The organism is Oceaniserpentilla sp. 4NH20-0058, assembly GCF_040371755.1.
Taxonomy (GTDB): domain Bacteria; phylum Pseudomonadota; class Gammaproteobacteria; order Pseudomonadales; family Oceanobacteraceae; genus Bermanella.
On record NZ_BAABWE010000011.1, the window covers coordinates 1 to 57,671 of the forward strand.

Annotated in this window: 50 protein-coding genes, 1 other RNA gene and 1 pseudogene; 19 read left to right on the top strand and 33 right to left on the bottom strand. The window is 40.7% G+C overall.

Going from position 1 to position 57,671, the window contains the following annotated elements; translation table 11 throughout:
- A pseudogene (locus ABWV45_RS13700) lies at window positions 1-1,344 on the bottom strand (hypothetical protein); the annotation flags it as partial.
- Window positions 1,345-1,701: 357 nt separating this feature from the next.
- Between ABWV45_RS13700 and ABWV45_RS13705 the strand changes: the two are divergent.
- Complete coding sequence (locus tag ABWV45_RS13705) at window positions 1,702-1,863, top strand: class II glutamine amidotransferase (protein WP_502914684.1); 162 nt, start codon at window positions 1,702-1,704, stop codon at window positions 1,861-1,863.
- On the opposite strand, the gene ABWV45_RS13710 is transcribed toward ABWV45_RS13705, so the two are convergent.
- Complete coding sequence (locus tag ABWV45_RS13710; protein WP_353352283.1) at window positions 1,858-2,391, bottom strand: NUDIX domain-containing protein; 534 nt, start codon at window positions 2,389-2,391, stop codon at window positions 1,858-1,860. The two genes, ABWV45_RS13705 and ABWV45_RS13710, sit on opposite strands and share 6 nt — an antisense overlap.
- A 141-nt stretch (window positions 2,392-2,532) precedes the next feature.
- Between ABWV45_RS13710 and ABWV45_RS13715 the strand changes: the two genes are divergently transcribed.
- Entirely contained in the window at window positions 2,533-3,255 is a 723-nt protein-coding gene (locus ABWV45_RS13715; RefSeq protein WP_353352284.1) for a polyamine aminopropyltransferase, read from the top strand.
- 57 nt (window positions 3,256-3,312) lie between these two features.
- Here the strand turns inward: ABWV45_RS13715 and dapB are convergent, their stop codons facing one another.
- The 7 genes from dapB to ABWV45_RS13750 all read right to left on the bottom strand — a co-directional run bounded on the left by dapB (window position 3,313) and on the right by ABWV45_RS13750 (window position 11,352).
- Window positions 3,313-4,119, bottom strand: a complete 807-nt coding sequence (gene dapB / locus ABWV45_RS13720; RefSeq protein ID WP_353352285.1) for a 4-hydroxy-tetrahydrodipicolinate reductase — start codon at window positions 4,117-4,119, stop codon at window positions 3,313-3,315.
- A 149-nt stretch (window positions 4,120-4,268) separates the two neighbouring features.
- Entirely contained in the window at window positions 4,269-4,925 is a 657-nt protein-coding gene (locus tag ABWV45_RS13725) for a crotonase/enoyl-CoA hydratase family protein (protein WP_353352286.1), read from the bottom strand.
- A 373-nt stretch (window positions 4,926-5,298) separates the two neighbouring features.
- Window positions 5,299-5,754, bottom strand: coding sequence for a hypothetical protein (locus ABWV45_RS13730; RefSeq protein WP_353352287.1), 456 nt, complete (start codon window positions 5,752-5,754; stop codon window positions 5,299-5,301).
- 794 nt (window positions 5,755-6,548) lie between these two features.
- On the bottom strand, window positions 6,549-7,004 hold the full coding sequence (locus tag ABWV45_RS13735) for a hypothetical protein (protein WP_353352288.1): 456 nt from the start codon (window positions 7,002-7,004) through the stop codon (window positions 6,549-6,551).
- A gap of 384 nt (window positions 7,005-7,388) precedes the next feature.
- Window positions 7,389-9,992 carry a hypothetical protein gene (locus ABWV45_RS13740; RefSeq protein WP_353352289.1) on the bottom strand — a complete coding sequence of 868 codons (2,604 nt, stop codon included), beginning with the start codon at window positions 9,990-9,992 and terminating at the stop codon, window positions 7,389-7,391.
- A 61-nt stretch (window positions 9,993-10,053) separates the two neighbouring features.
- Window positions 10,054-10,725 carry a fimbrial biogenesis chaperone gene (locus tag ABWV45_RS13745; RefSeq protein WP_353352290.1) on the bottom strand — a complete coding sequence of 224 codons (672 nt, stop codon included), beginning with the start codon at window positions 10,723-10,725 and terminating at the stop codon, window positions 10,054-10,056.
- A 162-nt stretch (window positions 10,726-10,887) separates the two neighbouring features.
- Complete coding sequence (locus tag ABWV45_RS13750; protein WP_353352291.1) at window positions 10,888-11,352, bottom strand: DUF4402 domain-containing protein; 465 nt, start codon at window positions 11,350-11,352, stop codon at window positions 10,888-10,890.
- A gap of 176 nt (window positions 11,353-11,528) precedes the next feature.
- On the opposite strand from ABWV45_RS13750, the gene ABWV45_RS13755 reads away from it, so the two are divergent.
- Both ABWV45_RS13755 and ABWV45_RS13760 read left to right on the top strand, forming a co-directional pair.
- Window positions 11,529-12,920, top strand: coding sequence for a sigma-54-dependent transcriptional regulator (locus tag ABWV45_RS13755; protein ID WP_353352292.1), 1,392 nt, complete (start codon window positions 11,529-11,531; stop codon window positions 12,918-12,920).
- A complete protein-coding gene (locus ABWV45_RS13760) occupies window positions 12,921-13,364 on the top strand; it encodes a DUF4402 domain-containing protein (RefSeq protein ID WP_353352293.1) in 444 nt (147 codons plus the stop codon).
- A gap of 135 nt (window positions 13,365-13,499) precedes the next feature.
- On the opposite strand, the gene ABWV45_RS13765 is transcribed toward ABWV45_RS13760, so the two are convergent.
- The 6 genes from ABWV45_RS13765 to grpE all read right to left on the bottom strand — a co-directional run bounded on the left by ABWV45_RS13765 (window position 13,500) and on the right by grpE (window position 20,153).
- Entirely contained in the window at window positions 13,500-13,955 is a 456-nt protein-coding gene (locus tag ABWV45_RS13765) for a hypothetical protein (protein ID WP_353352287.1), read from the bottom strand.
- An 800-nt stretch (window positions 13,956-14,755) separates the two neighbouring features.
- Window positions 14,756-15,211 carry a hypothetical protein gene (locus ABWV45_RS13770; RefSeq protein ID WP_353352287.1) on the bottom strand — a complete coding sequence of 152 codons (456 nt, stop codon included), beginning with the start codon at window positions 15,209-15,211 and terminating at the stop codon, window positions 14,756-14,758.
- Between the two features lie 471 nt (window positions 15,212-15,682).
- Window positions 15,683-15,940, bottom strand: coding sequence for a hypothetical protein (locus ABWV45_RS13775; RefSeq protein ID WP_353352294.1), 258 nt, complete (start codon window positions 15,938-15,940; stop codon window positions 15,683-15,685).
- Between the two features lie 364 nt (window positions 15,941-16,304).
- Entirely contained in the window at window positions 16,305-17,420 is a 1,116-nt protein-coding gene (gene dnaJ, locus ABWV45_RS13780; RefSeq protein WP_353352295.1) for a molecular chaperone DnaJ, read from the bottom strand.
- A gap of 86 nt (window positions 17,421-17,506) precedes the next feature.
- A complete protein-coding gene (gene dnaK, locus ABWV45_RS13785; RefSeq protein ID WP_353352296.1) occupies window positions 17,507-19,426 on the bottom strand; it encodes a molecular chaperone DnaK in 1,920 nt (639 codons plus the stop codon).
- Between the two features lie 160 nt (window positions 19,427-19,586).
- The gene (gene grpE, locus ABWV45_RS13790) at window positions 19,587-20,153 is read right to left on the bottom strand and encodes a nucleotide exchange factor GrpE (RefSeq protein WP_353352297.1); all 567 of its coding nucleotides are present in this window, start codon (window positions 20,151-20,153) and stop codon (window positions 19,587-19,589) included.
- 137 nt (window positions 20,154-20,290) lie between these two features.
- On the opposite strand from grpE, the gene recN reads away from it, so the two are divergent.
- Window positions 20,291-21,964: a DNA repair protein RecN gene (gene recN, locus ABWV45_RS13795; RefSeq protein WP_353352298.1), complete on the top strand. Its 1,674-nt coding sequence runs from the start codon at window positions 20,291-20,293 to the stop codon at window positions 21,962-21,964.
- A 182-nt stretch (window positions 21,965-22,146) separates the two neighbouring features.
- On the opposite strand, the gene fur is transcribed toward recN, so the two are convergent.
- The gene (gene fur / locus ABWV45_RS13800) at window positions 22,147-22,554 is read right to left on the bottom strand and encodes a ferric iron uptake transcriptional regulator (protein ID WP_353352299.1); all 408 of its coding nucleotides are present in this window, start codon (window positions 22,552-22,554) and stop codon (window positions 22,147-22,149) included.
- A 78-nt stretch (window positions 22,555-22,632) separates the two neighbouring features.
- Here fur and ABWV45_RS13805 point away from each other — a divergent pair, with 78 nt between their 5' ends.
- Window positions 22,633-23,004, top strand: a complete 372-nt coding sequence (locus ABWV45_RS13805) for an outer membrane protein assembly factor BamE (RefSeq protein WP_353352300.1) — start codon at window positions 22,633-22,635, stop codon at window positions 23,002-23,004.
- Between the two features lie 38 nt (window positions 23,005-23,042).
- Here ABWV45_RS13805 and ABWV45_RS13810 read toward each other — a convergent pair whose 3' ends face one another.
- The 3 genes from ABWV45_RS13810 to ABWV45_RS13820 are packed head-to-tail and all read right to left on the bottom strand — an operon-like array spanning window position 23,043 to window position 25,164.
- Window positions 23,043-23,360, bottom strand: coding sequence for an RnfH family protein (locus tag ABWV45_RS13810; RefSeq protein ID WP_353352301.1), 318 nt, complete (start codon window positions 23,358-23,360; stop codon window positions 23,043-23,045).
- A 1-nt stretch (window position 23,361) separates the two neighbouring features.
- The gene (locus ABWV45_RS13815) at window positions 23,362-23,796 is read right to left on the bottom strand and encodes a type II toxin-antitoxin system RatA family toxin (protein ID WP_353352302.1); all 435 of its coding nucleotides are present in this window, start codon (window positions 23,794-23,796) and stop codon (window positions 23,362-23,364) included.
- A gap of 9 nt (window positions 23,797-23,805) precedes the next feature.
- Complete coding sequence (locus ABWV45_RS13820; protein WP_353352303.1) at window positions 23,806-25,164, bottom strand: sodium-dependent transporter; 1,359 nt, start codon at window positions 25,162-25,164, stop codon at window positions 23,806-23,808.
- A 158-nt stretch (window positions 25,165-25,322) separates the two neighbouring features.
- Here ABWV45_RS13820 and smpB point away from each other — a divergent pair, with 158 nt between their 5' ends.
- The 5 genes from smpB (at window position 25,323) to gapS4b (ending at window position 29,545) form a co-directional block, all read left to right on the top strand.
- A complete protein-coding gene (gene smpB, locus ABWV45_RS13825; RefSeq protein ID WP_353352304.1) occupies window positions 25,323-25,808 on the top strand; it encodes an SsrA-binding protein SmpB in 486 nt (161 codons plus the stop codon).
- A 159-nt stretch (window positions 25,809-25,967) separates the two neighbouring features.
- Window positions 25,968-26,325: a transfer-messenger RNA gene (gene ssrA, locus ABWV45_RS13830) on the top strand.
- Window positions 26,326-26,435: 110 nt separating this feature from the next.
- A complete protein-coding gene (locus tag ABWV45_RS13835) occupies window positions 26,436-27,476 on the top strand; it encodes a nucleoid-associated protein (protein ID WP_353352305.1) in 1,041 nt (346 codons plus the stop codon).
- A 9-nt stretch (window positions 27,477-27,485) separates the two neighbouring features.
- Window positions 27,486-28,436 (top strand): GapS4a family protein, encoded by a 951-nt coding sequence (gene gapS4a, locus ABWV45_RS13840; protein WP_353352306.1) that lies wholly within the window; start codon window positions 27,486-27,488, stop codon window positions 28,434-28,436.
- A complete protein-coding gene (gapS4b, locus tag ABWV45_RS13845) occupies window positions 28,436-29,545 on the top strand; it encodes a GapS4b family protein (protein WP_353352307.1) in 1,110 nt (369 codons plus the stop codon). Before gapS4a ends, gapS4b begins: the two co-directional genes overlap by 1 nt.
- Here the strand turns inward: gapS4b and ABWV45_RS13850 are convergent.
- The 4 genes from ABWV45_RS13850 to ABWV45_RS13865 form a co-directional block, all read right to left on the bottom strand.
- The gene (locus ABWV45_RS13850) at window positions 29,538-29,732 is read right to left on the bottom strand and encodes a tyrosine-type recombinase/integrase (protein ID WP_353352308.1); all 195 of its coding nucleotides are present in this window, start codon (window positions 29,730-29,732) and stop codon (window positions 29,538-29,540) included. The two genes, gapS4b and ABWV45_RS13850, sit on opposite strands and share 8 nt — an antisense overlap.
- A gap of 225 nt (window positions 29,733-29,957) precedes the next feature.
- Window positions 29,958-30,800 carry a mechanosensitive ion channel family protein gene (locus tag ABWV45_RS13855; RefSeq protein WP_353352309.1) on the bottom strand — a complete coding sequence of 281 codons (843 nt, stop codon included), beginning with the start codon at window positions 30,798-30,800 and terminating at the stop codon, window positions 29,958-29,960.
- Between the two features lie 203 nt (window positions 30,801-31,003).
- A complete protein-coding gene (locus tag ABWV45_RS13860; RefSeq protein ID WP_353352310.1) occupies window positions 31,004-31,624 on the bottom strand; it encodes a DsbA family protein in 621 nt (206 codons plus the stop codon).
- Window positions 31,618-32,484 carry an MBL fold metallo-hydrolase gene (locus ABWV45_RS13865; protein ID WP_353352311.1) on the bottom strand — a complete coding sequence of 289 codons (867 nt, stop codon included), beginning with the start codon at window positions 32,482-32,484 and terminating at the stop codon, window positions 31,618-31,620. The genes ABWV45_RS13860 and ABWV45_RS13865 overlap by 7 nt, the downstream gene beginning before the upstream one ends.
- A gap of 123 nt (window positions 32,485-32,607) precedes the next feature.
- Here ABWV45_RS13865 and ABWV45_RS13870 point away from each other — a divergent pair, with 123 nt between their 5' ends.
- On the top strand, window positions 32,608-33,507 hold the full coding sequence (locus ABWV45_RS13870; protein WP_353352312.1) for a LysR family transcriptional regulator: 900 nt from the start codon (window positions 32,608-32,610) through the stop codon (window positions 33,505-33,507).
- A 39-nt stretch (window positions 33,508-33,546) separates the two neighbouring features.
- On the opposite strand, the gene ABWV45_RS13875 is transcribed toward ABWV45_RS13870, so the two are convergent.
- The 3 genes from ABWV45_RS13875 to ABWV45_RS13885 all read right to left on the bottom strand — a co-directional run bounded on the left by ABWV45_RS13875 (window position 33,547) and on the right by ABWV45_RS13885 (window position 38,773).
- Entirely contained in the window at window positions 33,547-36,264 is a 2,718-nt protein-coding gene (locus ABWV45_RS13875) for a hypothetical protein (RefSeq protein ID WP_353352313.1), read from the bottom strand.
- A 256-nt stretch (window positions 36,265-36,520) separates the two neighbouring features.
- Window positions 36,521-37,498, bottom strand: a complete 978-nt coding sequence (locus ABWV45_RS13880; protein ID WP_353352314.1) for a GGDEF domain-containing protein — start codon at window positions 37,496-37,498, stop codon at window positions 36,521-36,523.
- 150 nt (window positions 37,499-37,648) lie between these two features.
- Window positions 37,649-38,773: an aminotransferase class V-fold PLP-dependent enzyme gene (locus ABWV45_RS13885; protein ID WP_353352315.1), complete on the bottom strand. Its 1,125-nt coding sequence runs from the start codon at window positions 38,771-38,773 to the stop codon at window positions 37,649-37,651.
- Window positions 38,774-39,042: 269 nt separating this feature from the next.
- Between ABWV45_RS13885 and ABWV45_RS13890 the strand changes: the two genes are divergently transcribed.
- Together ABWV45_RS13890 and ABWV45_RS13895 are read left to right on the top strand one after the other, a co-directional pair.
- Window positions 39,043-40,101, top strand: a complete 1,059-nt coding sequence (locus ABWV45_RS13890) for an efflux RND transporter periplasmic adaptor subunit (RefSeq protein WP_353352316.1) — start codon at window positions 39,043-39,045, stop codon at window positions 40,099-40,101.
- On the top strand, window positions 40,098-43,202 hold the full coding sequence (locus ABWV45_RS13895; protein WP_353352317.1) for an efflux RND transporter permease subunit: 3,105 nt from the start codon (window positions 40,098-40,100) through the stop codon (window positions 43,200-43,202). Before ABWV45_RS13890 ends, ABWV45_RS13895 begins: the two co-directional genes overlap by 4 nt.
- A 31-nt stretch (window positions 43,203-43,233) precedes the next feature.
- Here ABWV45_RS13895 and ABWV45_RS13900 read toward each other — a convergent pair whose 3' ends face one another.
- Entirely contained in the window at window positions 43,234-44,040 is an 807-nt protein-coding gene (locus ABWV45_RS13900) for a hypothetical protein (protein ID WP_353352318.1), read from the bottom strand.
- A 342-nt stretch (window positions 44,041-44,382) separates the two neighbouring features.
- Between ABWV45_RS13900 and ABWV45_RS13905 the strand changes: the two genes are divergently transcribed.
- From ABWV45_RS13905 to folE, 4 genes are all read left to right on the top strand, one after another.
- Window positions 44,383-45,231: an alpha/beta fold hydrolase gene (locus ABWV45_RS13905; protein ID WP_353352319.1), complete on the top strand. Its 849-nt coding sequence runs from the start codon at window positions 44,383-44,385 to the stop codon at window positions 45,229-45,231.
- Between the two features lie 674 nt (window positions 45,232-45,905).
- Entirely contained in the window at window positions 45,906-49,049 is a 3,144-nt protein-coding gene (locus ABWV45_RS13910; protein ID WP_353352320.1) for an IPT/TIG domain-containing protein, read from the top strand.
- Window positions 49,050-49,378: 329 nt separating this feature from the next.
- Window positions 49,379-49,762, top strand: a complete 384-nt coding sequence (folX, locus tag ABWV45_RS13915; RefSeq protein WP_353352411.1) for a dihydroneopterin triphosphate 2'-epimerase — start codon at window positions 49,379-49,381, stop codon at window positions 49,760-49,762.
- Window positions 49,762-50,400, top strand: a complete 639-nt coding sequence (folE, locus tag ABWV45_RS13920) for a GTP cyclohydrolase I FolE (protein ID WP_353352321.1) — start codon at window positions 49,762-49,764, stop codon at window positions 50,398-50,400. The genes folX and folE overlap by 1 nt, the downstream gene beginning before the upstream one ends.
- A 57-nt stretch (window positions 50,401-50,457) precedes the next feature.
- Here folE and ABWV45_RS13925 read toward each other — a convergent pair whose 3' ends face one another.
- Entirely contained in the window at window positions 50,458-51,225 is a 768-nt protein-coding gene (locus ABWV45_RS13925) for a class II aldolase/adducin family protein (protein WP_353352322.1), read from the bottom strand.
- A gap of 74 nt (window positions 51,226-51,299) precedes the next feature.
- Here ABWV45_RS13925 and ABWV45_RS13930 point away from each other — a divergent pair, with 74 nt between their 5' ends.
- Window positions 51,300-51,992, top strand: a complete 693-nt coding sequence (locus tag ABWV45_RS13930) for a Crp/Fnr family transcriptional regulator (RefSeq protein WP_353352323.1) — start codon at window positions 51,300-51,302, stop codon at window positions 51,990-51,992.
- 9 nt (window positions 51,993-52,001) lie between these two features.
- Here ABWV45_RS13930 and ABWV45_RS13935 read toward each other — a convergent pair whose 3' ends face one another.
- From ABWV45_RS13935 to ectA, 5 genes are all read right to left on the bottom strand, one after another.
- Window positions 52,002-53,192, bottom strand: coding sequence for a GAF domain-containing sensor histidine kinase (locus ABWV45_RS13935; RefSeq protein ID WP_353352324.1), 1,191 nt, complete (start codon window positions 53,190-53,192; stop codon window positions 52,002-52,004).
- A 446-nt stretch (window positions 53,193-53,638) separates the two neighbouring features.
- Window positions 53,639-55,084, bottom strand: coding sequence for an aspartate kinase (locus tag ABWV45_RS13940; protein ID WP_353352325.1), 1,446 nt, complete (start codon window positions 55,082-55,084; stop codon window positions 53,639-53,641).
- A 57-nt stretch (window positions 55,085-55,141) separates the two neighbouring features.
- Window positions 55,142-55,546: an ectoine synthase gene (locus tag ABWV45_RS13945; protein ID WP_353352326.1), complete on the bottom strand. Its 405-nt coding sequence runs from the start codon at window positions 55,544-55,546 to the stop codon at window positions 55,142-55,144.
- 71 nt (window positions 55,547-55,617) lie between these two features.
- Window positions 55,618-56,922 carry a diaminobutyrate--2-oxoglutarate transaminase gene (gene ectB / locus ABWV45_RS13950; RefSeq protein WP_353352327.1) on the bottom strand — a complete coding sequence of 435 codons (1,305 nt, stop codon included), beginning with the start codon at window positions 56,920-56,922 and terminating at the stop codon, window positions 55,618-55,620.
- A gap of 52 nt (window positions 56,923-56,974) precedes the next feature.
- Window positions 56,975-57,466: a diaminobutyrate acetyltransferase gene (ectA, locus tag ABWV45_RS13955; RefSeq protein WP_353352328.1), complete on the bottom strand. Its 492-nt coding sequence runs from the start codon at window positions 57,464-57,466 to the stop codon at window positions 56,975-56,977.
- Between the last annotated feature and the right edge of the window lie 205 nt (window positions 57,467-57,671).

The following is a 57,671-nucleotide window of genomic DNA, read 5'->3' on the forward strand; positions in this document are numbered from 1 at the left end:
ATTCCAAGCATCGGGTAAACCATCTAAATCCGCATCAAGATATGCAGCAAATTGATTAGGGAACCCATCTAATATTAAGCCGGAATCGGCGCGGCATTGTGCATCACAGCCTAACGTCCAAGCATCTGGAGCGCCGTCTTGATCGCTGTCTTTGCTGGCAGCAAAATTTAAGGGGTAAACATCAATATCATCTGCCACCCCATCGCCATCACTGTCCCGGTGAATGATGCCATTTAAGTTCAGCGCAGGCAGTTGCTGGTTAGAGCCAAAATCCCAATAAGGTTGGAATACACCATCAGTGTCGGTAACGCCATAGGTATCCCAGTCTTTAAATACCGTAACAGGGCCGTTTAAGCCTTCGGCGGCACCATCTTCACTAACACAGTTGCTATTGGCATAATCAGTATTGGCCATCACCCCACAGCGTAAAGTAGCCAGCTCTAACCCAACATAGCTATTCGCTTCGCTGCTTCGATGACTGGTTAATTGCCCAGAAGCATCCGTGGCCCAGTAATTGTTTTGTAAGGTATTACTTGAGAATGAAAGCACATAACCTAGCAATCCACCCACATATGAAGAGCTTTCTACCCATGCCGTACTTAGATTACCTTCTACTGTGTTGTATGAACCAATACCACCAATCAAACCACCCACATAGTAGCCTTTAGCCAGTACGCGACCACTGACTAAATTAGCGCGAATGACGTTACTACCATAGATAGAACCAACTAGCATGCCGGCATCGGCACCCCGTGAATATATACTTTCTACCAACCCCATCACCGTATTGGCTTCTAAGGTATTATTAACTGAAGCATGCCCTGCCAACCCCCCAACATAATAAATGCCCGCTACATTTACGTCGATCAGCACCAACTGGCGAATGTTCGCTCCATCTATAGTGCCAAACAAACCAATAGGATCAGTATCAGACTGCCGATTTATATATAAATTACGAACCACATGGCCGTTGCCATTAAAACGTGCGTTAAAGGGTCTTTCATATCTATAACCAATAGGCGCCCAACCTGCGCCGTCATTCCAATAATCATCATTGCCATCAATGGCACCATCTTGATTAGTATCAAAATCTAGGTCAGCGGTAAGTTCAAAACCATCACAGCCTGTATTGGGACAACCTGTATTTTCCCCATAAAGTGCTCGCCCAGACAGGCTATAACGAATTGCATTAAGGTCGGCCAGATCATTGATTTCGATAAGGCCATCGTCATCTAAATCGTAATCACTACGACCGGATTCTGCCTGAGCAGTTGAAGCAACAAAAAGCGAGATAAGTGCGGCAACCACAAAGCCGTAGGTGCGACATTCCTTGACGTTTAACATGTGGAAATCTAGTCCTTTAATATTTGGGGGGTATGCTAGCAGCTTTTTCATGGTTTTTCATTTGCCCCAATCAAAATCATAAAAACGATATACAGTGCTTAATCGTACTATTTGAATAATTTTTTAATTGATTTAGCTTCTATCGTTACGACATAATCTCCTAGCTTGTTTATTGCCTAAAAAACACGCAACAACTGAAATCAACTTTACTTGTGAGGCTTCCGTTTTTTTGAATACACTGCGGTTTATTTAAAAACCCAACACGTTCTGCATGTCGTATACGCAAATAGGTTGTACTTTTAGCTAAGCGACGGAGAGATAGCATCTCTGACTAATGCACAATTAAAAGATGCCGATGTGACAGTGGACTTCGCAGGAGAAACCACACCCAATGACGTGGTGAGTATTATTGCCACCGAGCCTCTGACCACGGATGATGATTGGCAAATTTATGAAAAAGGGGAATGGAAATTATGGCAACTGGGCGAGGTCATCAAGCATGGGAAGGTGGATTTATAGCAAGCCCTGCTCTTGAGCTTTCTTGAAGATAATGATGGATTTATCCCACAACAATAATACTAAACCCTTAGTTTTATAATCATCACCCTGCTGAATCTGCTGTAAAAAGTCCCCCGCTTCTACCCAAACCCAATTTGCCCGCTCTGAATAAACCTTGCCTTCACAATTCGGGGTTTCGCTTTTTTGATTTAAAATCACTTCATCTATAAACGGCACGTGCACCACAAAACTCACAAATTTTTTATTGCGCACATAGCTCTTCGATATTTCAATGGGCTGGCTTAAAAAGTGACAAGCTGTTTCTTCATGAAATTCTCTAAGTGCACCTTGCTCTAAGGTTTCGTTTTCTTCTAAACCACCACCGAATGCCCCATAACCGCGATGGGCCGACAACCCTGTGTGGTCCGCCAATAAAATAAAACGTTGCCCGTCTTTCTCTGCATAGGCAATAGCACCTGCGGCAGTGATGGCATCATTTGAGCAACCCGTTAGTCCCACAAGCAACATCAGTAAAATCAATATACGCATAACCTGTTATCCTTAATCATTACCCATTGGTACTTTATCCACTAAATGTGACACGAATCAGAGCGGTTTTAAAGTCAAATAAACTCTCGCCCCCTTTTCGCGAACCCCGTATGATGAAACCACATTTTTAGGGTGCCCAATATGTCCTTTGTATTTGAAGAGATCGACTATCAAGTCACCCCTCGCGGTGCTATCAGCCTGCGTAAACGCTCGGAACCGCGCTTGAATCATAAAGTTCTATACGAAGTGAAAATGAACGACGAGTTTTTAATGTCCAGTTTATTTGTGGAGGCCGAGGTTGAACTATCTAAATTGGGTTTGGCAAAATTTGAAGGTCAAGAGATTGATGTGGTAGTGGGCGGGTTAGGCTTAGGCTACACCGCAAAAGCCGCTTTGGACTTTAAAAATGTGAAAAGCCTATGCGTGGTGGACGTAATGGAGCCAGTGATTCGTTGGCACGAGCAAGGCTTAGTACCTTTAGGTAGTGAACTAACCAACGACCCACGCTGTCGTTACGCCCTCGGGGATTTTTTTGAATTTGCCACCGCAGCCAACACCAATTTTGACGGCAGTAAAGGCAATGCCAAAGTCCATGCTGTACTACTGGATATCGACCATACACCCAGTTACTGGCTCAATCCAGAGAACAGCCGTTTTTACACCACCGAAAGCTTAAACGCCATGAAAGCGAAAATTCATTCAGGGGGCGTATTTGGGTTATGGTCGGATGAAGCGCCAGACGATACGTTTGTGGATGTGTTAAAAACCGTTTTTCCTAAAGTGGAAACACACATGGTGTATTTTGATAACCCATACACAGGCGAGCAATCGTCTAACTCTGTTTATATTGCCCACGTAGATTAAAACCGAAGTATTTTTATACTCCGGTTTTTTAGGTGATAATATTTTTTAGCTTGAAAATTAAAAACCCAAAACATCCTGCATATCATACACGCCATTAGGCTGCGCTTTTAACCAAGCCGCAGCACGTACTGCACCTTTTGCAAAAGTCATACGAGATTGTGCTTTATGGGTAATTTCAACACGCTCACCTTCGGTTGCAAACATGACCGTGTGATCTCCTACTACATCGCCACCACGAATGGTTTCAAAACCAATTTGCTTTTGTGGGCGCGCACCGGTTTGGCCTTCACGACCATATACCGCTACTTCGTTTAAATCCCAATCAAGGGTTTCAGCAATCACCTCACCTAAGCGCAATGCGGTACCAGAAGGAGCATCTACTTTGTGACGGTGATGCATTTCAATAACTTCAATGTCACTGTCGTTGCCCATAACTTTGGCGGCCATACGCAAAAGATTCAAACACAATGTGACACCTACAGAGTAGTTAGGAGCAAATACGATTTGCATTTCTTTGCCAGCGGCTTGCAATGTGGTTTTTTGCTCATCGGTCAGACCCGTTGTGCCAATTACGATGCCTTTGCCATTCGCTTGGCAAAATTCAATATTGTTCATGGTGGTTTCTGGAGCGGTGAAGTCCACAAGAACGTCGAAGTCGTTTACCGCTTCTTCAAGTGAGCCTACCAGTTTTACATCTAGCTTTTTCCCCAAGCCAGCCATCTCACCTGCATCAACCCCTTTCAGGCTGTCATCCGGTAATACGATTCCGGCGCCCAATTTTGCACCGTCGGCAAGATCAGTGGCTTCGATCAATATGCGGCCCATGCGGCCTGCCGCACCAATAATGGCAATACGCGTAGTCATGGTTAAACCTTAATTTACAATAGGATAATTGGTTGGGGATTGTACCTGAATTTTTAGGCATTGGCCTAGGTTACCCGATTTTCTAGAGGCCCTTAAACCAAAAAAAGCGCCTTGAGTTTCCACTAAGGCGCTTTTCAGTAGAGTGCTATTTACTTCAAAGAAGCACGCATCACTTCTAGGCTATCGCCACGCAGATCGAGCTTATTCTTTTTGTAGAAGGCTTTTGGCAATTCAGCAAGCTGCTTAGCAAGGGCTGTGGCACTTTCTAGTAGTTTATCAGCGGGTACTAGCTGATCTAAAAAGCCTGCATCAACTGCTTCAGCTGGAGTGTATTTTTTCGATTGCATAACGGCGATGGTTTGCTCGGTATTGACAATACGATCTTTAATTAAGCTCATTAATACTGGGGTAAACGGCATGCCTATGGCTGTTTCTGGCAGGTTTACTACGTATTCTGAATCGACACCAATACGGTTATCCGATGCCATTAATATAAACGCGCCCATGCCAATAGCATGGCCTTCACAAACGGTGATAACAGGTAAAGGCAGTGAGTACATACGTGTCATTAACACCATGCCTTTTTCTAACATTTGTACTGCCTGATCACCGCCTTTGGCTATTGCTTTTAGGTCGAAGCCCGCTGATAGCATGCCTTCACGGCCTTGAATCACAATGACTTTTGCTTCGGCTTCGGCCTTGTCGAATGCGGCATTCATACCGTCTATGAATTCATGATTCATAGCATTAGCTTTGCCATCGTCTATGTTGATGAATGCAATATCGTCTTTTAGTTGGTAGTCCATGTTTAGTCTCTTTTGAACACAAGCCGTGCTTAATATAATAAAGAGTGTAGCTTGGCTTTTGGTATGAATCATAATTAGGGCTAAATCACGTGATGAACCTCAGGATTCCGCCGATTCGTGCGCCAAAGATTGTACATGATTTGCTAATTCTAGACAGTGTAAAATAGCGCAACAGTGTTGTTATATTCACCCAAATGGGCTGAAATTAGGGCCATAGAAGATAAACAAATAAAAAAAGCCAGAGCAAGGCTCTGGCTAAAAGGTGAATCCCAATACGTTTCGCTCTATTATTTTTATTTTTGAGCGTTTCTGTTACTAAATCATATTGTTATTTTTATAGGGTTTAGTAACAGTATTTATATCTCGTTTAAAATTACTGATAGTTAGCTGTAAAAGTGTAACTAATGGTTTTAACACCAGCTGTTGCACTTGAAAGCACTAGGTTACCAATCATATCCACTGTGGCGGTTCCGCCTGTTAGGGTTGCCGTCGCTGCGCCATCAATGACTGGGTTAAACGTTACGCCATCTACCGCAGCACCCGCAGCCACTGATAAGTCTAATACTTGGCCATCTGTACCGGTAATAGTGAACAAACCCGGTGTTTGTGTGCCTGAACACGACTGACCTGCTGAGCCTGTTAATGCACCGCCTGATGCCATAGTACATGTACCATCTTCAATACCGATTGTTCCAAAATCAATTTGTGTGGTTTCTGCTAATGATAGTGCCGCTAAAACATTAACGTTTGCAGTGGCGGCTAAATCGTCAGCCATTGCAGCAGTTGATAGTAAAGAGGCCGTTGCGAAAGTAAGAAGTAGCTTTTTCATGTTAGTCACCTTTTAAGTAATTTTTTAATTGTTGTTTTAAGTTTTTTTAATCGTACTTAGGTATTGCAGGTGGTGTGCCATTTTTTGTTTTATTATTTTAATAAATGCCTAAATTTTATAAATTATTTTGCATGTAACTTAATGTAGTTTTATGTTTCTGAATTCAAGTATTTTTCTATTTAGGTTTATTTAATATTGTCTTTTAAAATAAGTGGTTAGTGTCGCTAATCGCATTTTTTAAATAAGTGTCAATATCAATTTATTCATAAACAGCTATATTTGTTACAAAAGTATTTCGGACATTTTTTATTCAATACAACACGTAAGGCTTAAAGCGACTAATTCATGTGTGTATTTTGGAAATTTTCAATTGCGTTTTGAAAATTGCAACGCGTTTTGCAATCAATCTAGCTATTAGCCGATACTCTTCCTCGGTACATAATTAAATATCCACACATAGGTTTTTTATCCTAGGTGCTACTTTCGTTATAGGAAGTAAAAAAGCTCTCTGTTATGGCCTCGTAATATCGCATAGCATCAAATATGGGGGTACTAGTAACTGACTCAGACTAGACGCGGATAATTCCGTATTTCCAAGCATATAAAAAACACAGAGTAATGTACTCGTATTGGATAAAGAATAAATAACAAGAGAGTTAAGTTTGAAAAAACAGACTGGGTAAAAGCAAAAAAGCCAGAGCAAAGCTCTGGCATCTTGGTTTATTATTTTTATTATCCAAGTTTATGCGGCCTATTATTTTTATTTTGCGGCCTAAATTTTATAGTGTGATCAATTACTGGTAATTAGCAGTAAATGTATAGCTAATGGTTTTAACACCGGCTGTTGCACTTGAAAGTACAAGATTACCAATCATATCCACTGTGGCGGTTCCCCCAGTTAGAGTTGCCGTCGCTGCTCCATCAATGACTGGGTTAAACGTTACGCCATCTACCGCAGCGCCCGCAGCCACTGATAAATCCAATACTTGGCCATCTGTACCGGTAATAGTGAACAAACCCGGTGTTTGAGTACCTGAACACGACTGACCTGCTGAGCCTGTTAATGCACCGCCTGATGCCATGGTACATGTACCATCTTCAATACCGATTGTACCAAAATCAATTTGTGTGGTTTCTGCTAAAGATAGTGCAGCTAAAACATTAACGTTTGCAGTAGCGGCTAAATCGTCAGCCATTGCAGCAGTTGATAGTAAAGAAGTGGCTGTAAGAGTAAGAAGTAGCTTTTTCATGTTAGTCACCTTTTAAGTAATTTTTTAATTGTTGTTTTAAGTTTTTTTGAATGTACTTGGGTATTGCAGCGGCTGTGCCAATTTTTATAAAAAACGAAATAAATATGACTTCAGGATTATTTTTATTAAGTGTAACTAACTGTAATTACGAGTAAATTAATGTGACATAAATAATTCGCAATAACTTCTTATATTTCAGTCAATTGCGAATTAAGTTTATGAGGATATAGCTAAAAATAGGAAAAAATTAAAAAATAATACAGCAATGTAATCTTAATTAATTTTAGGAAAATTAGTGTAATTTAAAATATTCTAGCATTTATGAAGATAAAGCTTATTTTTGTTATTGCAAATTGCAATTTACGAGGCAAATTCTCTGTAAAATTAGCGTTGAATTATAATATCTTCAACATATATAAGTGACTGATCTGCACTTGCTGAAATAATTATGTCTTTATTCCATTGAATATTAAGTGCATCTTGTACATCTTTTGGAATGACCAACCGATATTCACCGGGGTTAACACCAGTAAACACATAAACTCCATCAAACTCTGAGTATATTTCGTTATGTACTTCACCATCGTCACCTACCAAATGCAGCAAAACTCCTGCCGCAGGTTGAAGGGACTTATTTCGTTGCCAGTGTAACTGCCCTTCCACTTCAAGTGTTTGATACACAGGGTAACTCACATCTGCATTTCCACCAGCATGGCTATAAACATAGATATCAGGATTTTGAGCACGCCAATATGGGTCAGGCAAAGTTGACCCTATTACTGAAATTTTATTTATGCTGCGTGTGGACAACCTTGGCAATATCACTTCACCTTGATCATTTGTTTGTAAGTCCTTCCAAGCATTATTACCTTTAAATGTCACACCTTCTAATGATGGTTCACCTTCATCGTATACACTATTCATGTTTTCATCTAAAAAAGCATGCAAGTGTGCTCGACCATTATCTACCTGATTTTCATTGCTCCAGTGCAGTGGAGCCGCTGACAAACTGAAATTAAAACTAACCGATGCAGTATAATCACCACTTTCATACCATTGACCTGTAAGGTTAATTTTAAATGAAGATAATAATTGAGAGTAAGTAAGTCCCAATTGAGTCGATTTAGTATCACTTGGATTATGAACGGCATCCATTGTCATAATAATTCTCGGATTAATCACCGTACGTACATTTATATTAACGTTTTCGATACTAGAGGTTGGATTAATCTTATAATCACCTTGCAAGCGAAACTTATATTTACTGCCACTTCTAGATGTGTACTTAATATAACCAAAAAATGCATCATCTGTAGAACTAGATATTCGATAATTATTCTGGTTAGTTAACAAGCCCGAAGCCATTTGAAAACTCATCCTATTTTCAACATCTATATTTTCGCTACTATTATTAATATTTTCATGGAGTATTTTCATTCCATGTTGAATATTATTCTGCCATATTTGAAAGTTCCCAACACTCGAAACCTTATATTGTGTAAATTGCGAATGACTATTTCGGTCACTAATTAAATTATCAAAATGTTTAATATTTAAAGTAGTAGGGTAATTAAAGAGTTTTCCTTGGAAACCAAGATTATATCCACGGCCATCTTGATCATCTTGAGCCATTTCTGCTGATACATTCATCATAGGTAAGGCGGTCAATACAGTTAACGTTGAATAGGCTTCCGGATGATCAGGCTGATCATTTTCAAAGTTATGTTTAAAATAACTAATGCCTAAGCTTAATCGCTCGAATAACCCATACCTTACAGATAAACTATTATTTACATACGGATTTGACAAAGTTGGAGGGTCTGAAAATCCTAATAGATTATTGCTTTGATCATAAAAACTAGCTGACCATGTAAGTGTTTTATGCTTTAACATACTACTGCCAACATTGATGGATTCACGGCGTATTTCTATTTCACCTAATGGTCCATAAAGTTTGATATCGAATATATTTTCACCGTAGCCAACATCTACTTGTTCAAATCGATAGCGTCCATCTTGACCCACTTTTAAGAAATCAACCTGAATATTATTTCGATAAAGCTCCACTTCCCAATTTGGTGGTGCATATCCTTCAATTATTCGAGAGCTAAATCCTGATGTTTGATTATCTGTATTTGCACTAAGCCTAATTCCCGCCCCTCCCACTCCATTACTAATTAAGTCATTTGAAACACCATAAACATCACCAATTGATACATCATTCATACCTAAAATAAATACTTCATTTTGAGTAGCAGGCTTTTTATGGAACGTTAACGTAGCAGATTGAGTTGAATCTTCTATTTGAGAGGTTGTCAGTCTTGTTTCAAACCCCAAAAAATCAAAGGCGCTATATAAACGATAGTCATACCGTTTGTTAACATCATTTTCTTGATAGCCAAATCCTGCATCTATGACAGGGGTTCCTAACCAATCATATTGATTAGGTATAATGGCTGCTGGATCAATATCTTGACTTCTTTTTTTACTGGAGGGTTGTTTACGATTTTTTTCTCTTTTTAATTGACCAATTAAAGGCAGAGTCTCATTAGAGGCAACTTTTAATGTTAAATCTTGAAATGATAAACTGGCATTAATTGAAAACCATTTATTAATACATGAAATGGGTGCGTATAAGTCAAATCCATCATTTTGTATAGAGCATGAATCATCGATTTCATACTTTTTTCCTGCGATATAAAGAGTATCAATTTCTAACGAAAACGTGTTTTCTTGTTTAATAAACCATCCCTGAGCCTGCTCTGTTTCAGGATTCACATTAATTGCAAACCTGAGAGCATCAAATAATGGCTGTAAGGGAATTAATGTAACTCCTTCATAACTATAAATAAATAATTCAGTGGATAAGGTGAGTGTTTCAACTTCAACTTTGACAATAAGCAAATAATCTTCATTGATGATATTTTGATTGGTGTCTTGCGCAACTGAATTAAACGTAAAGACAACAGAAAATATAACCAATAACATACATTTATTGATTTTATTTAAACTGTAAGTAAACACCCACATTTATATTTTAACCACAATATTATTTTAATAATAATTGTGCTTCTTCTTGCCCGCCATATGTCGGGTTTTCCTTGAAATTAATAGTAATAGGGGATGATGAAATAGCATCATTTAATATAACAGGCATATGTATTTCACGATACTCCGTAGGAGTGTAGACAGCCATACCATTCAAATATGCAATTCTATTTCCGTTTTGCGTAATAACGATATCCCCATAAATAGAACGAGAACCGCTTCTATTTAGCCTAAAGCTTAAAACGTCCTCTTTGTCATTTTTCCAAAGTGATGCATTCGATAAAGTCACTTTAGCCGACAAATCTCCGTGACGAATAATAATTGGTATGGTTATTTCAACTGTGGCATGAAATGAAACACCGCTTTTTTTCTCCGTCGCTTTTTCAATTTGAGGAATGGATGTAAATAGCAGATGGGAACGATACTCACCTTCGGGTAAATCCCGTTTTTTTCTCAAGGCTAGTCGAATTGTTTGCGGCTCTTGATTTAAATCTTTGCTGATGGACACTCTTCTGGGGGAGTATCGAATCATACCGTCAGCAAATAATTCATTTTCTAAGCCTTGCCCTTTCTCAATAATTTCAAATTTTCCATCAGTACCCATTCTCTGATTTCTTAAGCTAACGCGATACTCTCCGTCATTGTCACCTCGATTTTTTAAAAATACATCCACACTCCTCTGATTCCCCTCGAAAACCACTCGTGTGGGTAATATCTGTAAAACAGACTGGCCATATACCATAAAGCTATAAAAAAAGGTAAGAAATATAAGAAACTGTTTAAGAGTGCGCATGATTAAACTCAAATTAAGGTATTTAACTTTAAGTTTAGCGCCTTATTGATAATTTACCGTCACCACATAAGGGACAGCGTAAGTACCCTCTGTTGGGCTACTGATATTTAACGTACCGACTACCTGAAAACTAGCTGAACCACCTACTAGGTTCTTCGTTTCGTCTCCAACCAATTTAGGTACAAACGTCAACCCTGGAATACTGTGATTGACGCCAACAAATACATCCACCGAACTTCCAGCATCACCGTTAATATTAAATTGTGCAGGCACCTGTGTCCCTGAACAGGTTTGCCCACCTGATGCGATCAATTCCCCGTCATCTTGCATGTGGCAACTACCACTTAAATTAACAATATTACCGAAATTCAATGCACTGGACTCACTAACCTCTAGTGGACTTTGTAGATTGACCTGCGCACTGGCTACTAAGGTTTGTCCCCATAGGGCTTCAGGCACTAATAACAAAATAATGAATCCAGAATACACAGCCTTACTTTTTAGCATATAAAGAGACGCTCGAATGGCTAGGTTTGACTACTTTATTTTAGACTCAGTTAATCCAATTAACCACTGTCTTTAACAACTCTTAACAAGGCAAAACATTTGTTGCAAGTTGCAATATGGCTTTGCAAATGGCAATAAATAACTAAACTAATATTGAGTCTATCGCGAGATGCCCCATGCTAACGTCCAAACAACTGCGCCGCCTCATTATTTTTGAGGTAGATCCAAATAGAATTGAGTCATGGCATAGCAAGCTGAGTAATCTTGATTTTGAAATCCATATTTGCCATTCAACTAGCCAAGTAATGTCTGTTTTACCTACTGATGAAAGCGCCATTGTCGTTTGTGAAATGCGTACCAATGACCAAGAAACACCTAATTTCATTCAGCATATAAAAACACAAAAAGCCCACCATGAGGTTCTAGTCCTCGCATCGCAGAAAGTCTCTGTCATTGTTAGCCTTGCCGTTAGCTGTGGTGCAGATAATGTTCTATTCAAACCCTGTAATAAAAAACGATTACAAGAATCCATAATTGATGCCAGTTTACAGTGCGTACGCCACGAAACTCGTATGATGTATGAACGCCATGTTTTTAAGGAAGGATTTTTAAACTACGTGGGCACCTCTGCCCCTATGATTCAACTTTACCGAAACATTCAAAACGCTGCAATTAGTAATGCTAATGTATTTATCACCGGAGAAAGTGGCACGGGCAAGGACTTATGCGCTCGTGCTATTCATTCCGTTAGTGAGCGAAAAGAGAAAGAAATGGTTTCAATAAATTGTGGCGCTATTTCTCATTCTTTAATGGAGTCAGCCATATTTGGTCACGTAAAAGGTGCTTTTACAGGGGCGGATAGTGCTCGTGAAGGGGCGGCTCAAAAAGCCAGTAACGGGGTATTATTTTTAGACGAAATTGGCGAAATGGATTATGAATTACAAAGTAAATTTTTGCGCCTAGTTCAGCAAGGTGTTCTCAGTCGTGTTGGCTCTGATGACGAAATATTAGTTGATGTCCGTTTTATAAGTGCAACCAATAAAATACCGGATATAATGATCGAAAATAATGAATTCAGAGAGGATCTATTTTATCGCCTTAACACCATTCAAATAGATATCCCGCCTCTTAGAAAACGAGGAAGTGATGCCTTATTAATTGCCGAAAAGTGTCTATTTGACTTCAGCCAACAAGAGAATAAAAGGTTTATAGGTTTCAGTGATGAAGTTATTGAAATAATTAACGATTACACATGGCCCGGTAACGTTCGAGAATTACGTAATGTAATACATAATATTGCTATTAATTATGACGGCCAATGGGTGAAACCCTCTATGATTCCATTAGATATTCATACAGCTTTACTTAATGGAGAAAAGAAAAAAGACATTACCGACGATAAGGTAGAAATCAAGCCAAATACATTTAATCCAAAAGAAATCGTACCATTAAAAGAATTAGAAGACCTAGCAATCAAACATGCCATAGAAATATGTGAAGGCAATATTAATAAGGCGGCTCAATTTTTAGGGGTAGCGCCTTCTACAATCTATAGAAGAATGAGCTAAATGATTGCTTTACCTAACATTATTAAAAATAGCGTAATGGCAATCTGTTTTTTATTTCCACTTTTTAATTATGCCGCACCAAAATTAAAAACCATTACCATATCGGAAGTTACAGCTATTGATTTTGGTACAATTTCTTCTGAAAACGGAATTTGTACAATGCAAAGCGGTGGTAATTTATTAGGGAGCTCAGGGCAAACATGCTCGGGCATTCAAACTCCTGGTGAGTTTGATATTCGCGCCACAAATGGAGAGTTCATGAACCTCAGCGTACAAGGTGGAAGTACACAAGGTCTTACATTTCGTCCTCAAATTGACGGCCCTAGTTTAATCACATTAAGCGGCGGGGCTAATACAGTAGTTATTATTGGTGAGCTTGAACTATTAAATGTTAATCAAGGAAGCTTTAATATTCCTTATACTTTTTCGGCTAATTATGAATAATTTGTTTAACCCTAAAAAATAAAAGCCAGAGCACTCATATTGAGTCTCTGGCTATCCCATATTTTATTTTTATTTTTGTGGGTTAATGTTTTACCGTGCCTTTTATTTTTGTTTTATGGCATTAGCATGTTTAAATTACTGATAGTTAGCTGTAAAAGTGTAACTAATGGTTTTAACACCAGCTGTCGCACTTGAAAGCACTAGGTTACCAATCATATCCACTGTGGCGGTTCCGCCAGTTAGAGTTGCCGTCGCTGCGCCATCAATGACTGGGTTAAACGTTACGCCATCTACCGCAGCACCCGCAGCCACTGATAAGTCTAATACTTGGCCATCTGTACCGGTGATAGTGAACAAACCCGGAGTTTGTGTGCCTGAACACGACTGACCTGCTGAGCCTGTTAATGCACCACCTGATGCCATAGTACATGTACCATCTTCAATACCGATTGTTCCGAAATCAATTTGTGTGGTTTCTGCTAAAGATAGTGCCGCTAAAACATTAACGTTTGCAGTAGCGGCTAAGTCATCAGCCATTGCAGCAGTTGATAGTAAAGAGGCCGTTGCGAAAGTAAGAAGTAGCTTTTTCATGTTTGTCACCTTTTAAGTAATTTTTTAATTGTTGTTTTAAGTTTTTTTGAATCGTACTTAGGTATTGCAGGTGGTGTGCCACTTTTTGTTTTATTATTTTAATAAATTCCTAAATTTTATAAATTATTTTGCATGTAACTTAATGTAGTTTTATGTTTCTGAATTCAAGTATTTTTCTATTTAGGTTTATTTAAAATTGTCTTTTAAAATCAATGGTTAGTGTCGCTAATCGCATTTTTTAAATAAGTGTCAATATCAATTTATTCATAAACAGCTATATTAGTTACAAAAGTATTTCGGACATTTTTTATTCAATACAACACGTAAGGCTTAAAGCGACTAATTTATGTGTGTATTTTGGCAATTTTCAATTGCGTTTTGAAAATTGCAACGCGTTTTGCAATCAATCTAGCTAGCTATTAGCCGATACTCTTCCTCGGTACATATTTAAATATCCACACATGGTTTTTTTATCCTAGGTACTACTTTCGTTATCAGAAGTGAAAGAAGCTCTCTGTTACGGTCTCGTAATAACGCACAGCATCAAATATGGGTGTACTAGTAACTGACTCAGACTAAACGCGGATAATTCCGTATTTCCAAGCATATAAAAAACACAGAGTAATGTACTCGTATTGGATAAAGAATAAATAACAAGAGAGTTAAGTTTGAAAAAACAGACTGGGTAAAAGCAAAAAAGCCAGAGCAAAGCTCTGGCATCTTGGTTTATTATTTTTATTATCCAAGTTTATGCGGCCTATTATTTTTATTTTGCGGCCTAAATTTTATAGTGTGATCAATTACTGGTAATTAGCAGTAAATGTATAGCTAATGGTTTTAACACCGGCTGTTGCACTTGAAAGTACAAGGTTACCAATCATATCTACTGTGGCGGTTCCGCCTGTTAGAGTTGCCGTCGCTGCTCCATCAATGACTGGGTTAAACGTTACGCCATCTACCGCAGCGCCCGCAGCCACTGATAAATCCAATACTTGGCCATCTGTACCGGTGATAGTGAACAAACCCGGTGTTTGAGTACCTGAACACGACTGACCTGCTGAGCCTGTTAATGCACCGCCTGATGCCATGGTACATGTACCATCTTCAATACCGATTGTACCAAAATCAATTTGTGTGGTTTCTGCTAAAGATAGTGCAGCTAAAACATTAACGTTTGCAGTAGCGGCTAAATCGTCAGCCATTGCAGCAGTTGATAGTAAAGAGGCCGTTGCGAAAGTAAGAAGTAGCTTTTTCATGTTAGTCACCTTTTAAGTAATTTTTTAATTGTTGTTTTACGTTTTTTTGAATGTACTTGGGTATTGCAGCGGCTGTGCCAAAAAATATTTTTAGCGTCTACCAACACCTGAAAATTAAAAAATAAAACCTTATAGTATCGGCGAATATCTTGATCACTAGGCTGCGTCAAATAAATGGTCAAAATATGCCATTTAAAAACACAAACTTAGGAGGACTTTTGTTAAGTATGACTGAAGCGTCAATATAAAATCGGGGAATGCTTAACTGAAAAAATATTAAAAAATGAAGCGTTTAAATTGATTGGAAAAGTGAAATGCAAATAAAATAGGAGAATTGGAGTGCTTAACCTAATTGCAATTTGCAAATAGCAGTGCAAATTGCAATTTAGACACTTCCACACGGACAGATGGATTGCACATCACTAACCCATCTTTTAGATCATCGCTCTAATAGTTATTAAAATGAAACGGTCACTCTGAATCTAGATCAGAATTCATAATTGCAGTACATTTTGAACCAACCCCTTGGCAAGGACCGTCGACTACATATGTGGCTTTCTTATTACAGCCTTTTACGCCAAAAACCCTATCTCCAAGTTGAGTAACGTTTAACTTATATTGACTACAATCCAAATCAAATGTAGCTCGATTTGTTACAGAGTCTTTCATAAGGGCGGTACAACCACTAAGGGTGATCCCTAGGCCAACAATAAATAATAGCTTTTTCATTAAACGTTACACTTCCATGGAGGGATTAGAAGCTTTCTACTATATCAAAAGCTATCTAATAGATAAAAAAGAAATAAAGACTATCCTAAATAAAATCTGTTCATTAACCCACTGAAAATAACACCAAGACAGTTGAAACACATCTCAGCGTATAAACGAAAGTTAGAGAAAGAATCTATTTAAATGTTGGGTAGGGGGCAATCAGAGAGCGAAGGGTTATGAATAAAGTTCTAACTACTGGGATAAGCCCGTCATGAGCGATGACTAGGGGCGAAGAGCAGATTGCGAAGCCCATGAGTGTATATGCAATACATGATTGGGCTGAGCAATCTGCTCGACAATACCTAGTCGAGCACAGTAGGGATTACTCAAAGAAGGTTTTCACATTATCAAACCAGCTCTTCTTCTTTGGGCTGTGTTTGTCACCACCCTTCAAACTTGCTTGAAACTCTTTGAGTATTTTTTTCTGGTGCTCGGTTAGCTTAACCGGCGTTTCCACCATTACACGGCATAGCAAATCACCTTGGGCACCTCCACGAACCGGCACCACGCCTTTACCACGTAGGCGAAAGAGTTTACCGCTTTGGGTTTCAGCTGGAATTTTTAAATTCACACGCCCATCCAATGTTGGTACTTCAATTTCACCGCCCAATGCCGCATCAGCAATACTGATTGGTACATCACAATATAAATTACGACCGTCACGCTCAAAAATAGAATGAGGCTTTATATGTGTCTCTACATATAAATCACCAGCTGGACCACCATGAGGACCAGCTTCACCTTCTCCGCTTAAACGAATACGATCGCCGTTATCTACACCGGCAGGTACTTTCACATTAAGGGTTTTGGTTTCTTCTTTAACACCTTGACCATGGCAAGAGCCACATGGGTCTTTAATAATAGTGCCTTGTCCGCGACATGTAGGACACGCTTGCTGCACAGAGAAAAAGCCCTGTTGCATACGTACTTGGCCCTGTCCATGACAGGTATTACAAGTAACAGGTGTGGAGCCATCTTTGGCACCGGAACCATCACACGTACCGCAATTAACTAAGGTAGGTACACGAATTTTAACTTCCGCGCCTTTTACCGCTTGCTCTAGGGTGAGGTCCAAATTGTATTTCAGGTCGCTGCCACGTTGCGGGCCGCTGCGCCCTCCTCGGCCACCACCACCAAAGATGTCGCCGAATACATCACCAAAGATGTCGCTGAAGTTTCCGTTACCACCACCAAAACCACCACCGGCTTGGCCGTCTACGCCTGCGTGACCATATTGATCATATGCAGCACGCTTTTCTTGATCGCTTAGAATCTCATAAGCTTCTGTGGCTTCTTTAAATTTTTCATCAGCGTCTTTATCATCCGGGTTTCTATCCGGGTGATACTTCATGGCCAACTTACGGTACGCACGCTTCACTTCTTTTGCGTCTGCGCCTTTGTCGACACCCAGTATTTCGTAAAAATCACGTTTTGACATAATTCATCCGTAAGATGTGAGACGCAAGACGGGAGAAGGAGCTGCGTCACCACATCTCACTTCTCCCGTTTCACATCTAACGTTGGTTATTTGTTGTCTTTTACTTCTTCAAATTCAGCATCAACAACATCGTCATCTTTACCAGCTTCTTGTTGCTCACCGGCTTCACCAGCTTGCTGAGCTGCAGCTTGTTCTGCATACATCTTTTGAGCTAGACCAGAAGACGCTTCTGTAAGTTTTGTAGTAGCCGCTTCGATGGCGTCTTTGTCGTCACCTTTTAATGCTTCTTCTACATCAGCAATTGCCGCTTCGATAGCCGCTTTTTCTTCTTCAGTGGCTTTATCGCCTGCTTCTTCTAAGGTTTTCTTAGTTGCGTGAACCATGCCATCAGCTGTGTTACGCACTTGGATCATTTCTTCGAACTTTTTATCCGCTTCAGCGTTTGCTTCTGCGTCTTGTACCATTTGTTCGATTTCATCATCGCTCAAACCAGAAGAGGCTTTAATCACAATAGATTGCTCTTTACCAGTAGCTTTGTCTTTTGCGTTTACATTCAAGATACCGTTTGCATCGATGTCGAATGTTACTTCAATTTGTGGCATGCCACGTGGCGCAGCAGGAATGTCCGATAAGTCGAAACGACCTAGAGATTTGTTTTGCGCCGCTTGTTTACGCTCACCTTGAACCACGTGAATGGTTACCGCAGATTGGTTGTCATCCGCTGTTGAGAACACTTGAGATTTCTTAGTAGGAATCGTTGTGTTTTTCTCAATCAGTGCGGTAGCAACACCACCCATGGTTTCGATACCCAGTGTTAGAGGCGTTACGTCTAAAAGAAGTACGTCTTTAACATCACCAGAAAGTACCGCACCTTGAAGAGCTGCACCCATGGCAACCGCTTCGTCTGGGTTTACATCTTTACGTGGCTCTTTACCGAAGAAATCAGTCACAGATTTTTGTACTAGTGGCATACGAGTTTGGCCACCAACCAAAATCACTTCGTCGATTTCTGAAGCGCTTAGGCCTGAGTCTTTAAGTGCTAACTCACAAGGCTTAAGTGAATTTTTAACAAGATCTTCAACCAAAGACTCAAGTTTGGCACGAGTTACTTTCACATTTAAGTGTTTAGGGCCTGTGGCATCTGCTGTGATGTAAGGTAGGTTTACATCAGTTTGAGAGGCAGAAGACAATTCAACTTTTGCTTTTTCAGCAGCTTCTTTTAGACGCTGCATAGCAAGAGGGTCACCTGTTAGATCCATACCTGAATCTTTTTTGAATTCAGCGGCTAAAAATTCGATTAAACGCATATCGAAATCTTCACCACCTAAGAAGGTATCACCGTTTGTGGCCAATACTTCAAATTGTTTTTCACCGTCAACGTCAGCCACTTCGATGATTGAGATATCAAATGTACCACCACCAAGGTCGTATACAGCGATGGTACGATCACCACCAGTTTTATCCATGCCGTAAGCAAGGGCTGCAGCAGTTGGTTCGTTGATGATGCGCTTAACATCAAGACCCGCAATTTTACCTGCATCTTTTGTTGCTTGACGTTGTGCATCGTTAAAGTATGCAGGAACCGTAATAACCGCTTCTGTTACTGACTCGCCAAGATAATCTTCAGCGGTCTTTTTCATTTTCTTAAGTACTTCGGCAGAAATTTGTGGTGGCGCGTATTTCTCGCCTTTCACTTCCACCCAAGCATCGCCATTGTCGGCTTTAGTAATGGTATATGGCACCATTTTAATGTCTTTTTGTACAACATCGTCTTCGAAACGACGACCGATAAGACGCTTAATAGCAAAAAGCGTATTAGTTGGGTTAGTCACCGCCTGACGTTTTGCAGGCTGACCTACTAAAATTTCACCATCTTCAGCGTAAGCGATGATAGATGGGGTAGTACGATCACCCTCTGCGTTTTCAATTACGCGAGTCTTTTCGCCATCCAGTACAGACAAACAAGAGTTTGTTGTGCCTAAATCGATACCAATGATTTTACCCATAATGTTTTCTCCAATCTCAATTCGTAAGAGCGCTGGCTCTTGTTTGCTCAGTGAGCGTTAATCGTTTGCTTAACCCTAATGTGGGTATGGCTATTTCTATTTCAAGGGCGACTCATGAAATTTTATTAATTCAGCCCTGTTAACTACATCAATTTACTGCCTATGCTTGCTCATCTACTTTAGCAGCGGGCTTTGACACAACGACCATTGCTGGACGTAACAAACGGCCATGATTGGTATAGCCTTTTTGAACCACATTTAATACCGTATTTGGCTCGGCATCTGGGGCTTCAACCATGGAAATAGCTTGGTGTAGCTCAGGGTCAAACGGATGACCTTCTGGGTTTACTTGCTCAACTTTGAACTTAGTCAGAGTATCTATGAGGCTCTTTTGCGTCATTTCAATCCCTTCTAAAAACGGCTTAACCACTTCATCATCAGGGCTCATTGCCATAGCACGCTCTAGGTTATCCGCTACATTTAGCAATTCGCGGGCAAACTTTTCAGTACCAAACTTATGGGCTTTTTCCACGTCGACTTCTGCGCGGCGACGGACATTTTGAGTATCCGCATGGGCACGAAGTACCTCTTCTTTTAATTTGGCCACTTCTTCTTGAAGCGCTGCTAGCTGATCATCGCTTTGTGTATCTGCCTGTTCAGCTTGCTCTACTTGGGCTTCAACTTCTTCGGATTCCACTTCGGGAGTGATGTTTTCCTGATCTGACATTCGTCTCTCCAGCACAAAGATCATTATTAATAACGTTTGCCCTTATATGGGGATGGAAAAAACAGTTTCAAGAACTTTACAAACACAAATTTACTGTATAAATTAACAGGTGTACAAAATAACAGGGGTTTAGCAACATGTTGGCGCACATATCAATTAAGGATTTCACCATTGTCGACAGCCTAGAACTGGACTTAAGCTCTGGCTTTAGCGCCGTCACCGGTGAAACAGGTGCGGGGAAATCCATCATGCTGGATGCTCTAAGTCTCGCCACTGGTGGTAAAGCAGAAGCCAGCCATGTACGCCCTGGCGCAAATAAGGCTGAAATTTATGCCTGCTTTGAGCTACACAATAAACCCAAACTACAAGCTTGGCTTGACGACAATGACATGACAGGAGATCAAGACCAGCTGATTCTATCGCGCATCATTACAGGTGAAGGCCGTAGCCGTGGCTACATCAATGGCCGCCCAGCACCCTTACAACAACTGAAAGAAGTGGGCAATCAGCTACTCGACATCCATGGCCAACATGCCCATCAGGTGTTGCTACACAAAGACTCCCCTCGAAACCTACTTGATGATTACGGTAAATATTCCGATCTATTAGACACAGTTAAAACTAGCTTTGAAAAATGGCAAGACCTTAAAAAACGTGTGAACTGCCTACAAAATCAAAGCGATGACGCCCTTGCACGTATTCAATTACTGGAATACCAAGTTCAAGAGCTAGATGCATTAGACTTACAAACTGATGAAGTAGAAGCTTTAGAACTTGATCAAAAACGCCTTGCGAATGCTGAAACTCACCTACTAAGTGCCCAACAAGCATTGTTCCTATGCAAAAATGATGATGATCAAGGAGACGCACACCAAGCTATTCAGCAATCCCTTCAAAAGCTTGATCCTTTCATCGACAGCAGCCCTTCACTGGCAAGCGCCCATGAGTTGCTAAATCAAGCTTACCTTGTAATGAGTGAAGCTTCCGATGAACTGGGCCGCTACATCGATAACTTTGAAGTAGACCCACTTCAACTACAAAATGTCGAAGAGCGTCTGAACGCCATTTACGAACTTGCCAGAAAACACAAAGTACGCCCTGAAGAATTGACCCTATTACATGAACAACTAGCTGACGAATTAAAGCAACTAAAAGGGCAAGACCAATCCTTAGATGAACTAATCATCGCCTTGGAGCAAGCCGAGCAAGATTATAGTGGCCATAGCCAAGCACTGAGCAGTGCGCGCAATAAAGCCGCCGAAAAACTACGCTCTGCATTATTAAAACAGTTGAAACAACTGGCCTTAGATAAAGCTCAAGTTAAATTTGAAATACATAGCCAGCCCATACATAAAGCCACAAAACACGGCATGGACACCATTCAACTGTTAGTCAGTTTTAATCCTGGGCAGGCGCTGCAACCCTTACAAAAAGTAGCTTCAGGAGGTGAGTTGTCGCGCATTAGCTTAGCTTTACAAATCCTGATTCAAAAAGGCCCTGCCACATTAATTTTTGATGAAATTGATGTAGGAGTAGGCGGAGCCACTGCCGAGAGAATGGGTCGATTACTAAAACAATTAGGGGAGCATAAGCAAGTCATTAGCGTCACTCACCAACCACAAGTTGCCTCACTTGCTCATCAGCATCTATTGGTAAACAAATTGAGCGGCAAACAGCAAACTCGCACTCAAATTAGAACCCTGAGCCCTGAGCAAAGACAACAAGAACTTGCGCGCATGCTAGGCGGACTAGAAATAACCGATTTAACCCTTGCCCATGCCAAAGATATGCTAATGGCCGCGCAAGCTTAAAAGAATTTGGCAATCGCCAAACCGACTCTGTGTGGACGGAGACCCAAGGATGGGACATGACAAGCCCAGCATCTTGTCTGCCTGCTTGAACTTAATGGAATGAGTCTAAGCAGGCATTATTTACAAACAGCAGCCATAAAAAAACCGCACAAGTGCGGTTTAAGGTGAGCCAATTTTATAGCTTAGCTTTTTGGTTTAACGTAAAGCACTAAGTTATGTTCAACTAAGTCATAACCGTACTCTTCTGCAATTTGGTATTGAAGCTTTTCAATTTCTTCATTCATAAATTCAATGACCTTGCCAGTTTTAACGCAGACCATGTGATCATGATGATCCCCACGATCCAGTTCAAATACACTGTGGCCGCCATCAAAATTGTGACGCTCCACTAAGCCTGCACTTTCAAATTGAGTCAAAACACGATAAACCGTGGCTAAGCCCACTTCTTCGTCGGCTTCCATCAAGGCTTTGTAGACATCTTCAGCACTCATGTGCGGTTCGGTCGCCGCTTCAAGTATTTGCAGTATTTTGACACGAGGCAGTGTCACTTTAAGGCCGGCTTTACGTAATTCTAAATTTTCATCTGGCATGAGGTATACTCTTTGGTCGTTGCGAGTTACGCAACTTCGGGTATTATGCATTCATTAATTAAGTGACGGTTATTCTACATGTTTCGATTTATTATCACAGCCACAGTTTTCATATTGTTAAGCGCTTGTTCAATGCAGGTTTATAAACTGAATATTCAACAAGGCAACATCGTCACTCAAGACATGCTAGAGAAGCTTAAACCTGGCATGGATAAACGCCAAGTAGCTTATATCATGGGCAATCCAGTGCTTAAAGACACCTTCTCAACAACCTTTTGGGATTATAGCTACCGCACTGAACGCTACGAAGATGACGTAAAAGCTTATAGTGTTCGTATACATTTTGATCAAGCTGAAAAGTATACTCATTATGAAGGTGAGTTACCTGAGTCAACACAACCTGAACTGCAAGATGCCGATGAAAAGCCAATTAAGCTATTCGGGGAGTAATACATCCAGCATAAAAAAAGGCCCTTAACGGGCCTTTTTTATGCTGACTTATCAGCTTTGGCTTTAACCGCCGCTTTAGCTGCTCTGTTAGCTCTGGCAGCTTTAGGGTCAATGATTAAAGGTCGGTATATCTCAACCCTGTCGGCATCCCTTAGTACCTCTTCTTTTGGATTACGTACAGCCTTACCAAAAATCCCGATTTTTGCGTCCTCAAGCTGAATTTCTGGAAACACATCGCAAATACCTGATTGCTGCGCTGCTTGAAAGACTGTCGTGCCTTGCGTGACATCTAATGCAATTATCTGTTGTTTTTCAGGGGTAGCGTAAGCCACTTCTACTTTAATTAATTGGGACATATTATGCTCCATACACCGCATCAGCCCGCTTAACAAACGCATCAACCATGGATTTAGACGCTTGCTTAAAAATAGGGCCTAATGTGAGTGATAAAATTTTACCCTCAACCTCAAAGTCTAATTCAAACGTTATTTTACAAGCATCTTCATTGAGGGATTTAAACGTAAATCTACCATCGAACTTCGAAAATGGACCATTGACCAATTCCATTGTCATCCAGTCGGGCTTCTGCTTTTGATTCCGCGTAGTAAAGGTTTTTTTAATGCTGCCTTTACTCACCGTCATACCTGCAACTAATTCCTCTTCGGTTTCACTCACCAGATGAGCCGCTACACACCAAGGTAAGAATTCAGGGTAAGACTGTACATCACACACCAGTGCGAACATACGTTCGGCACTATGCGAAACAATAGCAGAGCGTTCGATACGAGACATATTACTACCTTAAGAAGGAATCAAGCCGTTTACGAGCACAATGACGACTGCCACTGGTGCAATAAACTTCAAAATAAAACGCCACACAGTATACATGAGCGGCGATTCCATTCGTACTTCTTCCTGTACATCTTTACCGTTCATGACCCAACCAACAAACACCGCAATCAATAACCCACCAAGCGGCAACATGATATTAGCCGTTAGGAAATCAAGCACATCAAAGAAGTTTTTACCAAATAACGTATATTCAGCCCACAGATTAAACGACAGCAAGCTGCCAATACCCAGCAACCAAATAATAATGCCAATCCAAGTAGCGGCTGAAACGCGACTCATGCCCTTACTTTCAACAGCCCACGCCACCACAGGCTCTGCCAGCGAAATGGCCGAACTTAAAGCTGCAAACGCCACCAATAAGAAAAACAAGGTACCAAACAAGGTGCCTGCTGGCATTTGTGAAAATGCTAATGGCAAAGTCTGGAATAATAAACCCGGCCCTGCCCCCGCCTCTAATCCGTTAGTGAAAACAATCGGGAAGATAACTAAACCCGCAATGATCGCAATCAAGGTATCCAGACCTGCAACCATCAAAACGGTTTTACCCACAGACGCCTTTTGTGGCATGTAAGCCCCATACGCCATGATCGCTCCCATACCCAAACTTAATGTAAAAAAGGCATGACCCAACGCCACGATAATGCTTTCGTTATTAATTTTTGAAAAATCAAAACTGAACATAAAGTTGATACCCAGACCAAAACCTTCGGTGCTCATGGAATAGCCAAGTAACAACAATAAAATTAAAAACAACATAGGCATAAGGACACTTATGGCTTTTTCTAATCCTTTATTCACCCCGCGAGACACTATGCCAATGGTTAGCACCATAAAAATAGTATGCCAGCCTAATAATGCCTCAGGATTCGCCAATAAATCACCAAACGTAGCGCCGACAGAATCACTGGTCGCCCCGTCGAAAACACCACCGGCCATACGAATAACATACGCCAATGACCAACCAGCAATCACAGAATAAAAAGATAAAATCAAGAACCCAGCAATAGCCCCCATCCAGCCAATGCCACCCCAGAATTTAGGTGCCCCCTGATCCTTCACTAATGCGTGCATGGTATTAATTGGACTTTGGCGACCCAAGCGCCCCAGCGTCACTTCCGCAATCATCACGGGAATACCTATCAAACAAATGCATAACAGATAAACCAAAACAAATGCGCCGCCGCCATTCTCACCAGCGATATAAGGGAACTTCCAAATATTTCCCAGCCCCACAGCAGAACCGGTTGCTGCTAAAATGAACAGCCAACGGCTGCGCCACAGTCCATGCATACTTTTCTGTTCTGCCATGAGCATTCTCAATATATTTGTGTTGGGCTTATTGTCTTTAATTTTTTAGGCTATCTCAAGGAAATCACCTATACATATGGGCCAATGGCTTAAATTACCTTAAAAATCCGCTATTTAGCGCGTATCTTTTTGGCGAATTCGCCCCTATAATCGCAACCATGGCAAAGAGTAAGAAAAAAACTAAAAATACCGGCTCCAGCATTTGCGAAAACCGCCGCGCCCGTCACGATTACCTACTCAGTGAAAAAACCGAGTGTGGGCTTGCCCTGCTCGGCTGGGAAGTTAAAAGCATCCGTGCTGGTAAAGCTCAACTTGTGGACGCCTTTGTGCAAATCCACCAAGGAGAGGCTTTTCTTCACGGCGCCAACATCACACCACTGAATACCGCCAGTACCCACGTGATTTGTGAACCACGTCGTCAGCGAAAATTACTACTTAAACGTAAAGAAATCGACAAGTTCGAAATGAACGCCAATGCCAAAGGATACACCTTGGTTGCCTTAGAAATGTACTGGAAAGGCCCATATGTCAAATGCAAAATTGCCCTAGGTAAAGGTAAACAAGCACACGACAAGCGTGAATCTGACAAGCAAAAAGATTGGAACAAACAAAAAGAGCGTATTATGAAGCACAACGTACGCTAGAAGTTAAAACCAGAAAATCAAAACCGCTTATTCTAAACAGAACAAGCGGTTTTTTTATGCAAAACAAATACTTAAAGGCATATATATTCTTCATCGTAAGATTATCACCTTGTAAAACCCGCACTTCGCCCATACAATCCACTTAACCAAAAAGCTTTTGGGGACGATTTTGGATTCGACGCCGATGATGAAGCTTGAGGTGCATGTGGTGAGGGTATAGCGATCACCTAAATCCCCGTTGTACATTTTAATAGTCGCAAACGACGAAAACTACGCACTAGCGGCTTAATTGCCCGCTAACCTCCGAGTCTGGATGCTTATGGACAGACAACGAGGGCATCGCAGCATAAGCTCGCACGGGAGGCTCGCCTAAGGCCAAACTGCTAAATAGTATTAGGCTCGCCCTAAACGCCCTGTCTCTCGGGCCGTGATGGGTTAATCTAGTAGAGTGACTAAACATGTAGAGCCGATAGGGGAGTGTTGGCGGACGCGGGTTCGAACCCCGCCGTCTCCACCAAAATCAAAAACCCAAGTAGTTGATCTACTTGGGTTTTTTTCTTAAATAACAATGAACCATCAAAGGGTATGTCTACAATCTGACTACACCATTGAGTTAACAGGACTAGGATGTTCGATTTTACGCATGCATATATAAAAGAATCTTTCGCAAACTTCATTGGCAATAAAGCCAGAAATGAAGAGATTTTTTTATCATCCTCCCCTCTTACGCATGACCAAACGCTAGATAAGCATCTAATGCACTTGTTTCTGGACGCATTCCTATCCACTCAAGGTAGCTTTGTATTTCATCACGAAGAAGATATAAACCTCAACGAAGCCTACATTCATACTGATGAGTATTTTGCTGGGAAATACAGCCTTCATTCACTCGCCAATAAATTATCAAAATTGCTATACAGGGTGAGCACCCACCCAAACATTTTAAGTGGCGAGCTATTCATAACTAGAATTAACGACATCCGAATAAACAAAAAGCAACACGACATAATCGGCATATTCAAATCAGAACAAAAGAAAAACCTAATTCATCTAGAGCAATCTGATACAAAATTAAATGCAAAGGTTATTTCAGGCATTAGCCCTGACGCATTAGATAAAGGAGCAATCATAGTTCCTGCCAACGCTGGATATCGAATTTTCATATTCAACAGGAAAAAGGCTGATTCTATTTACTGGAATGAATCATTTCTTGGGTGTATTCCAGAGAAAGACACCTTCCTAAAAACGAAGCACTGCATAGATGCATGCCTACAATTTCATAAGAAGCACCTTACCCCGTCAGAAAACCCTAAAAGCTCGATTGAGATTAATAATTCCATCTACCAGTATTTCAACGAAAACAAGAAATTTTCCTCTTCGGATTTTGCTGAGAGCATCGGCCTAACAAAGGCACAAACCTCTGAATTTCACGACCACATCGAAAGATATGAAAGCAAAAATAATATAAAGCTATCATCCACATTCAAATTAGATTCAACACTTGATAAAAAACTGCAATCAAAACTAAAGAAAAACTTAAAACTAGATAACTCAATAGAGATAAAAATCCCACTAAACGAAGATTCTGCAAAGAAGAATATTGAAAAGGGGTATGACAATTCTAGAAAGATGAGTTACTACAAAATCTATTTTCACGAAGAGAGCTAAAGGGAACCTATGTCTGAGTGGTCAAAAAAAATTGGGGAATATGGTGAAGAAGTCACCGAAAAATTTCTTGAAATTATTGGATGGATCCACCCGGAAAAAGGGCTTGATATTGATTGCTCGGATCCTCAGAAGCATAAACTCGCTTCATCTAAATCAGATAGAAAAAAACATGGGCTCGATTTCCTACATTATCAAACATCACCCTTTTTCGACCATACTCTAGACATTCATTGTATTTCATCAAAATACAAAGCCGAGAAATATCCTTCAAGCCCTATAAATGATTTCAAAAATCATCTAATTGACCTAGCTACAACAATGGAATGCTTCGAAAAAAGCAATGAACTGAAAGAAATAAAAAAAGACCTAGGAGGCCGAGCCAGAAAAGTTCGAATAAGCGGAATATTAATCTGGCTTCACAGTAATAAATCTGGTAGAGAGTATGACGATTTACTAGAGGAAGTTAGCAAGATTCAACTACCCTCAGACGTTAAATTCAAACACCCGATATATCTAGTTGACAACAAACAAGCAAACTTTATATACAGTTGTCACCAATTTATGAAGCTGAATTACCCCAACCAAAAGATTTCATATTTTTATCAAAAGACTGGGAATAACAACACAGCAACAACTGAACGGTTTTTCTCAGGCTGCCAACTTCCAGTAAACCTAATTACTTCTGGAATTTATATCTTTAAAGCTGAAGACACCTCCATCCAAAAAAATTCCTTATGTTTCATAACCAATACCCCCTTCTCCAAAGATAATTTAGATAAAATTATCGGCTTAGCTCACGATATATCACAAGATCTTTCGAGCAATATAACTATTGCCTTTGAAGACTATAACGCGCTATACAACAAAAATGATGTAAGTAAAGCGCTTCTAGGGTTTTCCGATGACTCCTTTACAAAAAAAATCACTATTACCAATATAAATCAAAATGGAGCAGGCTAATGGAGAAGGATATCCAGAAAAAAAAGAAACTACCATACGGAGACGAATTAAAACTTTTGCTATCTCAGCCAGAGCTAAGTGAAAGCTATTTACGGGGATTTCTTCAAAGCAACGGCATATTCACAGGGCTGAAAAGTAAATCTAGCACTGTGCCACTACTGTGCTCCACACTTTTAGCACCAACTGCTTACAGTGACTTAATAGACCACCGAAGGGAAAAGGAAAACAAAACCAAGCATAGATCTGAAAACCTAACTTGCTCTACAAACGAGACTTTAAAAGAGGTTTTACCAGATTTAAACATTGAAGAAACATGCGCTTCTGAGTTTAATGAATATGTATTTACCGTAAGTCCAGAGCTATCAATGGTGAATAACGACCAAAATCACTTCTCTATTGAGTATGAGATTGAGGAAAACAATCACATTGATGCATGGACCGAACACAATAAAAAGCACAAAGCCTCTGTTGAATTTAAGAAAGATAAAACCGGCAGCATAGAAATACTCACCCAAAGCACATACACAGGAAAACCAACTGAAGAAATTAATAAAAAGATTTTATCGCAAGTAAAGAGTAGCCTAAGAGCGAACAACAAAATTGAAGACAAAGAGAGCAGAGTACTATTTTCGAGCTTCGATAACAAAAATCGAATTCAATTTATATGGGAGACTACATCAGGCCTCAATAACGCTGATATAAAATTCACGAAGATATCTGACATAGATCTAAAGGCAGATGATAGTAAGTCACCCCCTTCAACACTAAATATTGACTGGATGAAGGATAAGATTAATCGTATGCACCTGAATGGAGAAGCACTTCAAAACACTGTATTTCTTTCAAACAAGCAATATTATGACTACTTATTAATATGGCGTGTAGAAGCATACTTCACTTTTGACCTATTAAATTCCAAGGGCAGGTTTAAAGCAACATTTCAATTCTCCAATTTCCCAAAATCAGAGAGTGGCGAGTTTGTTATTGAAATTGATAGCATTACTCCCGACAAGGAATATAAAAGCGTTTCTAAATCAGCGATACGTAAAGTACTTCTAGAAAAGCTCAGCGATCATAAGCTTTCAATATATGAGAAGTACTCTAGTTAAGAGGATTAAATCGAATTGCATCCTGAAAGTGTTCCGGAGCAAAGTGGGCATATCTCATTGTTACAGTAATCGAACTATGCCCCATAATTATTTGTAATGCTAAAATATTGCCGCCATTCATCATAAAGTGACTTGCAAAGCTATATCGCAACACATGAGATGACTGCCCTTTGGGTAGTTCGACCACTGACTTCGCTAGTGCTCTTTAAAATCCACTAAATAATAAGCTAAAATCACCCCATTTTAAAAGGCGATGCAAGGTTTAGAAGATAACTAGCGGTTTAACTTAGTAGTTTGTTATAAGGCAGGAAGATGTGCAAGGTAACAAGTAAGATCCTATAAAAATGCCCTATAAAAAATAGGGCATTTTTTTGCAAAATAGTATTCATAACAACAGCGTATTTATGAAAGTTTATTTAGCTGTGTCTGGTGTTTCATTCACCACAATAACTTTACGGTGGGGGAATGGAATCTCAATGTCATTTTCATCTAAGGCTTTTTTGATTAGCTCTGGCACGCTATAAAGCACGTCAAAGTAGTTTTCGCCGTTACAGAATGGACGCACAATAAAATCTACTGAGCTGTCATTAAGTGTTTCTACTTCAACAAAAGGCGCGGGGGTTTTCAGGATGTGCGGGTGGTTTGCTAAAACGCCATCAATAACCGCGCGGGCTTTATCTATATTTTCTGCGTAAGCAATACCAAAACGCATATCTACACCACGCACAGGGTGATGGGAGTGATTGATGATTTGCTGGCCCCAAATTTGGCTATTTGGAATGATAATCTGTTGGTTGTCGAAGGTTTGTAGAATAGTAGTAAACATATCTATTTCAGTCACATTACCAAAACGTCCGGCCGCATCAATGAAATCACCTACTTTATAAGGGCGGAAAATAAGTAACATTACACCCGCTGCAAGGTTGGACATGGCTCCTTGCAATGCCAAACCAACCGCTAAACCTGCCGCACCCAAAAGCGCCACAATAGAGGCCGTTTGTACGCCAAAACGATTTAATACCGCGATAATAACGAAGGCTAAAATGATGTAGCGTGTAACGCTACCTAAAAAACGAAATAAAGTGTCATCTAATTGAGGGTGTTTTTTACTGATGCCAATCACCAGTTTATTTGCACTGCTAGCAACCCATAGCCCGATAAGCAAAATCACGATGGCAAGCAGAATGTTCGTGGCCCAATCGAGAGCGACAGGGAAGTATTGGTTAACGTCTAGGTTTGTGAGCAATTCCGACACTGTAATATTCCTTTCTAATAAATAAGTCGATAAACGATTAAATTCTGCGCAGATACTAGGTCTAAGCGTTGTTAATGTAAAGCTGTATTGCTTGGCTGTTTATACAGCAAAACAATTAGGTAAGTTTTAAAAAATAGTCAGTAAAAAAATGCCCTACTCCTTTTGCTGGAATAAGGCATTTTTCATTGTGATGCGAAGGCTTTCTACACTAAATTAGTAAGGTACTCTTTCCACTTAGCAGTTTTACCGTAGTAAGAGCCGTGTGGTAAGCGAGTTAATTTGCCATCTTGTTCGATGATTAACGTTGGGTAACCGCTGACTTGTAGCTGCCCCATTAAACTATGGCTTTTTTGTATTTCTTTAGTCATGGCAGGTTCAGCACCTGCCATTTTATCTTTCCAAATCCCGCCATCAAGTCCAAGTGTTACCGCTAAGGCTTGTAACGCTTCGGGCTTATCCAATGATTTGCCATCTTGATAATGGGCTTGTTGAATCGCCTTTAACATTGTGTGTGGCTCAACACCCATTTCAATACCAACCATGAATGCTTGAATTGGTAGGTAAGAGTCCACAACAAACTCATCGGTACTCGCTACTCTTGCTTTGTATGCATCACCAAAGTGTGCTTTTGTCATGGCTGCTATTTGAGCGTCAGCCTGCAAAATATGCTGTCTGAAAGCGGGCTCAATGGCACGCTTTGGAATCATGCCACCTGGGTGGTAAGCAATCTCGAACTTTCCCATATTCGCTAGTATTTCAATTAAAGAGGTTGCGCCATAACACCAACCACACATTGGATCGAAAAAGTAATGAACGTTTACCATTTCATTTCACCTTTATGTACTTTCGCGGCGATGCTTAGGTTTAATGCTCCTTGAGCATTTGGGTATGTGGCAGACATTGTTTTGATAAACTCTGCACTATCTTTGCTGTCTTGCTTCACTTTTTGAAACGTGTTGATGTATTCAAGAGAGTAAGCAATGTTATCCACCGTTAACTTAGTACCTTGAGACATATGGCCCGGAACAACTGTGGTTGGCTTAAGATCTATCATTTCTTTCAGTTGTGCTTTCCATGCTGTTTGAGATTCATCAGATTGCGCGTCTGCCATCCACAAATGCATGTTACCGAATATGGCTACGTTACCGACAATCGCTTTGCTTGACGGTATCCAAAGATAAGGGCGATGAGCCAATACTCCTTCAGTACCGCGAATCTCAATAGTCTGACCATCAACCGTCAAAATAGGCTTGGTGTAAACCACTGGAACAATAGGGTTTACAGGGGCATTAACACCCATTTTAGGCCCCCAGAATCCAACCTTACCCGCCATTTTCTTTTTAAGTACGGCCCTTACCGCTGGTGTGGTGATAATGTCCGCTTTCGGGAAAATCTCATGTAATGTTTCAGCACCAAAGTAATAGTCAGGATCTGCTTGGCTGATAAAAATGGTTTTCAGTTCTTTATTGGAATCCAGTACTTTCGCTGCAATGCGCAAGGCATCTGCTTTAGTGAAGCCAGCATCAATTACCATGGCTTCTGTTTCACCGTATACCACAGTTGACGTCACGCCGAAGCTGGTCGGTGCGCCATTGTATACATCTAAAGTCAGAGCTTTTGAGTCTGTTGCAAAGGCTGAGTGAGCCATAAGGGCAGAAACGACTAAGGTAATCAGTTTTTTCATGTTTTTCTCCAACGTTCGTTATTTAATAGGTGCAGGCATAGTAAAGAATTGACGTGAACGGAAAAACACACAAAAATGAGCATTATTGTTTCTTAAATCGTTCTAATGATTAGGTGAATAAAAATGGATCGAGTCATTGCTGCCAAGGTATTCATTGATGTGGCTCAGTCTCGCAGTTTTACTGCCACTGCGGAACGCTTAGGTATGTCTCGGCCCATGGTGACCCGCTACATGGAAGCCATGGAAGACTGGCTGAAAACACGGCTACTGCACCGAACTACCCGAAAAATATCTTTAACCACAGCAGGAGAGTCCTGCCTAAAAGACGTGGAGCTTTGGTTAGAGCAAGCAGATAAAATTACTTCCCTCGCCAATATAGGTAAAGAATTGTCTGGCTTGGTACGAGTGACCACTAGTATGTCGTTTGGTTTTTCACAGCTAATGCCTGCCATTCAAGCTTTTATGGATGAGCACTCCCAAGTTCGCATCGACATTGATCTTGAGGACAGTGCAGCGGATCTGACGGAAAAGAGCATCGATCTTGCTTTGCGCATCGCTTCTAATCCAGACCCTTCCTTAATTGGTAAACCCATTGCCCTGTGTGAATCGGTATTGGTGGCGTCGCCGGATTATCTACAACAATCACAAGCAAGCGTCGGTGGGATTAACCACCCACAGGACTTAACTCAACATAATTGCTTGGGCTACAAAAATTTTGAACAACACATATGGCATTTATCAAAAAATGAGCAATTTGAATCCATCACTGTAGACTGTCGCCTCACCATTAACGAAGCTAACGCGCTATTACATGGAACATTGAATGGCATCGGTATTAGTATGCAACCAACTTATCTGGCTAATCGCTATATCAAGGATGGTAGGCTCATTCATGTACTACCAGAATGGAAGCCCAAAGCACTTAGCATTTACGCCTTATATTCTTCCCGAAAACACTTGTCACCCACCGTACGAGCTTTAATTGATCACTTAGAAAGTTACTTTGCTGCACATCATTGGTGATCATTAAATGTCACAGAGCCACATGAAACATGACTGGCATTAAAATGGTATTTCTAAACGTCCAAATAAGAAATTAGAATCTGTAATCTCTTTACTATCATTGTGTACCATTTCAAGTACATAACGCACAACCGCTTTATTCACAATCGAAGCATCAAAACTTAACGCTAAAGAAGCCTGATTAATTTCCACATCGTTAACACCTGCCACACCATCAACCCCTTCAATTTGATAGCGACGATAAGCAATACTCACGGCCTCACGTTGCAATGAAAGTGGAAACTTAAAATAGTAAGCTGAGCCATTAAATACTTTAGATAAATTCACTTCACCATATGTCACTTGTTTTGCAAATACATCCCCCAATAAACTAGGAATATGAAAACTACTTGGATCATTACCGATAAAGCTCACATTACTTTCAAGTTTAACGCCCTGATATTCTGCACGATTAGCATTGGAATCGCTCGCCGCATATTTTCCGTTAAATCCTGCATAAAATTCCAAGGGTAAATCCGTGGAGAAGCCAAACGTAGAACCAGTTATATTATCCCCTCGATCATGGGTGACAAAAAAGTTCGAATGCGCTATTTCATTTGTATAAAAGCTATGACCAAATGATTGCTGCCGAGATACTGAAACATTAAGCGACACAGGTTCACGATCTAAATCAATATAGTCTTGATAATAACCTACTTGTAATTGCCCCGCCCAATAGCCTTGTTTCAGAAAAGGTAATTTAACATCTAAGGCTATTCCATAATCACGGGTATCAACAAAAGCGGCCACATCTTCAAGTCCGTTATCGGCCACATAAAAGGCATCAACCCCGTATAAAATAAAATGTTCATTATTACTATAGCGAGTACCTAATAGAAGACTTTGATAACCATCTTTTTGGGCTTTTAATGTCAGTTCGTTATACCCCAAAGGATCTGAATAAGTGACAAATAAATTGGCAGAGGAATCTCCGTTTTCATCTTCTCCTGCTATAAAACTACCCATTGTGTAACTGAAGTTATTAAAAAAACCATATTCCATTGGTTCATCAAGTGCTATTGATTCAACTTTATCAAAATTAGAAAGGCGATCATGTAATGGATGTTCGATGTCGTCCCACATGAGCTTCACTACATAAGGGTCTTCATCACTAATATTTAGATCAATTAGAGCATAGTAATAATCATCGGCAGAGATAGCCTCAACAATCACTTGATTGTCACCGGCTAATTTAGCAGCCACTACGTTATCGGCATTCAGCACACGGCTCACATTACCGTTATTTACCTTATATAATGAGCTGCCCATTTTACTATTAGCAATGAAATATACAGCGCCACTGCTATCAACATCTGCCACAATACTGTAAAAGCCATCTAGCGTGTACAAGGCTTGTTTATCGCGAAATAATGTTCGCTTCTTCCCATTTTGAATAAAATAATATAAGTGGTCATCTTTAACTATGACCGATGAATTCACCGCAGCATAGAACTCGTCACCCACAAACAATTGAGGGCTAACATAAGATTTGGTTGTGTCAAAATACACTTCTTGTCCATCGCTCAAATAGCCTTGAATAATTTTACCTTCGCTACCGGGCTTAATCATGCCATCTTCGTCGAACAAACCCTGAGTGATACGCCAAGGTGAAGTATGGCGAGCACTAACCGTATAAAAGCCATCTTCTAAAGGGAATACACGGCCCAACGCAAGAGATGCTGTTTCGTATTTTATTGTTTTATTTTGCTTATTATATTGGAACAACTTAGGTGAACTCACACCGCGCTCCATAGTCAGAAACAGTACTTCTGAATCCTTAGTATTCATGTCAGAGTAATATTTTGAACGGCCTAAAATATGTCCTTCTGCTAATTTTACTGACCGTGCTTCATACTCCATTTTTTCAGCCCATGCTGAGAATGTAGTATTAAAATTTACCCCAAATGTTTCTTTGGTTGGCTCATTGACGGTAAAAGGGAAATACCAATTTTTCGAGCGATTCTTAAAATACTTATTTGTTGTATCTAAGCCATATGTTTCAGCGAGATAATACTGATATTGCGAACCAAATATGTAATGGCCTTCACCATAAGGAAAGTTCTTAGTTTGATTATACATGCGCTCTTTTGTTAAATTCCCTGCTTTTGCATGCACATAATTCATTGCTCTGTATCGCCCACTATAAAGTCGCCCGCCTCGACCATGCCACGATTCATTTAATACAGCATTTCCCTCTAACATAAAGCTAGATTCAAATAAATTAGGTGTAGTCGCTGGAAAAAACGGAAAGAAGATGCCGCCATTTCTGAACACTTTAAACATGCTACTGGATACGACATTTTCTTTAGCATTAACCTGATAGTTATGTGCTGTTTCATGTAGCAGCAACATATCCAACCATGAACTTGATGAAAAATAATCAGGCAGCTGTGCCCCACCCATATAATTAACTTGGCGATTAGACGGAAATTGAGTAGAAAACCCATTAGCGATTTGATTATAAGATGATATAAGCCCTACGGATAACTGAGTATCCATTTGGTAACCAAATGTGTCTTCATAGATTGGCTGCAACAACATTTCAAAGCCTGCTGTATGCTCTGCATGCTGTTTATTTTCCTCTGTATATATAATATTCGTATTATTCACATCTTGAGATAAATAAGGCTTATCTTCTGCTACCACTGAATAATTTGGAAATACGATTTCATTTGCCTGAGCAGTAGCAGATAGCAGTAGCACCCATAGAATTTTCATGATTTTTACTCGTATTTTAATACGTGGAAACATATATAAATTCAATGTAATTAACAAGTAAACTCCACTATAAATCCATACATATGCATCATCAAAGTTGAACTGTGCAATTAATAATATGTATTGAAGGTATAATTTATAGGAAGGTACTTAATGACTGTTAACTTATAATACAAGTAATGGCTGAGTTTGAATTTTTAATAATTTTGCTTTAGTGGTTTATATCAATATTGCGCTGAATTCATTCACTCTAATGTTAAAACAATTCCACATCATTAGAGTTTTCTATCGTGCTATCCTGAAGATCATTATAGACAACTTGATTCCGCCCTTTATTTTTAGCTCCATATAAGGCGGAATCTGCTAACTCTAATAAACTCCGCTGACCAACTTCTGGATTTAAAAAAGTAAACCCAATACTGACGGTCACTTTCCCAAATGAAAAATCATAATCCTCGACCGACTTTCTGAAACGCTGCAATGCTTTTTCAGCCTGTTCTTTAGTCGCACGATTAACAATCACTAGAAATTCTTCGCCACCATAGCGAAATATAAAGTCGGTATGCCGGAATGATTTCTCCATTAATCGAGAAAACGTGATCAATACTTCATCCCCATATAAATGGCCAAATGTATCATTTACCTCTTTAAAATGATCAAGGTCTAAAATGGCTAGCCATGAGAATTTTTCTTCTTTTGAAAGATCTTTTTTCTGATAAAAATCAAACACCTGAGCAAGTATGACATCCATGGTTTGGCGATTGCGCAAATGGGTTAAATTATCTCGTTCCTTTGAATCAAGCAAAATCACTAATCGCTCATAGATACAAAACAACCCAGTAATAATATTTAACTCTTCATTAAGCACATTGCCTTTTGCAATCACTAGTCGCCGTGGTTTTACCCCTTCGCAAATATCAAACACAAGGAAAGCTTGGTTATCATGCTCTAATTGGTGCACACCTCCATAATACTTCTGAACCACGTTATCGATTAGCTGAGTATATTCATCTGATACATTATCATCTAATGATACGGGGAAACGCCGCGAGGAAAAATCCTGACCTTCTTTACTAGCACGGGCCAAACTAAAAATTTCATAACACGCAACGTCTTCAATGCCTTCATATTCCAACAATAGGCAGACCAACTGATGGGTCAGTTCTGGATAGTTTTTATGTTCCAATAACCGCAAGGCCAGTACAAATTCAGGGCCAAGCTCTTTGTGTGGCATGCATTGATCTCATTCAGATATATTTTTCAAGATGTCTTCTATGGTTAAGAATAGTAATGAACTGCATAATCTGCCAATCAGGTTCTCATGCAAAAAAAAGCCCCTTCATTCAACATGAAAGGGCCTAAAATCTTCTTTATTATCAGAGGTCTAGTTCATTTTATCTAAAACCTGTTCAAGGTTGGTGACTGTGCGATCTATGTTATGTAGCTTATCTAAACCAAACAAACCAATACGAAACGACTTAAAATCATCCCCTTCGTCGCACATTAACGGCACGCCTGCTGCGGCTTGCATGCCAAGTGCTGCGAACTTCTTGGTGTTTTGCATATCTGCGTCAGCAGTGTAGTTCACCACTACCCCTGGCGCTTGAAACCCTTCAGCCGCCACCGATTGAATGCCACGAGCTTCCAGCATGGCTCTCACTTTTTGTCCTAGTTCTAACTGCTCGGCTTTTACTTTTTCAAAGCCATATTCTTTGGTTTCCATCATAGTATCGCGGAACTGGGTCAATGCATCCGTTGGCATAGTGGCATGATAAGCATGGCCACCGTTTTCATAGGCTTGCATGATTTGTTGCCACTTTTTCAGGTCACAAGCAAAGCTATTACTGGTAGTGCCCTCTAAAACCGCCAGCGCCTTATCACTTAACATCACCAATGCAGCACAAGGAGATGCACTCCAACCCTTTTGCGGCGCGCTGATTAAAATATCCACACCTGTAGCCTGCATATCTACCCACACCGTACCGGATGCGATGCAATCCAATACAAATAGGCCACCAACCTCATGAACTGCAGCGGCGACTTGCTGAATATAATCATCCGGCAATATCATGCCTGAAGCGGTTTCTACATGGGGGGCAAATACCATATCAGGCTTTTGTGCTTTGATAGTGGCTACGACTTCTTCGATAGGCGCTGGTGCGAACGGCGCTTGCGGGCCATCGGCTATTTTACGAGCTTTAAGTACGGTCTCTTCACTTGGTAAGCCTGCCATTTCAAAAATTTGCGTCCAACGATAGCTAAACCAGCCATTGCGAATCACTAAACATTTTTTATTTTGCGCAAACTGACGAGCTACGGCTTCCATACCATAAGTGCCGCCACCGGGCACAACAACAACACCTTGAGCCCCATAAACTTGTTTTAAAGTACTAGAGATGTCACGCATCGCTCCCTGAAAGGTTTGCGACATGTGATTTAACGAACGATCTGTAAATACCACTGAATATTCTAATAGGCCATCTGGGTCTACTGTGTTTAATAACGCCATGTGGGCTCCTAAATCTTGTAAATGCGGGGCTATTTAAGAAGAATCCTTGATAAGAGTAAAGCGCTAATGAGACAAAACCATGATCCTATGGGACTTTATTGCCCACAAACCCGTACACTGAAAACCTTAGGTTTGATCCATATGGCTTAGATGTTTGCTATCTGCACAAACAGAGTGCTGCGAAACTACCTGTCTCATCTGCCATCATATAAACTTGGCCCAGATACCGCCCTTAATCAGGCTGGCCATTTTTCATTTTAGGATATGTTATGTTACGCAAATTGGCGTTTGGCGTGCTCATACTGATAATAGCTGCCGTGGTATGGCGCTATTATCATAATACTCAAACTCAACCCCGTGCCCAAAGAGCCGCTCCTGTTGTGCTATTTGAAGTCCAACCAAGTCAAATTAAAGCATCCCTTGAGGCCCTAGGCAGTGCTCGTGCCGCCGAATCTGTCACCTTAACTGCCAGTGTCACTGAAAAAGTCAGTAATATTCATTTCAAACAAGGGCAGTTTGTACAAAAAGGTGAGACTCTCATTACTCTCGCCAATGAAGAAGAATTAGCTCAACTCAGTATTGCTAAAATTGAACTGGCCGAGCAACAGCGTGAATACAAACGCATTGAAAAACTTGTAAAACAAAAGTCCGTCTCTGCATCGGAACTGGACCGTTTACAGTCATCCATTGATACCGCCCGTGGGCGCATAGCCCAAGTACAAGCCACACTTAAAGATCGCGTTATTAAAGCACCCTTTGACGGGTTACTAGGGCTGCGCAATATCAGCGTAGGCACGCTGTTAAAACCCGGTGACGAAATCACTACCTTGGACTCAGTGGATCATTTAGAAATGGATTTTGATTTAGCCGAAATCTACCTCCCAAGGATAAAAGTGGGTCAGGTATTAGATGCTCATAGCGTGGCCTACCCTGAACACATTTTTAAAGGTGAAATCGTCACACTGGATTCCCGTGTTAACCCCAGCACCCGCAACATTAAAGTGCGCGCGAAAATTGACAACCCACAGCGCCTACTTAGGCCCGGCATGCTGCTAACCCTAGACATCATCAATCAACAACGCACCAGCCTTATGTTGCCAGAAGAAGCGGTATTCATGCGCGCTGATCAACACCTAGTGTATAAAATCACAGACCACATGGTGGCAAAAGAGCAACAAATAGAAATTGGTTTGCGCCAAAATGGCAAAGTCGAAGTTATAAAAGGCTTAAAACAAGGGGATAACATTGTTTGGCAAGGTTTACTCAAGGTGAAGCCCGGGGCTAAAGTTAAAACCCAAGTTGAGTCTTGGCGGGGAGACAAAACATGATCATTACCGACATGTCGGTAAAGCGCCCAGTATTGGCCTCGGTTATTAGTTTATTGATTTTGGCCTTTGGTTTAGTGGCATTTGATCGCTTACCGCTTAGAGAATACCCAGACATCGACGCCCCTGTCGTGAGCATTCGTACGAACTACACAGGGGCCGCTGCCGCCATAGTCGAGCAGCGTATTACCCAATTAATTGAAGACCGCATATCAGGCATTGAGGGCATCAAAAACATTATTTCATCCAGTGAAGATGGTCGCTCAAGCATCTCTATTGAATTTAATATTAGCCGCAACATAGACGCCGCCGCCAACGATGTACGCGACCGAGTATCACGAATACTCAATAACCTACCCGATGACGCCGAACCACCGGAAGTAACCAAAGCCGGTGCCGATGACGACACCATTATGTGGTTTAACTTAGTCAGTGATCGCATGAACATGCTTGAACTCACCGACTACGCCAATCGCTATTTGGTTGACCGCTTTAGCGTACTTGATGGCATTGCCCGCATAAGAGTAGGCGGTGGTCTTAATTACGCATTACGAGTATGGATTGACCGCAAAGCCCTAGCCGCCCGTAACTTAACCATTGTCGACATTGAAGATGCCCTGCGCCGTGAAAATATTGAGTTACCCGCAGGTACGATAGAATCGGACCAACGTCAATTTACCGTTCGTCTAGAGCGGGCTTATCCAACCCCTGAGCAAATTGGCCAATTGGTCATTGGCAATAACACCGATGCCATTCGATTAAAAGATGTGGCGCGCGTTGAACTCAGTGCGGATGAAACCCGCAAATCATTTCGTGGCAATGGTGTCCCCATGGTGGGTTTAGGCATCACCAAACAAAGCACCGCCAATACTCTAGAGGTAGCACGCAAAGCACGCTCATTATTAGATCAAATTAACCCTGAACTGCCTGAAGGCATGGCACTCTTGCGCAGCTATGACAGCTCAGTATTTATCGAGCAATCCATCAAAGAGGTGTATCACACCTTATTCATTGCCATGGCCTTGGTCATATTAGTGATTTACATTTTTTTAGGAAATGTTCGCGCCACACTCATTCCCGCAATTACAGTGCCCGTGTCGTTAATGGGCACGTTTATCATTTTATACATGTTAGGCTTCACCATTAACCTGCTCACGTTACTGGCACTCATTCTTGCCATTGGAATGGTAGTAGACGATGCCATTGTTATGCTGGAAAATATTCATCGTCGCATCGACCAAGGAGAGCCGCCATTAGTCGCCGCGTACCTTGGGGCAAAGCAAGTGTCCTTTGCCATACTAGCCACCACCGCAGTATTAATTTCCGTATTTTTACCCATCATTTTTTTAGAGGGCGACCTAGGTAAACTGTTTACAGAGTTTGCCGTAGCCATGTCAGCGGCAGTGGGGTTTTCTTCTTTAGTGGCGTTATCCCTTTCCCCCATGATGTGCTCGCGTTTATTACACGCCAAAGAAAAACCCAACCGTCTTACACAAAAAACAAACGCGGCCTTAGATAAACTGCGCGAACATTACCAAGCCTATTTACAGCGAGCCATTAACCGCCCCAAACGTACCATTGGGTTGTTAATCGGTGCATTATTCGTTTGTGTGTGGTTATTCCAACACGTCCCCAGTGAGTTCACACCAAAAGAAGATCGTGGTGGATTCTTTATCGCCGTATCTGCCCCAGAAGGCTCCAGTTACGATTATTCAAAAAACTACATGGATGAAATTGAAAAGCGCCTCATGCCCATGGTAGATGAAGGTATTATCAAGCGCCTATTAGTGCGCACTCCCCGCAGCTTCGGCTCAAGCTCAGACTATTCCGGCGGATTTGTCATCGTCGTAATGGAAGATTGGAGCGAACGCCCACCCGCCACACAGGTTATGGGGCGAATTAATAAAAGCTTAAGCGATTTAGCCGGGGTTCGTGCCTTTGCCATCATGCGTCAAGCTTTGGGTCGTGGTATCGGTAAACCCGTTCAATTTGTATTAGGTGGTAGCGACTACAAACAATTAGCACAATGGCGTGACATCATGCTGGAAAAAGCCGCCGCCAATCCAAAACTCATTGGCCTAGACCACGATTACAAAGAAACCAAACCGCAAGTGTTGATTAATATCAACACACAAAGAGCCGCCGACTTAGGAGTAAGCGCAAAAGAAATTGGTAATACCTTAGCAGCCTTACAAGGCTCTCGTCGTGTTACAACCTTTTTAGAGCGCGGTGAAGAGTACGATGTCATATTAGAGGGTGAAAGAAGCTTGCAAACCAGCCCTCTGGATATGAAAAACATCTACGTTCGCAGCCGTTTTAACAACGAACTTATTCCCTTAGCTAACTTAGTTACCATTACCGAACAAGCTGATGCAAGCAAACTCAACCGTTATAATCGTGTGCGCGCTATTACCTTAAAAGCCAGTTTGGCTGAGGGCTACACATTAGGTGAAGCCATTAACTACTTAAACAGCCTCGCCAATACTCACTTACCAGCGCAAGCCGTCATTAGTTACAAGGGGCAATCTCAAGACCTACAAAGCAGCGGGCAATCCATTTACTTTATATTTGCACTTGCCCTTGTGGTGGTGTTTTTAGTATTGGCGGCGCAATTTGAAAGTTACATTCACCCTTTTGTAATCATGCTCACGGTTCCCATGGCCATGATCGGCGCATTAATTGGGCTGTATGTGTTTGGGCAATCCCTGAATATTTACTCGCAAATTGGTTTGATTATGCTGGTGGGGCTAACCGCTAAAAACGGCATACTCATCGTAGAGTTTTGTAATCAATTACGGGATCAAGGCATGGTATTTGATGACGCCATTATCCAAGCTGCCAGCATTCGATTACGCCCCATACTTATGACCGCCATCACCACTGCCTTTGGCGCGGTGCCACTGATTTTATCGTTTGGAGCAGGTGCTGAAACCCGTATGGTGATTGGCATTGTGGTATTAACCGGTATTATTGCCTCTACCATCTTCACTTTGGTGATTGTGCCTGTGATGTATCGCCTATTAGCACGCAATACAACATCACCACTGACCATGGAGACGGAATTAAATCGGCAACTTGATGAGCACAAAAAAGCCCACGATTAAGTGGGCTTATGCTCTTTGAAATTGATTATTATTAGAATCGGCTAATCAACTGGAATCCAAAAGAAGTATCGTCAAGATCCGCGTTTACTTTGTTACCAAAAGAGTCGCTGTAAGTAGCGCCCGCAAACGCTTTAGAAATGCCTGCCGCTACCGTTAGGCTTTTATCAAGGTTAAAATATACTTTACCACCTAAACCAAAAAACGGGTCGCTCTTGGCTTTTGTGTCTACAGTTTTAGAATTAATATCACTAATAACTCCAATACCTGCGAACAGTTCTAAATCAACCTCATCACTAGATGAAATCTTTAAAGTATTTATTACCGCAAGCGTTCTCCCGCCTTTATTTATTCCTTCTGCCTTTGGAATATCCATTGATAATTCTAATTGATTATTGATTTTACTTAATTTATCACTAGTTTGTAATATTAGCTCAGCACCATAGGAGCCTCTTGTGGCATCAGGGTTATCACTATGATTATACTCAACAAATAAACCTATATTTTTACCACTTGATGTCTTTTTTAAAGCACCTAGTTTCCCTGAAAATATTTTAGAGGTATCGTCGTCTTCTTTTTCATTTTTAAATGAAAAACCAATAACAGGAGTGAAATCACTATTATTATCTAGAGCAAATAAACTGCTTACTATAAACTCATCACTAGACTGCTTATCAGAGAATGTCACCCCCGTATCAGGGTTTTTCAGATCCCAATCTGCATCTGACTGACTAACGCCAGCAGTTAACCAAACGTCACCAGCTTGAATTTCACTAGATAATTGTGGGGCTGAAAACGCTGGTAGCGCTAAAAAAGCAAGTGTTAAAGGAAGTCCCTTCATGATCTACTCCATAAGATAAAATGTGGCGCGTATTTTACTTTAACGAAACTTATGTGTCACCTTAAAAAATCCATAAAGCAAGGTAATCCGTTCTAATCACCTATACTTAGAGTGCATAAGTTCAATACCCGTCCAACATAGCCAGAATTGAAAATCTCAGCCCAAATAGCGGGCATTAACCGCACCCGCAGATAGGTAGACTCTCCGACAAGGTGTTTCCGCCCAAGGCTACTCAGGCTATGACATCACGTTACCCCATAGCACTACATTTAACCCTGTGATTTGACCTTGCAGCAAAACTTAGTAATAGTCCTTGGATAAAAATAAAATAGTGATTTGAATATGCCGACTTTTCAACACCACAATGTTTCCTTCCATTACCAAGAAATGGGAACAGGCGAACCCATCATCGCCCTGCATGGTCTATCCCAACACAGCGCCTACTGGATGGACACAGGCATCGCAGAAGCATTAAGCAAGCACTATCGCGTCATTGCGTTGGATTACCGCGGCCACGGCTTAACCACGATTACAGGCGAACCTACCAACTACAACATAGAAACCTGTGTGGATGACTTGCACGCCTTTGCCGATCACCTAGGTTTAAAACAATTCCATCTAATGGGCCATAGTACAGGTGGTATGATTGCTACACGCTACGCCATGCAATATGCAACCAACTCCGCCGATGACAAGCGTTTATTATCATTAATACTCTGTAATACCAGTCCCACCACCCAATTTAGTAACTTACCCGAAGATGAAAACAAACAAGCCATAGAAAAACTGGCCCGCAGTTTTGAAGATTACGATTGGCCTATCATGATCGCAGGGCTAAAACACTATTCAGGCCCACTGTTCGCAGGTGTCGCTACAGCTAAAAACAGTGACGAGCTGTTTGCAAAATGCTTAGATATTATGAAAGACGGTAACGGTAAAAGCATTGGGGAATTTGTCCGTAGCTTTTATAACGACAGCGACCCAAGAACAGATCTGTTGAAACAAATAATTTGCCCAACATTGGTCATCACCGCAGAAAAAGATCATATTTTTTGTAAGACCAGTCAATACTTTACTGACCATATTCCAAACATAAAACATGAACACAAAGATGATTGTGGTCACATGACCAATGTGGAATGCCCGGATTGGATGAACGAAAAGATTTTAAATTTTTTACAACATTTATAGGGGTTAATCAACCTGTGAGTCAGATTGCCTGACTCACTAATATACTGCAGGAGTTAATTTACACATAGTCACACTGGCTAATACTAAAGCCGATTTATGCTTATCTATTAATAAATTAAGTTGCCAACAATTGCCAAACTTCTTGGTATGATTTAATTCCGTTACCGCTTGCATTTTTTCATTATAAAATCCCATGGTGTTATGGGTAAAAAAAACGTCTCCACCCTCATGTTCTAAATAATATTGCCCTAGTTTTTTAAAAAAATTTATAACTGCCTTCTTCCGTTTTTATATTAAAAGACAACCGCCACCAACTAATTCGTACTTGCTTGGCCAGAACATTACCTTGTGTGTCTAATATCTCACTAGATAAACTAAAAATTTTACACCTGCATATCACGTGGCGATTAACCCCTGAAATATTTGCACCAAATAAAGTTGGAGTGATAAACATGTTAAATCTTAAACACCAAAAATTTAATATTAATAAAATTAGACTAACTTATTTTCCATTTTGGATCCATGAGCAAGTTAATCAACCAACTGAGGATTATGTTTTTTATAATTACTTATGTTTTACATATTTATCTTTTTGTTTTAATAAAAAAATATTAGTATACAAACAATAATTATTCATAAATAAGCTATTTATCGTAAATAAACAAGGGAAAAAGATGTCAATTACAAATAACACATACCCAGAAGGTAGCGGTTCAGTTGGTGCACGCATTTCTGGACTGGTTTTTTCAGCCGATGGCTCATACGCATATATGACAAACAATGCTCCATATCATGGCGGGGAAATCAGTTGTTATAGTAGAGATGCAAATACAGGTGCCTTGTCTCAAGTTGGCACCTCTTTTACATGCCCCGGAGCAGAAGCCGTTCGCGATTTAATCATCCACCCCAATGGGAAATGGTTATTTGCAAATGCAGATTATCATGTTTATGTATTTTCCATAGCAACTGACGGAAGCATTGGTACAGCCGCTGTATCTCAGGCGACTTCAACTAATTCTAATAGATTTACTATATCTAACAATGGTGAATTTATTTATACACTAGAAGTATTAACTAGTAATAACGGTGCAAATCCTAGTGCTATTCACAGTTTTCAATTTAATAATGAAACGGGCCTATTAACCGAACAAACTCAATTTAAAATATCAACATTGGGTAATGCTAATCACATATCTGTTCTAAATGAAGGGGATTGTTTGGCCGTTACATCTTCTTCAATTTACAATCAATCTGAAACAGGGTTTGTAACCTTATATTCACTAAACACTGATACAGGCGCTGCACCTATTCTGAAACAGTCTTTAGCCACAAATACTAAATTCCCTTATGGGGTTTTTAGTCTAAAAAGCTATGTCTATGTTTTGGAAAACGAACAAGCTTTTTTATACGGAGCACCAAGCCCTAAATATTGCTTGTCTTGTTATAATTTAAATACGACAAGCACTACACTCACTGAAATGAGCAACTCTCCTGTGGCAACCCCAATTGGGGCAACTTTAGGTTGCATTACAAAAAACAATCTAAGAATATTTTCTACTTGGAGTTTCCAACAAAATCCACCTCGTAATATTTATACGTATGCCATTAATCAAAATACAGGTGCATTAACGATTGATGATTCGGTTATTGAAGCAAACGGTAATCCCCAATTAATTTCAGTCGACCCGTCAGAACACACTTTGTATTTCTCTACTATTGCTACTTCTGGAAATGGTTTTAACTCAATTTTGAACATTGACAATTCAGAATTACCATACCTTACGTGTCAATCTGATCTCGGAATATCGACCACAACATTAACCTGCAACATTGGAAATGGTAGCGACTTAAACATTGCCTCTGCTAGTTTTCGCTATGGATTATCAAGCAATCCTATTTATAACGATTTATATACAGCAAGCATTAATGATGAAAGTTTCAGCCTTAATATTAATTCGAATAGCCTACAAAATGGTAAGACGTACTACTTCCAAGCGGAAATTAAAACCCAAGACGGTGAAACCATTATCAGCAGCTTGCATAACTTCATGCCTAAGTTCCCACAAGTCACTGGATTTTCACCTAACCCTGTCGGTATCAACAAAACCTTAACCATTACAGGCAGCTTTTTTGCAACTAACGCAGCAGAAAATACAGTGGTATTTACTGGTAATAAAAGCATAGCTGCCAGCAGTGCTAGTAATGGCTCCATAACTGTCGAAGTGCCAGAAGGTGCAAGCTCTGGCCCTATCTCCCTTACTTGCAACGGCGAGCAAGGTCTTCCGTCTACCCCGTTGACGATACAATTACAGCCTACAATTTCTGAAATTAATCCTATTATTGCTGGCGTTAACAGCACTATAACCATTTCAGGCACTGAATTTTATCAACCTGTTGTAAATTTTTCCGGTGCTAATGGTCCTGTAAACGCCGTGGTACAAAGTACCTCTGCCGATGGCACAACATTAACCGTTACTGTTCCAAGCGATGCTACGAACGGCCCTATTACTATCTCTTGCCACGGTATAGTCAGTGAAGCATCTGAGCAAAGTTTCACAGTTCAGCAAGTTCCTACCGTTACCGAATGCTCTCCTATGTTGGTCACCACAGGAAATACATTAACCGTTAAAGGTACAAATTTCTCCAGCATTGGTAATACCTTGGTAGTTTTCCAAAGTGCTTCAAGCACCTCTGAGATTTTAACTGAAACGGCTGCTATTTCTGCTACTGCCACTGTCACCTCTGCCACATCTTTACAGGCAACGGTGCCTGCCGGTGCGATTTCCGGTGAAATAAGTGTGGTAGCAAATGGCGTACAAGAAGCGCAACCAGAAAATGCACAGAATATTCAAGTGGTATTAACAACCACCAGCTCTGGATTACCTGGTAGTTACTATTATTCATCCGCAAGTAATGGCAATGCAGTCTTACTTGCAATTCAAAATGCAGGAAGTATTTATCGTAGTACCGATAATGGTAAATCATGGAGCGCTGCATTTACTCTAAATAGTTTATGCCAGTTTATTCCAGCGGGAGTACGTTTAACCGCCGTATATTTTTATAAAGGCAATTTTTATATTTCTGCATACCAGACAAAATATACCAGTGCCAACGTTCCTTACTTAGATGGTTTCCTTGCCTGTTCAACTGACGGGTTGACTTGGAATGTAGCACCGGGTGTTGAAGCACCTGCAAATATTGGCTCTGCGGTAGTATCTGGCGATACCTTAATGACAGTTCGTAACTATCCAGAGACTCAGCATAATTCAGGTGATTCATCCCTTTACTACCTCACTAATGACACCTACAAATACTCAACTATTGAACGTGAATCCGGTTTCTTAACCGAGTATGGAACAGGCGGTAATAATAAAATCATTTATACGACTAATGCACAAAAGTTGGTGAGCTTTGATGCATCCAATCGTGCTACGGTTATTTCAAATAGTAACTTTCCAACTAACGGCTTTAGGGATATAACGTGGTCACCATTATTAAATCTATTTATTGTTGTTGGCAGTTCAAACTTCAGCAGTAGTGATGGAGACACTTGGGGCAGTTACTCTGGCCTACCTAGTTTTTCCAACACAGGAGATATAGCGACAAAAATCGCAAGTACAGATAAGATCTTGGTTATTGGTACATTAACCGGTTGCATTTACGCCACTACTAATAGCTCCCCAACCGCCAGCGATTGGGTTGAAGTGGTTCATAATAGTTCAGGTAATCGAGTGCAAATTGTGGACGCTTATGTTTCCGGCGATACTATCTTGCTATTTAATACCAATGTTGAATGCATTGAAGTAAAACTAAGCTAAGCAACAAAAACGCCCTGAATTTCAGGGCGTTTTTGTTTTCACATTAAGCATGCACCCCTTTCATTTCCAAAGTTTCTCCTACCCATCATCACCACATCAAAAGTCAAACCTTACTGTAAATTTGGGCTTATGTTCGTTAATCACTTATTCCACCTATAAACTGACCATAACTCAGCCATCAATATGAATTAGCGCCATTAACACTAAGATAGACTTGGGATTTACCTCCTTAATATGGATAATTTTGCTCAATATTCATAAAGTCGTCACAAACACATCCAAATCCATTACCATAGCGTATTAGCTTAAATACTTTGAGAAAAGCCATGATGCCTGACCAAACAGCCATTATTAATATTAAAAATTTACGCCTGCGCACTTTTATTGGCTTTAATCCAGAAGAACAAGAAAAGCAGCAAGATGTGATTATTAATGCAGAAATCCACTACCCAGCTAGCCACTTGTGTTTGACCGATCACGTGGAAGGTGCGCTAAATTATAAAACCATCACCAAAGCCATGATTGCCTTGGTAGAAGGTGGCCGCTTTAAGTTATTAGAAAAATTGGTATCGGATGTTTTAGATATCTGCTGCCAGCATTCATCGGTGACGTTTGCCCAAGTCACCATAGATAAACCCCATGCACTGCGTTTTGCCGATTCGGTTTCTTTAACTTTGGCAAAGAGAAAATCTAACACTGGAGCCGAACACTAATGATCTCAGATGAAGCCAAACTCGTTCGCGATACTTTAGTCGCGCGGGGATTAGAAACCCCCATGAAAGCAAATCCACTTTCAAGCGATGAAAAATACGCTGCTATTAAAACAGCCATGACAACGGTTGTAGAAACCCTAGGGCTGGATCTTACAGACGATAGCCTAAGTGAAACCCCTCACCGCATAGCTAAAATGTATGTAAGTGAAATCTTTGGCGGCCTAGATTATGTCAACTTTCCAAAAATGTCGGTTATTGAAAACAAAATGCAAGTGGATGAGATGGTAAAGGTCAGTGATATACATTTGAACAGCACCTGTGAACACCACTTTGTCACCATAGATGGTTTTGCCAAGGTGGCCTATATCCCTAAAACTAAAATCATTGGGTTATCTAAAATTAACCGTTTGGTGCGCTTTTTCTCACAACGCCCACAAGTACAAGAACGACTAACTCAGCAAATTTTAATCAGTTTGCAAACTTTGTTAGAAACCGAAAACGTTGCCGTTTCTATAGATGCAACTCATTTTTGTGTGAAGTCTCGTGGGGTGATGGATACCCATTCTCATACAAGTACTACGGCGCTAGGGGGTATATTTAAGAGCAATGTACATACCCGTGCGGAATTTCTTACTTAGTATTGGCTGTGTGCGGATTAGCTTTTTAATACAAAAGCTAATCCGCAGTGTTTGACCCTACTCTTTGTACGGCGCACCCATTCGATCAAGCTTGCGCAGCAAACCTGGCCAAGCTAAGCCACCGCCAGCATTATGGGTGACTTTTTTAGCTGAAGCTTGAATCCCATCCACAATACCCGCTGGTATTGGCGTTAATTCATTACCACCTGATTGCGCAAGTAATTGAATTTCGCAGGCCCGCTGTAAGATATACATATTCAAAAACGCATCTGCGACACTTTCAGCGCACGTTAGCAAACCATGGTTACGCAAGATCATGAAGTCTGTTTCACCTAAGTCATGTTGTAAGCGGGCTTTTTCATCTTCCCTTAGGGCTACCCCTTCATATTCATGATAAGACAGCCCAGATAACGGAAATAAAGATTGCTGCGATATTGCCAATAAACCCTCTTTTTGTGCCGATACCGCCACCCCTGCATTGGTGTGCAAGTGCAGTACTACTTTTGCGTCTTCACGGGCCTCGTGAATGGCACTATGGATTGTGAAGCCTGCTGGGTTTATGTCATACCCAGTATCTAAGACTTTATTCCCTTCTAGGTCTACTTTTACCAAGCTAGACGCGGTAATCTCATCAAACATCATACCGTATGGGTTAATTAAAAAATGATGCTCTGGCCCTGAAATACGCGCTGAAATATGAGTAAAAATTAAGTCATCCCAGCCATAATGTGCAACAAGGTTGTAACATGCAGCAAGGTCTTGGCGAAGTTGCCATTCTTCTGAACTTACACTGGTTTTCACTGGGTGTTTTGCTTGGGTATTCATACTGCACCTCTTGATTATTATGTTTTCAGCTTATATGGAATATAGGTGAAACTCTGTCAATTTTTGGACAATATATGGAAAATTTAACCCCAGACCAAAACAAACTCCTGCTAAGTCACCCCTGTATTGCCGCGGCCAGCCCAGAGAACCGCAAAGCCATTGCACAAAGTGCTTATATAAAAGTGCTAAATAAAGGGCAATACTTACAACACCGAGGTGGCGATGCTATTGGTTATTACGGAATTTTTTCCGGAAAAATTAAGGTCAGCGCCATGAGTAGTACAGGTAAAGCGCTGACCTTAAAATATTTACAAGCTGGTGATTGGTTTGGGGAGATATCACTACTGGATGGCATTGCTCGCACCCATGATTGCGAAGCCACTCAAGTGTGTCAGGTGATCATCATCCCTAAATTGGCTTTCGAAACCCACATAATGAATGACCTTGACGCACTAAAGGCCATTACCCGACAATTGTGCCAGCGTGTTCGCACAGCAATGAATTTAGCCGAACAAGCTACCATTCAACCCTTACCTGAACGTTTAGCCAACCGCCTATTGGAACTACAAAATGCATCCAAAGAAGGACTTAACATTAACCAGCAAGACATTGCTCACATGCTTGGGGTTTCAAGGCAGTCTGTTTCTAAGTTGTTATTGCAGTGGGCTGAATTAGGTTGGATAAAATTAGAATATCATCAAGTATCTTTACTGAAGCCAGATAAATTAAAAAGCATATGTATGAGTTCCCCAGTGCCACAGGGATAAAACCACTGGTTATTGCATGGGGAATTGTATTTTAATTCGCGCACCTTGGGTGTAATCAGGGTCGACCCAGATTTTACCATTTTGCGTAGCCACCAATTCCGCGCACAGACTTAAGCCGATACCCGTTCCAATTTCACCGGATGTATCTGGTGTACTGGTAACACTATCGTTAAATAATTGCCCTAATAAATGTGTTGGCACCCCTTGGCCTTGATCCTCAATTATCACCACACCAACATTCTCCTGCGCCTCAAAGGTAATTTCTATTTTCCCTTGTATCGGGGAGTATTTAATAGCATTGGCTAGTATGTTTCTAATAATGGTTTTAAATATCGCACTGTCTACCAATAGCGAAACGTCAGATTGAATTTGATTAACGCAGGTAATTTTCTTTAATAAAAAACCGTCATTCAAGAAGCGGATACTTTCATCGATCATGGGGGAAATTAAGCGGACTTTCGGATCAGAATGGGTTCGACCAATACGTTGCTGTGTCCATTGCATTAACTCTTCTAATACTTGATAAACCTGTAAGGCAGAAGACCAAACACCATTGGCAAGGTCCTGAGTTTTTTCTGGGCTTAGCTCATGGGATTTTTGCGATAACCGCTTAGCAAAACCCAACACACTGGTAAAAGGTGAACGTAAATCATGCCCAATTACTGAAAATATTTTTTCACGTTCTTTGTCCACACGTTGCAGTTTTTTGTAATTTAGCCGTAATTCTAATTGCCCTATTACTTGATGAGCCAGTATTTCAAGGGCTCGCTTTTGACCGGTATTTAGGTGGCGAGGTTGCTTATCAATAACGCATAAGGTGCCAATCGGTAATCCGTTTCTGGTCACTAAGGGGGCTCCTGCGTAAAACCGAATATCAGGATCATCTGTAACGAGAGGGTTATCAAAAAAACGCTTATCTTCTAATGCATTTGGGACTTCAAATACATCATCTTGCAATATGGCATGGGCACAAAACGCTAATTCCCTTGGTGTTTCATGGGCGGCCAAACCGACTCTGGATTTAAACCATTGTCGATCAAAATCAATCAAGCTAATTAAAGAGATGGGTGTGCCACATATATGACTGGCAAGTTCAGTCAACTCATCTAGGATGAGATCATCTTCTGTGTCCAACACTTCTAGTCGCAATAGCTCTTTTAAGCGCTGGGCTTCTTTGTCATGTGGAGGAGCACTTTGCATGATACATCTCATTATGGTTTGCTTAAGCTTAGCTCAGATATTTGAGCCTTGTGAAATTTCTACGTTAAAAAACAAGTCATAAAATTGGGGAGGTTATGGAGGAACAGCGCTTGAGGATTTACCGCCCACGGGCAATTTGAAATGTTTATGGCTATGCAATGGCTGCATAACAGGGTCACTTAATATATTTTCTTTGCGGGTGCCTGTGCACTTCAGCCTCTTTATACACTTGAGGCATATCTACTACCGGATAGCAGGTAAAATAGCATAGCTATTCTCTGGGTCGATAGTCAGTACTTAATTATAAGCATACTTTTATTGTGGGAATTATTTTCTCTAGGGGGGGCTCAATCATAGTGATTGACACCCATCGGTCAGTACAATTTCTTCATCCGCTGCCATGAGCAGCGGCAAAGAACTCACATATTTATAACATCAGGGTTTCTTTATGATGCCAAACATATGGCATCTCCGTGATCATGCACTTCAACTAAACAACTGTGCAGGCTGCGAATGGCCTGATCATAATCGCTTTCGTTTACTAAAAATTGCATGTCCACTTGACGCATGGATTGGTGCATAGCTAATACACTGATATTTTGATCTGCTAACGCTTTTACTGTTTTAGCCAAAATACCAGGCACCTGCATGTCACTGCCAATAGCCGATACAACAGCCACTTTTTGTTGTTTGATTTCTGCTTCATCAAGCTGCTCTTCTAACGCCCGATGAATTCGCTTCACTGTTTTCAGGTTTGTAGATAAATAATGTGTAATGGTATTGGCATTAATATCTTTAGAGACCACGTGCCCTTTAAAGCGTTGGATAATACGTAAAATATCTTGGTCAATTTGAGAAATATTACCCGCCATATCTTGATCAAACACTTCAATAGCGTAAACACCTTTACAACCCGCTATGATCTCAACACAGGGTTTATCACTTACGTAATCCCCTGTAATTAAAGTGCCTTTATGTTCTGGCTCGAATGTATTTTTAACACGTAACGCAATTTTATTTTGACGTAAACCTTTAGCCGCCTTTGGATGAATGGCTTCCATTCCTAAATTAGCTAATTGATCTGCCACATCGTAGTTAGTCCGACCAATCGGTACCGCGTTATCTTCACCTACTAAACGCGGATCAGCACTGCTTAAATGGAATTCTTTATGGATCACCGCTTCTTTTGCTTGGCTTAATACAGCAATACGGCTAAATGTCATTTCTGAATAACCACGATCAAAGGTGCTCATTAACCCATCTTCAGAATGTGCGTACCCTGTGACAATTGGCAGTTGTTTTGATAAGTCTAAGTCTTGAAATGCAAGCTGGATACGCTCGTCTAAACTCATATGCTGTGCAGTTTGCCATGCGGTTAAATCAACAAACACCGCATTCACTCCATCGCGCTGTAATAAAGCCGCCATGTTCCATGCGCTATGGGCTTCACCAATACTCGCTAACATTTCACGTACCGTGTCAAGGTGATCCGCTATGGCAAAATGGCCATGACTGCACAAGCTTTGAAGGTCTGCTAATACATGTTGTGCGTTATCAATGCGCTCTGTAATAAATTGATTTGCATGTTGTAATGATTCACCATTAAACAGTGTTTCATTAATATTGAGCATTTCCTGCTTTAAATCTAATAACGCTGTCAGCCAGCTATCATCATTCACGCCATTGGCAAACAGCGCATAAACCCCAGGCTGACCATTTTTTTTATGTTCAAGCAGTTTGTCGGTCAAACCGCCATACGCACTTACCACAAAAACTCGTTGGTATAAGTCACTACCTTCTAGCGGCTGTAGGATAATATTGTCTCGCACTGAGACATAATCCGTCATGGATGTGCCGCCGATTTTCTCTACGCTGTGTTTTGCCAATGTCATGTTGTTTCCTGTTTTATTCAGTTAATTTAAAATTTAATAAATTGATACTAAATAAAATCAGTCGGTTATTTCATCGGCGGTTAGTTCATACGCACCGTCTTTATTGTGTACTTCATTGCCTATAATTGGCGGGTTGAATACACAGGCCATTTTCATTTCTTTGCTTGCGCGTAAGATATGCTTGTCATGTTTATCTAAAACATACACGGTGCCCGGCTTAATTGGGTACACTTTGCCGTCGGCTAATGTTTCAACTTCCCCTTCACCTGACATGCAAAATACCGATTCTAAATGATTTTGATAATGCATTTGAAAGTCAGCACCTTCATATATGGTGGTAATATGAAATGAGAACCCCATGTTGTCATTTTTCAACAATAAACGAGTGCTCTCCCAGTTATTGTTCGGATCAACGATACGGCGTTCTGTTTGCTCTGCTTCTTGAAGTGTTCTAACAATCATAATAAAACCAATAAACAATTTAATAACTTACAATTGGCGCAATTTAATGCGCCATTACAACTCGCTACGGGCTAGCTGGCCATCTCAACATCATCAAAGTAATCTTTGTCTTCAGGGATGTCTTCTTTTGCACATACCGCTTTAATCGCATCTTCAACAATATCTAAGCCTTGTTTCAAGCTGCTATCACTAATGATCAATGGACATAAGAATTTAACCACTTCATCATCTGCACCACTAGTTTCAATGATTAAGTTTTGTTTGAAGGCTGCTTTGGTAATTTGATTAGCAATTTCACCATTTACACAGCTAATACCGCGCATCATGCCACGACCACGTGTAGTAAAATTACCTTCACCGAATTTTTCGGCAATATCATCAAGGCGTTTCGCAATATAGTCACCTTTACGTTTAATCTCTTTGGTGAATTGATCATCACTCCAAAAAGTATCAATCGCTGCTTTCGCGGTTACAAACGCAAGGTTATTCCCACGGAACGTACCGTTATGCTCACCCGGCTTCCATTGGTCTAAATCTGGGCTCATTAATACAACTGCAAACGGTAAACCGTATCCGCTGAATGATTTTGATAGCGTTACGATGTCTGGCTTGATGCCTGCTTCTTCAAAACTGAAGAAAGTTCCTGTACGGCCACAACCCGCTTGAATGTCATCAACAATCATTAATACGTCATGCTTACGACACACTTTTTCTAAATTCTGTAGCCATTCAAAACTTGCAGCATTAATCCCGCCTTCACCTTGTACTGTTTCAACAATCACGGCAGCGGGTAAGTCAATACCACTACTTGAATCGGACAAGACTTTATCTAAATAAAAGGTAGTATCCAGTTCATCGCCTAAATAACCATCAAATGGTAAACGGGATGATCCGCCCAAACTCACACCAGCGGCTCCGCGGTGATGAGAATTACCTGTAGTGGCCAATGAACCTAAACTCACACCGTGAAAACCATTTGTAAAAGAAATAACATTTTCACGGCCTTTAATATTACGAGCAAGCTTCAATGCCGCTTCTACTGCGTTAGTGCCAGTAGGCCCAGTAAATTGAACCATGTAATCTAGATTACGAGGCTTTAGAATTTTTTCATTAAACGACTCTAAAAACTCACCTTTTGCTTTTGTGTGCAAATCCAAACCATGAGTAATACCATCAGCGTGAATGTATTCTAGAAGCTTTTCTTTGAAAATAGGATTGTTATGGCCGTAATTCAACGTACCCGCACCCGCTAAAAAGTCTAGGTACTGGGTGCCATCTTCATCATATAAAAATTCGCCCTGTGCTTTATTGAATAAGCGTGGGAATGAACGGGCATATGACTGCACTTCTGATTCGATCTCGTCAAAAATCTTCATGCTGGTTTCCTCAAGAATAATTTTAAATTCGGTTACACATTGAATGTGCGAATTAACAGGTAAAAGGGCCAATACGCACCAGCATCTCGCTGTCGTGCTCGCCATGAAAATGAGCTTGTTTTTCAAACATCTCAGAACGCTCTAGGGTGGCCTCGAGTTTTCTGGCCATGCTGCCAAATAGCGCCCACGATGCTTCATTGGATTCGGTAATGGTGGTTTCAATAAATGCCACTTGCTCGCAGTTTGCTCGCTGCAAAATGTGCTGGATCATTTTAGATGCAAGCCCTTGCCCCCTTGTTTGATCAGAAACAGCCACTTGCCAAATGAACAAAGTATCTGGACGGGCCGGCAAAATATAACCTGAAATAAACCCAACTAACTGCTCGTCCAATACTGCTGCTACCGAAGTATCCGCAAAGTGAGTGCACTGCAATAGATTGCAGTAAGCCGAGTTAGTATCCAATGGTGGGCAGCTTTGCACCAATTTGTGCACCAACATGCCGTCTGTGTCTTTGGGTACCTTTAACTCAATTGCCAGTGGCATAGATGTAAATCCTAATAACTTTAAGAGCTCTATTATTTACTACTCTAAGTATTTTTTAAACCCTTAAAGCCGATTCTGAGACAAAAAGCTCATTTTACATACAAAAAACTACCAAATATCGGCTTTATTGAGGTATTTAGGGGAGATTTTATTTAGTACTATAAATATAGTACACTAAATAATAGTTATGAATTCACCCTTATAT

What these genes read in the sequence shown, in the direction of transcription:
- ABWV45_RS13710 (WP_353352283.1), bottom strand. Translation starts at nt 2,391, where the DNA reads ATGCGTATATTGATTTTACTGATGTTGCTTGTGGGACTAACGGGTTGC.
- ABWV45_RS13715 (WP_353352284.1), top strand. Translation starts at nt 2,533, where the DNA reads ATGTCCTTTGTATTTGAAGAGATCGACTATCAAGTCACCCCTCGCGGT.
- dapB (WP_353352285.1), bottom strand. Translation starts at nt 4,119, where the DNA reads ATGACTACGCGTATTGCCATTATTGGTGCGGCAGGCCGCATGGGCCGC.
- ABWV45_RS13725 (WP_353352286.1), bottom strand. Translation starts at nt 4,925, where the DNA reads ATGGACTACCAACTAAAAGACGATATTGCATTCATCAACATAGACGAT.
- ABWV45_RS13730 (WP_353352287.1), bottom strand. Translation starts at nt 5,754, where the DNA reads ATGAAAAAGCTACTTCTTACTTTCGCAACGGCCTCTTTACTATCAACT.
- ABWV45_RS13735 (WP_353352288.1), bottom strand. Translation starts at nt 7,004, where the DNA reads ATGAAAAAGCTACTTCTTACTCTTACAGCCACTTCTTTACTATCAACT.
- ABWV45_RS13740 (WP_353352289.1), bottom strand. Translation starts at nt 9,992, where the DNA reads ATGTTATTGGTTATATTTTCTGTTGTCTTTACGTTTAATTCAGTTGCG.
- ABWV45_RS13750 (WP_353352291.1), bottom strand. Translation starts at nt 11,352, where the DNA reads ATGCTAAAAAGTAAGGCTGTGTATTCTGGATTCATTATTTTGTTATTA.
- ABWV45_RS13755 (WP_353352292.1), top strand. Translation starts at nt 11,529, where the DNA reads ATGCTAACGTCCAAACAACTGCGCCGCCTCATTATTTTTGAGGTAGAT.
- ABWV45_RS13760 (WP_353352293.1), top strand. Translation starts at nt 12,921, where the DNA reads ATGATTGCTTTACCTAACATTATTAAAAATAGCGTAATGGCAATCTGT.
- ABWV45_RS13765 (WP_353352287.1), bottom strand. Translation starts at nt 13,955, where the DNA reads ATGAAAAAGCTACTTCTTACTTTCGCAACGGCCTCTTTACTATCAACT.
- ABWV45_RS13770 (WP_353352287.1), bottom strand. Translation starts at nt 15,211, where the DNA reads ATGAAAAAGCTACTTCTTACTTTCGCAACGGCCTCTTTACTATCAACT.
- ABWV45_RS13775 (WP_353352294.1), bottom strand. Translation starts at nt 15,940, where the DNA reads ATGAAAAAGCTATTATTTATTGTTGGCCTAGGGATCACCCTTAGTGGT.
- dnaJ (WP_353352295.1), bottom strand. Translation starts at nt 17,420, where the DNA reads ATGTCAAAACGTGATTTTTACGAAATACTGGGTGTCGACAAAGGCGCA.
- dnaK (WP_353352296.1), bottom strand. Translation starts at nt 19,426, where the DNA reads ATGGGTAAAATCATTGGTATCGATTTAGGCACAACAAACTCTTGTTTG.
- grpE (WP_353352297.1), bottom strand. Translation starts at nt 20,153, where the DNA reads ATGTCAGATCAGGAAAACATCACTCCCGAAGTGGAATCCGAAGAAGTT.
- recN (WP_353352298.1), top strand. Translation starts at nt 20,291, where the DNA reads ATGTTGGCGCACATATCAATTAAGGATTTCACCATTGTCGACAGCCTA.
- fur (WP_353352299.1), bottom strand. Translation starts at nt 22,554, where the DNA reads ATGCCAGATGAAAATTTAGAATTACGTAAAGCCGGCCTTAAAGTGACA.
- ABWV45_RS13805 (WP_353352300.1), top strand. Translation starts at nt 22,633, where the DNA reads ATGTTTCGATTTATTATCACAGCCACAGTTTTCATATTGTTAAGCGCT.
- ABWV45_RS13810 (WP_353352301.1), bottom strand. Translation starts at nt 23,360, where the DNA reads ATGTCCCAATTAATTAAAGTAGAAGTGGCTTACGCTACCCCTGAAAAA.
- ABWV45_RS13815 (WP_353352302.1), bottom strand. Translation starts at nt 23,796, where the DNA reads ATGTCTCGTATCGAACGCTCTGCTATTGTTTCGCATAGTGCCGAACGT.
- ABWV45_RS13820 (WP_353352303.1), bottom strand. Translation starts at nt 25,164, where the DNA reads ATGGCAGAACAGAAAAGTATGCATGGACTGTGGCGCAGCCGTTGGCTG.
- smpB (WP_353352304.1), top strand. Translation starts at nt 25,323, where the DNA reads ATGGCAAAGAGTAAGAAAAAAACTAAAAATACCGGCTCCAGCATTTGC.
- ABWV45_RS13835 (WP_353352305.1), top strand. Translation starts at nt 26,436, where the DNA reads ATGTTCGATTTTACGCATGCATATATAAAAGAATCTTTCGCAAACTTC.
- gapS4a (WP_353352306.1), top strand. Translation starts at nt 27,486, where the DNA reads ATGTCTGAGTGGTCAAAAAAAATTGGGGAATATGGTGAAGAAGTCACC.
- gapS4b (WP_353352307.1), top strand. Translation starts at nt 28,436, where the DNA reads ATGGAGAAGGATATCCAGAAAAAAAAGAAACTACCATACGGAGACGAA.
- ABWV45_RS13860 (WP_353352310.1), bottom strand. Translation starts at nt 31,624, where the DNA reads ATGGTAAACGTTCATTACTTTTTCGATCCAATGTGTGGTTGGTGTTAT.
- ABWV45_RS13865 (WP_353352311.1), bottom strand. Translation starts at nt 32,484, where the DNA reads ATGAAAAAACTGATTACCTTAGTCGTTTCTGCCCTTATGGCTCACTCA.
- ABWV45_RS13870 (WP_353352312.1), top strand. Translation starts at nt 32,608, where the DNA reads ATGGATCGAGTCATTGCTGCCAAGGTATTCATTGATGTGGCTCAGTCT.
- ABWV45_RS13875 (WP_353352313.1), bottom strand. Translation starts at nt 36,264, where the DNA reads ATGAAAATTCTATGGGTGCTACTGCTATCTGCTACTGCTCAGGCAAAT.
- ABWV45_RS13880 (WP_353352314.1), bottom strand. Translation starts at nt 37,498, where the DNA reads ATGCCACACAAAGAGCTTGGCCCTGAATTTGTACTGGCCTTGCGGTTA.
- ABWV45_RS13885 (WP_353352315.1), bottom strand. Translation starts at nt 38,773, where the DNA reads ATGGCGTTATTAAACACAGTAGACCCAGATGGCCTATTAGAATATTCA.
- ABWV45_RS13890 (WP_353352316.1), top strand. Translation starts at nt 39,043, where the DNA reads ATGTTACGCAAATTGGCGTTTGGCGTGCTCATACTGATAATAGCTGCC.
- ABWV45_RS13895 (WP_353352317.1), top strand. Translation starts at nt 40,098, where the DNA reads ATGATCATTACCGACATGTCGGTAAAGCGCCCAGTATTGGCCTCGGTT.
- ABWV45_RS13900 (WP_353352318.1), bottom strand. Translation starts at nt 44,040, where the DNA reads ATGAAGGGACTTCCTTTAACACTTGCTTTTTTAGCGCTACCAGCGTTT.
- ABWV45_RS13905 (WP_353352319.1), top strand. Translation starts at nt 44,383, where the DNA reads ATGCCGACTTTTCAACACCACAATGTTTCCTTCCATTACCAAGAAATG.
- ABWV45_RS13910 (WP_353352320.1), top strand. Translation starts at nt 45,906, where the DNA reads ATGTCAATTACAAATAACACATACCCAGAAGGTAGCGGTTCAGTTGGT.
- folX (WP_353352411.1), top strand. Translation starts at nt 49,379, where the DNA reads ATGCCTGACCAAACAGCCATTATTAATATTAAAAATTTACGCCTGCGC.
- folE (WP_353352321.1), top strand. Translation starts at nt 49,762, where the DNA reads ATGATCTCAGATGAAGCCAAACTCGTTCGCGATACTTTAGTCGCGCGG.
- ABWV45_RS13925 (WP_353352322.1), bottom strand. Translation starts at nt 51,225, where the DNA reads ATGAATACCCAAGCAAAACACCCAGTGAAAACCAGTGTAAGTTCAGAA.
- ABWV45_RS13930 (WP_353352323.1), top strand. Translation starts at nt 51,300, where the DNA reads ATGGAAAATTTAACCCCAGACCAAAACAAACTCCTGCTAAGTCACCCC.
- ABWV45_RS13935 (WP_353352324.1), bottom strand. Translation starts at nt 53,192, where the DNA reads ATGCAAAGTGCTCCTCCACATGACAAAGAAGCCCAGCGCTTAAAAGAG.
- ABWV45_RS13940 (WP_353352325.1), bottom strand. Translation starts at nt 55,084, where the DNA reads ATGACATTGGCAAAACACAGCGTAGAGAAAATCGGCGGCACATCCATG.
- ABWV45_RS13945 (WP_353352326.1), bottom strand. Translation starts at nt 55,546, where the DNA reads ATGATTGTTAGAACACTTCAAGAAGCAGAGCAAACAGAACGCCGTATC.
- ectB (WP_353352327.1), bottom strand. Translation starts at nt 56,922, where the DNA reads ATGAAGATTTTTGACGAGATCGAATCAGAAGTGCAGTCATATGCCCGT.
- ectA (WP_353352328.1), bottom strand. Translation starts at nt 57,466, where the DNA reads ATGCCACTGGCAATTGAGTTAAAGGTACCCAAAGACACAGACGGCATG.